We start from the raw sequence: 56,256 nt of genomic DNA on the forward strand, positions 1-56,256 counted from the left end.
CCAACCGCGGGGTGACGGCGTGCTGCAGGGCGAACGCCCGCCCGAGCAGCCCGCCGGCGATCAGCTCCGTGCGCGGCCTGCGCAGCGCCTTGAGCACGGTGCGGGCGGCGCGATCGACCGAGTACACCGGCGGTGGTGGGTGCGGCCGCCGCCCCGTGTGGTTGGCCGCTGCCGCGTAGATGGGTGTGTCGATGGCGGCGGGCAGCACGGTCGCGACCCGGACGCCGCGGGCGCCGGCCATCCGCAGCTCCTCCCGCAGCGTCACGCCGAGGCCGCGCACCGCGAACTTCGACATCGCGTAGGCGCCGGCGAGCGGTGGTGCGACCACCCCGAGCAGGGACGACAGGTTCACCAGCACCCCACTCCCCTGCTCGATCATCACCGGCAGCACCGCCCGCGCTCCGTGGACGGTGCCCATGACGTTGACGGCCATGATCCGTTCGATCTGGTCGAGCGGCATGTCCAGCAGCGGGGCGAACCCGGTGACCGCCGCGGAGTTCACCCACCCGTCGATGCGGCCGAACCGCTCGCACGCCCGCTCGACGACCCGGTCGACCGCAGCTGGATCGGTGACGTCGGCGGGCACGACCAGCGCCGCCGCTCCGCGCTGCCCGCACTGCGCCGCCACCGCGTCCAGCTCGCCGACCCGGCGGGCGACCAGCACCGGGCGCGCACCCCGCTCGGCCAGCGCCAGCGCCGTCGCCCGGCCGATCCCGCTCGACGCCCCGGTCACCACGACCACCGCACCTTCGATCTCCATAGGGTTCGCGTACCCCGGGCAGCCGTTCACAACCCCCTCCTGCGATCATCCGATTTCCTCGGCTCGGCCGCACCGATTCCGCCGAACGGTCGATGGATCGCGATCCGCGTTCACGCACACGGCCGTTTCCGGTGGTAGCGGGTATCCGGGTGACCACACCGGGGTATTTCCCGCTCCGTCAGCACATCGCCGTGGACGGGAGCACCGATGACCACGACCGCATCGCCCGCGCCGTCCGGCTCCCGCGCGGCCCGAGCCGAGGCACTCGCCGATCTGCGGGACGCGCTCGCGGACCTGCTGCGCGCGACCGTCGGGATCGGGCTCGACCAGGTGCAACAGCTCGCCGGCTCGTTCGACGTGCTGACCAGGGCGAAGAACTCGCTGCTCGGCGCGGTGCTCGGCGGGCTGCGGGCGGGCGCGGCCGGCGACAACCCGATCTGGGGCGCGTTCCGCGGCGCGGTCACCGCGATGAGCACCAGCACCCGCGTCGCGCTGCTGCTCGCGCTCGTCCTGGCGATCCTGCTGCTGCCGGTGACGGTCGTGCTGCTGCTGATCGCGCTGATCGTGGCGATCGTCGTCGTCGCAGCGCGGTCGTGATCCTCCTTCGACCCGAACGGCCCAACCTCGTTCCCGGGGGGCCGCAGCGGGTGTCCCGGAATGCGACGCCGGGTAAGCGCACTCTCGAAAACCACTGGAGGTTCGGATGAAATGCGGGGCACGCGTGGCGCTCGGCGTCGCCGGCGGATATCTGCTGGGGCGCACGAAGAAGATGAAGCTCGCCCTCATGCTGGGCGGGATGGTCGCCGGCCGGCGCGCCGGCGGCCCCGGTGAGCTGCTCGCGCAGGGCACCAAGCTGCTCCAGGGCAACCCGGAGATCGCAGCGCTGACCGACCAGGTGCGCACCAAGCTGCTCGACGCCGGGAAGGCCGCGGTGCTGTCCGTGGCGACCCGGCAGGTCGAGTCGCTCACCGACCGGGTCGGCAAGCGCGTCGAATCGCTCGGCGACATCGGCGGCGCGGCGGAACCGCAGGCGGAGGAGGAGGCACCCGCCGAGGAGCCCGGCGACGACACCGCCGAGGACAGCACGGCGGACACCACCGAAGACACCACCGAAGACACCACCGAAGACACCACCGAAGACACCGAACCGGCCGAGGAGGAGAAGCCACCGGCCCGCAAGCGCCGCACCGCGGCCTCGTCGGCCGGCTCGAACGCCCGCCGCGCGACCGGCACCGCGACGAAGACGGCGTCGGCCGCGGCGTCGTCGGGGCGCCGGACCGCGACGAAGACCCCGGCCAAGGCCGGGGCGGCGACGCGGCGACGCACGGCGCGCAGGAGCGACGATGGCTGACACCGCGAAGGTCACCGACCTGGTGCCCGGTGACGCGCTCAAGCAGGCCGGCGGCAAGCTCGTGCGGCTGGCGGTGCAGCGCGCCGCCGAGGCCGCCACGGACCGCGTCGACCGGCTGACCGACCGGCTGACCGGGGTCGCCGAACACGGCACCCTGCGGTCGCGTTCGCGCGCCGACGAGGAGAACGACGACTCCGGCGACGAATCGGGCGGCGACTCCACTGCCGACTCCACCGACGAGGAGAAGGGCGGCGGTCTGTTCTCCGGCCTGAAGGAGTCCGCCGGGAAGCTGCTCGGCGGCGGTGGTGGGGGCGGCAAGAAGCTGAAGGTCACCAACATCGTCGAGGAGCAGGACATCGGGCTGCCGCTGCGCACCACCTACGACCTGTGGACGCAGTTCGCCGACTTCCCGTCCTTCATGAAGAAGGTGGAGAACGTCGAGCAGGTCTCCGACGAGAAGTCCACCTGGAAGGCGCAGGTGTTCCTCTCCCACCGCGAATGGGAGGCGACCATCGTCGAGCAGGTGCCCGACTCGCACATCGTGTGGCGCTCCACCGGCGCGAAGGGCCACGTCGACGGCGCGGTCACGTTCACCGCACTCGGCCCCAACCTGACCCGCGTGGTTCTGGTGCTGGAGTACCACCCGCAGGGGTTCTTCGAGCGCACCGGGAACATCTGGCGGGCCCAGGGCAGGCGGGCCCGACTGGAGTTCAAGCACTTCAAGCGGCACGCGATGACCAACGTGCTGATCCGCCAGGACGAGGTGGAGGGCTGGCGCGGCGAGATCCGGGACAGCGAGGTGGTGCGCACCCACGAGGACGCGATCGCCGCCGAGGGCGACACCGGTCAGGGCACTGGACCCGACACCCGGCCCGACACCCAGCCCACCGACGAGGAACGCGACGACGAGAGCGCCGAGGACGAGGACTGGGCCGACGACGAGTACGACGACGACGTCGACGAAGACGACGAGTTCGAGGACGACTACGCCGACGAGGACGACGACTACGCCGACGAGGACGAGCCCGCGGACGAGGACGAACCCGACGCGGGATCGTCCGACGAGCCGGACGACGAACGACCGCGCCGCCGCGAGCCCGCCAGGGCCGGCGGCCGAGGGAGGCGGTGACCCATGACCGTCGCGACACAGCCGAGCGGCAGCAACGTCGAACGCGGGGGATCCGGGTCCGGCAGCCTCGCCGACGTCGTGGAGCTGATCCTCGACAAGGGCTTGGTCATCGACGTGTTCGTGCGGGTGTCCCTGGTGGGCATCGAGATCCTCACGATCGACGCGCGGATCGTGGTGGCCAGCGTCGACACGTTCCTGCGGTTCGCTGAGGCGACCAACCGCCTGGACCTGTACGGGAAGGGCAAGGGCGGCAAGGACCTCACCGAACTGACCCAGGGGATCATGGAGGGCGGCGCGAAGGGCAAGACGTCCGGTGTGCTCGACGCCGCGGCCGACAAGGTCGAGGAGCTCATCGGCGGCCGGGACGACGCGCCCGACGACGAGCCCGAGGAGCGGGCCGAGCGCCCCCGGCGGCGACCGCGCCAGCGAGTCCGGGAGCGTGCCGAATGACCGCCACCTACGTGTACGGGCTGGTCGCGGCGGGCACCCGCCTGCCGGACGGGCTGACCGGGTTGGGCCCGACCGGTGAGGTCCGCACGGTCGAGCACGACCGCCTGGCCGCGATCGTCGGTGACGTCCCGGAGGACCGCCCGCTCGGCACCCGCGCCGACCTACTGGCCCACGAGGCGGTGGTCGACACGGTGGCCCGGGAGACGACGGTGCTGCCGATGCGGTTCCCCGCGGTGATCGACGACACCGGCCTGGTCGACGAGCTGATGGCCCCGCACCAGGACCAGTTCCTCGCGGTGCTCGCCGAGCTCGAGGGTGCGGTGCAGTACACGCTGCGCGCCCGCTACGAGCAGGAGGTCCTGCTGCGCGAGGTCCTCGAGGACGACGAGGAGATCCGCGAGCTGGACGCGCAGCTGCGGGAACTGCCGCAGGACGCCGGCTACAACGAGCGGATCCGGCTCGGCGAGCTGATCGTCGCCGCGCTGGACGAGCGCTCCGCGGTCGACGCCGACGACATCGAGGCGCGCCTGCAGCCCTACGCGCAGCGGGTGTCGCGCTCGCCGGCGCCGCAGCCGGACGAGGTGATCACGGCGGCGTTCCTCGTCCCGCGTGACCAGACCGCGGCGTTCGAGGAGGCCGTGGAGAAGCTGGGCGCCGACACCCGCGACTGGTTGCGGCTGCGCCTGCTCGGGCCGCTCGCGCCGTACGACTTCGTGGCGGGCAGCTGAGATGGGCCTGGTCACCGGCTTGCTCGGGCTGCCGCTCGCCCCCGTGCGCGGAGTGCTGTGGCTCGCGCAGCAGATCCAGGAGCAGGCCGAGGAGCAGTTCTACGACCCGGGCCGCATCCGGGCCGAGCTTGAGGCGGTCGACGAGGCCCGCCGCTGCGGCGCGCTCTCCGAGGAGGAGGCCGCGGCCCGGGAGGACGAGCTGATCGCCCGGCTGATGGCGGGCCGCGGACGTGGCCGGTGACGCGGGCGGTGCGGCGGCCGCGGCAGCCCGGGCCGCGGCCCGGCAGGTGGTCGCGCTGACCGGCCGCGAGTTCGAGGGCGTCGTCGCGATCGAGCGCTGCGACGACGGGTGGCGGGTCTGCGTCGAGGTCGTCGAGACCCGGCGCATCCCCGACTCGGCCGACATCCTCGCGGTCTACGAGGTGCTCACCGGCGACGGCGGCGAGCTGAACCGGCTGCGCCGCGTGCAGCGCTACGCCCGCGGACAGCTGAACCGCGAGCGAGGAGGAGGACGATGACGACGTCCGGCGGGATCCCGGTGCCGGCCCGGTCCCGGGCACCGGATCACCGGCAGGAGTCGACGAACCTGGCCGACATCCTCGAGCGGGTGCTCGACAAGGGCATCGTGATCGCGGGTGACATCCGGGTCAACCTGCTCGACATCGAGCTGCTGACGATCAAGATCCGGCTGCTCGTCGCATCCGTGGACAAGGCGCGCGAGATGGGCATCGACTGGTGGGAGCACGATCCCACACTCAGCTCGGGCCAACGGGACGTGCTGGAGGAGAACCGGCGGCTGCGCGAGCGCGTCGGCGCGCTGGAGGCCGAGCGCACCCGGGAGCAGCCGTGATGCTCACCTACCTGTACGCGATCGGCCGGGTCCCGCTCGAGCCGCCGGACCGACCGGGCGTGGACGCCGAGCCGCCGCGGGTCATCGTCGAGGACGGGTTCGCCGCGGTCGTGGGCTCGGTCGCGCCCGCCCGCTTCGACGAGGCCGCGCTCGCCCACGACCTGGAAGACCTGCGCCGCGTCGAGGAGCTGGCCCGCGCCCATCACCGGCTGGTGGCGGCGCTGCCCGGTGACGGGCCGGTGGCGCCGGTCCGGCTGGCCACGATCTACCGCGACGACGACGGCGTGCGCCGCCTGCTGCGGGAGCGGGCCACCGAGCTGGGGGCGCTGCTCGACCGGCTCGGGACCTGCCGCGAGTGGGGCGTGAAGATGTGGTCCCCGCCCCGCCCGGCCGCGGACGCCCAGCCGGTGCCGGCCGACGCCGAGCGCCCGGGCACCTCCTACCTGATGCGCCGCCGGGCCGCGCGCGACGCGGACGCCCACCGCCGTGCCCAGGGCACGGAGCTGGCCGAGCACGTCCACCGCACGCTGTCCCGGCTCGCGGTCGCCGCGCGCCGGCTCGCGCCGCAGGACGCCGTGCTCTCCGGCCGGACCGAGGAGATGCTGCTCAACACCACCTACCTCGTGCGGCGGGAGGACGAGGCGGCGTTCACCGCCGCGGTCGCCGGCGCCGGTGCGAGCGGCGCGGAGATCGTGCGGACCGGGCCGTGGCCGCCGTTCTCGTTCGCGACGGTGGACGATCCGTGACCGCGCTCGCCGAGTCCCCCGAGCTGGCCCTGGTCGATCTGCTCGACCGGTTGCTGGCCGGCGGTGTGGTGCTGACCGGCGACATCACGATCTCCCTCGCCGACGTCGACCTCGTGCACGTGTCGCTGCGCGCCCTGATCAGCTCGGTGCACACGCTCGTCCGGGAGGCCGGCGATGCCTGAGCTACCGCGCCGGATCGAGGCCGAACCCGACACGGTCGCCCGCGACCTCGGCCGGCTCGTCCTGACGATCGTCGAGCTGCTGCGCCAGCTGATGGAGCGCCAGGCGCTGCGCCGGGTCGAGGCGGGTGATCTCTCCGACGAGACCGTCGAACGCCTGGGTCTGGGCCTCATGCGGCTGGAGGAGGCGATGGCGGAGCTGCGCGAGCACTTCGGCCTGCGCCCCGAGGACCTGAACATCGATCTCGGGCCGCTCGGGAAACTGCTCTGAGACGAAGACCAGCGACGAAGACCAGCGCAAGCCGGCCACCGCGCGAGATCGGCGACGAACGCGGCCATGGGCTCCTCGCGCTGCTCGGTCCGGCCGCGCCGGATCGCCGAGGATGCACGGTGGGCACCAGGCGCCGGCCTTCCCGCCGGCGCGGGCGGCCGCGCCCGCGCGGTCACCCGGAAGTCCTGGCCGGGCAGAGCCTTCGCTGCAGTCGCAGCGAGCGTCGCGACCACACCCGGGCCGACGGCGGCCGGCTCACCGCCCCGCCGCACACCCGGCAGACGCCCGTGCCCGACCGTGCGCGGTCTGTGCAGCCGCCGCTTCCCGTTCCGCTCGAAGCGAGTGCTCCAGCGCGTCGGGCACGGAGACGTCGCCACGGGAACGTGCCGGCCTGCAGCGCGTCGTCGAGCACCCCGGCGGGGCCGACGAGCGGCTCACCCGCGCGGTCCTCCCTGGCCCGGGCTGCGCCCCGACCAGCATCAGCCAGGCCGAGTCGGGCTCACCGCAGAAGGTGCTTCGAAACCTGCGGGACGGGGTACCCGTGCCGCGGGAGCGCACCGCTCCCGTTGCCCGTACTGCTTCGGCACGGAGGTGATCGATGGTGGCACCCGGGATCGCCATGAGCGCACCGGCCACCCGCGAGCCCAGCGAGTTCGCGCACGAGCACGAGCGGCTGCGCCGGTTCGCCGCCATGGCCCCCGACGACCCGGAGCGGGCGGCGCTGCGGGAGGACCTGATCCTCACGTTCCTGCCGGTCGGCGAGCGGATCGCGGCACGCTACTCCGCGGGCCGCCCCGGGGCGCGGGACGATCTGCGCCAGGTCGCGTCCCTGGCCGTCATCAAGACGATCGACCGCTGGGATCCCGAGCGCGCCGAGGGCGACGTGCTCGGCTACCTCGTGCCGTGCGTGCGCGGCGAGCTGATGCGCTGGTTCCGCGACCGCACGTGGGCGTTGCGGGTGCCGCGCCGGCTCAAGGACCTGTCGGTCTCGATCAGCCGCGCCACCGGTGAGCTGACCCATCAGCTCGGCCGGGCGCCCAAGCCGAGCGAGCTGGCCCGCGCTCTCGACGTCGACGTCGAGGAGGTGCTGGAGGCGCTGCAGGCCGAGGCGAACCACGAGGCCACCTCGCTGGATGCTCCGCCGCCCGGCGACGCCTCCACCGCGGGCTACGACGTCAGCGAGATCGACTCGGAGCTGGAGCGGGTCGAGGACGTCGCCACCCTGCGGCCGCTGCTGGACAAGCTGCCGGAGCGGGAGCGGCGGATCATCCTACTGCGGTTCTTCGGCGGCCGCACCCAGAGCCAGATCGCCGCGGAGATCGGCATCTCGCAGATGCACGTGTCGCGCCTGCTGGCCCGCACGCTGGAGAAGATGCGGGTGGCGCTCATGGAGGACCCACCCGAGTAGGTCATTCGGGCGGCCGCACGCGGAACGTCAGCGCGAAGGGGTCCAGGCCCCGCGGCAGCGGTGCCCCGCTGTCCGGCACGCCCGCGCCCGCGGAGACGTCGGCGCCGGTCAGCAGCGTCTCCAGCACCGTCCTCGCGACCAGGAGCACCAGCTCACGGCCCGGGCAGGCGGCCGGCCCTGCGCTGAACGGCATGAGCGTCCAGTCCGCCCGCGCGGTGCCGTCGAGCCACTGCTGCGGATCGAACCGGTCGGCGTCGGCCCGCACCTCGTCGTCGCGGTGATGGAACCACGCCGGGATCAGCATCGCGGTGTGCGCCCGAAGCTCTCCCCCGCCCAGCGTGGTGCGCCGGGTCGTGTCCCGCAGCACCAGCGGCGTCGTGGGCCACAGGCGCGCCGATTCCAGGACAGCGGCCGTCAGGGCAGCGGCGCGCAGGTCGGTGTCCCCGGGATGCGCCACCAGCAGGGCCAGCGCCCGCAGCGTGACCGCCGCGCCCGCGTCGAACGCGAACAGCCAGTGCGGGATCTGCCCGACCGGGTCCGCCGCCTCGTCGGGGTACGCAGCGACGAGCGCCGCCAGGCTGCCCGGTTCGGCCGCCGCGGCGTAGTGCTCCAGCCCGGCGCGCAGCCGGGCGGAGCGACGGCGGTGGCGCCGGCCCAGGCCCGACCAGTTCGCGGCGTGGCGCAGCACGGTCAGGTCGTCGGTGAGGGTGTGGTCGTCGCGCGCGGCGTCGCCCAGCACGATGCGGCGCACGATCCGCCACCAGGCCGGCACGAACTCGTCCCAGCCGAACTCGCCGGTGCCGCGTGCCGCCGCCAAGAGCGCCGTGGTCTCCTCCCGCGCCACCCGCGTGAACGCGTCGCCGAAGCGGTGCACGGGGTGCCCACCGTCGAGCAGTTCCTCCACGGCGCGGCGCCGCGCCGGGCGCTGCTCGTCCCGCGACACGAGCACGCCGTGGGGCTGGAAGCGGCCGAGCGCGCCGCGCTTCTCCCGGTTGCGCGGGGTGTACGGGCCGGGGGTGCCGGTGAGGACCGTGCGCACGTCGCCCGGGTCGAGCACGAGCGCCACCGGCCGAAGCGGAACGCGCAGCCGGATCGGCCCGGTGCCGTAGCGGGCCCGCAGCCGTTGCAGCTCCCGCACGCCGCGGCCGTCCGTGTCGAGCTTCCCGGCGAGCCCCACCACGCGGCGCCGCCGAGCGATCACCCCCTGGGCGACGATCGGCGCGACCGCCAGCGCGAGCACCCGCACGGTGTCGGCGGGTGAGGCCGTGACCAGCCGGTGGGTGCGCTGCGGGGCCGATCGCGGGGTCGAGGGCGGGGTCGAGGGCGGGGCGGACTGCGGGATGGACGGGGCCATGCCCGATCCGTACCCGCCTCCGGCGCCGCCATGCCGCGGTTTCCCGATCGCCCGCCGGGGTACGGCACCGGCATCGAGGCGAGGAGGACGACATGCGTGCGGTGACGTGGCACGGGCGGCGCGACGTGCGGGTCGACACCGTGCCCGACCCGGCGATCCAGGAACCGACCGATGTGATCGTGCAGATCACATCGAGCGGCATCTGCGGCTCCGACCTGCACCTGTACGAGGTGCTGGGACCGTTCCTCGAGGAGGGCGACGTCCTCGGGCACGAGCCGATGGGGGTCGTCGTGGAGACCGGGCCGCAGGTCACCGCGGTGAAGCGCGGGGACCGGGTCGTGGTGCCGTTCAACGTCTCCTGCGGCACGTGCTGGATGTGCTCGCGCGGCCTGCACTCGCAGTGCGAGACGACGCAGGTGCACGACTACGGGTCGGGGGCGGCGCTGTTCGGCTACACGAAGCTGTACGGCCAGGTGCCCGGCGGGCAGGCCGAGTACCTGCGGGTGCCGTTCGGTGACACGCTGCCGATCCGGGTGCCCGACGGTCCACCGGACGACCGGTTCGTCTACCTCTCCGACGTGCTGCCGACCGCGTGGCAGGCCGTCGCGTACGCGGACGTGCCGCCGGGCGGCAGCCTGGTCGTGCTCGGGCTCGGTCCGATCGGCGACATGGCCACGCGCATCGCGGCCCACCGCGGGATCGAGCAGGTGATCGGGGTCGACCTGGTGCCGGAGCGGCTGAGCCGGGCCGCCGCGCACGGGGTGCGGACGATCGATCTGCGCCGCACCGACGACCTCGCCGGGCACGTCCGCGAGCTGACCGGCGGCCGCGGCCCCGACGCCGTGATCGACGCGGTCGGCATGGAGGCGCACGGCTCCCCCGCCGGCACGGTCGCGCAGCGCCTCACCGGCCTGCTGCCCGACGCGCTGGGCCGGCAGCTCATGACCACGGTCGGCCTCGACCGGCTGGCCGCGCTGCACACGGCGATCGAGCTGGTGCGCCGGGGCGGGACGATCTCCCTGTCCGGTGTGTACGGCGGCGCGGCGGACCCGATGCCGATGCTGCAGATGTTCGACAAGCAGGTGCAGCTGCGCATGGGGCAGGCGAACGTGCACCGCTGGGTGCCGGACATCCTGCCGCTGCTCACCGACGGCGACCCGCTCGGCGTGGACGGGTTCGCCACGCACCGCGTCCCCCTCGACGCGGCGCCGGAGGCGTACCGGACGTTCCAGGCGAAGGAGGACGGCATGGTCAAGACCCTCCTGCGGCCCGGGACCTGACGACCCGATGACGATCGGGCCGGGCGCAGCCGGTTACGCTGCGCCTCTCCGGGAGAGAGCTACTCGTGACCGACGATCACCTGCACGTCGCCGTGGACGCCGAGCCACAGCTGGTCAGCCTCGTCCGGTACACCGTGTCGACGTGGTTGTCCGCGGTGCGCTGGCCCGCCGCGGCGGCCGAGGAGCTGGTGTTCGCGATCAGCGAGGCGCTGAGCAACTGCGTCGAGCACGCCTACCGCGACCTCGCCGGGGGCCGGATGACCGTCGACATCCGCGCGGTCGGCCGGCCACGCGCGATGCACGTCGTCGTCACGGACTTCGGCCGGTGGCGGCCCGAGCGGCCCACGAGTGGGCGGGGCAACGGGCTGGCGCTCATCTCGGCGATGATGGCGTGGTCGCGCGTCGAGACCGACGAGGCCGGCACGCGCGTCACGATGTGCAGCAACCCGGCCGGGGACTGATCTCTGCGGACCTGTGGGGGTTCACCTGCCGCCGCAGCAGCGACAGAATCACGGTTCCCGCACTGCCCGCTCGTCGAAGGATCCCGATGTCTTTGTCCATCAGCACCGTTCCCGCAGGCGACGGAACCGCGACCGTCGTCGTGGACGGGGAGGTGGACCTCGCGACGGTGGGGCAGCTGCGGGCGGCGCTCGGCAGCGCGGCCCGCACGGCGTCCGGGACGGTGCTCGACCTGACCGCGGCCAGCTACTTCGACAGCGCGGCGGTGAAGGCCGTCTTCGAGCACGCCGACGTGCTGCGCGAGATCGTCGTGCCTGCGGGCGGCATCGTCGCGCGGGTGCTCGCCATCAGCGGGCTCGACAAGCACGTCGCGGTCCGGCAGACGGATGGCTGACCTCGCCGGAGATCCGCTCTTCTCCGGGGGATCGCTGCTCGCCCGGGTGATGGCGGACCACGACTGGGCCGCCACCCCGGTCGGCCCGCCGTCGACGTGGAGCCCGGCTCTGCGCAACGTCGTGGGCATCCTGCTGAGCTCGCGGTTCTCGATGTGGGTCGGCTGGGGGCCGGAGCTGGCGTTCTTCTACAACGACGCCTACCAGCACGACACGCTGCAGGCCAAGCACCCGTGGGCGCTGGGCCGCCCGGCCCGCGAGGTGTGGGCGGAGGTGTGGGACGAGGTCGAGCCGCGGATCGAGTCCGTGCTGCGCACCGGCGTCGCGACCTGGGACGAGGACCTCCGGCTCGTGCTGGAGCGCAGCGGCTCCCCCGAGGAGACCTACCACACGTTCTCCTACAGCCCGCTGCGCGACGAGTCCGACGCGGTCGCCGGGTTCCTCTGCGTCGTCACCGAGACGACCGAGCGGGTGCTGGCCGCCCGCCGGACCGCCACCCTGCGCGATCTCGCCACCGCGCTCACCGCGCAGCGCAGCACCTCCGAGGTGACCGAGGTGACCGCGCGGACCCTCGCTGCCAACCCGCTCGACGTCCCGTTCGCACTCCTCTACCTGCACGACGGTGCTGGCCCCCCGGTGCTCGCCCGCTCGGTCGGCCTGCCCACCGACCATCCCGCGGCCGCGCTCTCGACCTGGATCCCGGACGGGATCCCCACCGCCCGGGCGGTGCTCGTCGACCGGCTCGACGCGGCCTTCCCGGACCTGCCGTCGGGCCCGTGGGACCACCCGACACGGCAGGCCGCGGTCGTCGGGCTCGGCACTCGCGGCGACTCCCCCGACGCACCGCGGGACGTGCTCGTCGTGGGCCTCAACCCACTGCGCCCGTGGGACGACGCCTACCGGGGCTTCGTCGAGCTGGCGGCCAACCAGATCGTGTCCGCGCTGGTCGGGGTGCGCGCCTACCAAGCTCAGCGGCGCCGCGCCGAGGAGCTCGCGGCGCTCGACCGGGCCAAGACGACGTTCTTCTCCAACACCAGCCACGAGTTCCGCACCCCGCTGACCCTGATGCTGGGGCCGCTGGAGGAACTGCGCGCCGCACCGGCGATCGCCGGAGATCCGCAGCTGCTGCGCGACGTCGAGATGGTCCACCGCAACGGGTTGCGGCTGCAGAAGCTGGTCAACAACCTGCTGGAGTTCTCGCGCATCGAGGCCGGCCGGATCGACGCCCGGTTCGAGCCGGTCGACCTGGTGGGACTGACCGCCGAGCTGACCGCGATGTTCGACGCGGCCGCCCGCCGGGCCGGGCTGGACCTGCGGCTGGAGAGCACCCCGCTGGACGGGCCGGTCTGGGTGGACCGGACGATGTGGGAGAAGGTCGTGCTCAACCTGCTCTCCAACGCGGTGAAGTTCACCCTGGAGGGCGGGATCCGGGTCCGGCTCGGCCCGCACCCCGACGGGTCCGCTGCCGGGATCGTCCTCGAGATCGCCGACACCGGCGTCGGGGTGCCCCCGGACGAGCTGAACCGGCTGTTCGAGCGGTTCCACCAGGTCCCGGGCGCGCGGGGCCGGTCGGCGGAGGGCAGCGGCATCGGGCTGGCCCTGATCAAGGAGCTGGTCGAGCTGCACGGCGGCCGGGTCGAGGTGACCTCGACGGTCGGCACCGGCACGACGTTCCGGGTCTGGCTGCCCAGCGGCTCGGCGCACCTGCCGCCCGAGCAGGTCGTCGATCATCCCACCGCCCCGGCCGCCTGCAGCTCCGATCTCGCCGCACCGTACGTGGCGGAGGTGCTGCGCTGGCTGCCCGAGCACCCGGACCTCCCCGACCCGGTCCAGGATCGCACCCACGTCCTCGTCGTCGACGACAACGCCGACATGCGCGACTACGTCGCCCGGCTGCTGTCGGCCGACCACCGCGTCACCGCGGCCGCCACCGGCACGGAAGCGCTCGTGGCCGCGCGGGCCGACGTGCCGGACCTCGTCGTCAGCGACGTGATGCTGCCCGGGATCGACGGTTTCCAGCTGCTGGCGAAGCTGCGAGCGGACCCGACCACCTCGGCGGTGCCGGTGCTGCTGCTGTCCGCGCGCGCCGGTCAGGAGTCCGCGCTGGACGGGCTCGCCGCAGGCGCCGACGACTACCTGGTCAAGCCGTTCTCGGCGGTGGAGCTGCGGGCCAGGGTCGCGGCGCGGATCGAGCTGACCCGGCTGCGCCGCAACACCGAGCGCTGGTTCTCGAACATGGCCGACGCGGTCCCGACGATGATCTGGATCGACGGGCCGGGCGCCAAACGCGTGCTGGCCAACGCCGCCTGGTCGCGGTTCGTCGGCGAGGAACCACCCGGCGGCACCCGGTCGCTGCGCGCGCTGGGCGCTGCCATCGGCACCGGCTGGCAGGACCGCATCCACCCCGACGACCGGGAGCGCTACGCGGCGGTCCGCACCGAGGCCGAGGACCGGCGCACCCCGTTCGAGATCGAGTACCGGCTGCGCCGCGACGACGGCCGCTACCGCTGGGTCCTCGACCGCGGCGCCCCGTTCACGCTGGAGGACGGCTCGTCCGGGTTCGTCGGCGGCTGCCTCGACATCGACGATCGCCAGCGCGACCGGGAACGCCAGCGGCTGCTCGCCGTCGTCGGCACCGTGCTCGACCTCGCCACGACCCTCGACCACCGCCGCCAGCTGCTCGTGCGGACCCTCGTCGACGAGGGCCTGGTCGACACCGCCCGGCTGATCGCGTTCGACCGGCCCGGCGACGTCACCAGCGGCCGGCCGGTCGCGGCGGCCGCCACCACCGAGGGCATGGAGCGGTTGCTGGAGCAGCTGGATCCGTGGTGGTTCCCGGACGACCCGGCAATCCCGGAGCTGGGCCGCGCCGGCCCGTTCGACGACGCGATGATCGCCGGCCGGGACCCTGATCCGCGTCAGCAGGAGATGCGCCGGCAGCTGCGGGATCTCGGCCTGCACAGCCACTCCGTGGTGCCGCTGCGCACCCGCGGGCAGACGATCGGGCTGCTCACCGGCGGCCGCGCCGGCACCGCGCCGGCGTTCGACGACACCGATCTCGCGCTGATGACCGAGATCAGCGAGCGCGCGGCGACAGCGCTGGACAACGTGGCGCTGCTGGAGCGGGAGCGGGCCACGAGCCGCCGGCTCGCGGTCCTGCAGGCCGCGACCGGGGACCTGTCCGCCGCCGCCACGCCCGCGGACGTCGCCGCCGTCGCCGTCACCCAGTTCTCGGCACTGCTCGACGCCCGCATGGTCGCGGTGTGGGAGCTGCGCGGCGGCGATCCGGCGACCCTGGCCGTGTCCGGTTTCCCGGACGAGCTGTGGGGCAGCACGCCGCTGCTCGTCGACGAGCTCGTCCGCGGCGGGCAACGGATCTGGGTGGCCGGCCGGGCCGCGTGGGAAGCGCGTTCCGCCGAGGAGGCCGAGCTGGTCGCGCGCTGCGGTGTCGCGACGATGGGCGGGGTGCCGCTGCGGGTCGGTGACCACGTCGTCGGCGCGGTCGTGATCGGGTACTCCGACGAGCAGCGCCTCGACGACGACCGGGCGAGCGCGGTGCAGGCGCTCGCCGACCAGTGCGCGCAGGCGCTCGACCGGGCCGGGCTGCTCGCAGCGGAGAGCCTCGCCCGCCGTCAGGCCGAGGAGTCCGGCGCGCTGGTGGCGGCCCTGTCGCTCACCGAGAGCCCGGCGCGGGTCGCGGCCGTGATCGTCGAGGCCTGCCTGGCGATGGGCGCGGCCGCCGCGGCCGTCGTGATGGCCGACGGCGAGGGGCTGCGGGTGCTGTCCGCCCCCGGCCGTCCCACCGACCGGTCCCTGCGGTTGGCGCCGGGCTCGCCCCACCCGCTCGCCGAGGTGGTGCGCACCGGCACGCCGATCTGGCGGGCCGGGGCCACCGGCGCGGACGGGGCGGAGTCGAGCCTGCCCGGGCAGGTGGCGATCCCGCTGGCGCTGGCCGGGTCCGTCGTCGGCGCGTTCGCGTTCTCCTTCGCCGAGCCGGTCGAGCTGGAGCCCGCCGCCCGCGCGGCGCTGCTGGTGCGGGCCGAGCTGTACGCCCAGGCGCTGGACCGGGCCCGGCTGCGCGAGACCGAGCACGAGGTGGCGGAGGTCCTGCAGCGCAGCCTCCTGCCCGGCAGGCTGCCGGATCTGGACGACATCGACAGCGTCGCCCGCTACCGACCGGGTGCGCTGAACACTCAGGCCGGCGGCGACTTCTACGACGTGCTGGAGCTGGACGAGCGGCACGTCGCGCTGGTGATCGGCGACGTGGTCGGGCACGGGCCGCGGGCCGCGGCCGTGATGGGCAGGCTCTCCGCCGCTGCCACCGGCTACCTGCTCGACGGCCGCTCCCCCGCCGCGACGCTGGAGCGGGTCGACCGCTTCGCCTCCCGCCAGCCGGCGGCGATGGGCAGCACGTGCATCTGCCTCACGCTCGACCGGGAGACCGGGGAGATCGTGTGGGCGGGCGCCGGGCACCCGCCGCTGATGCTCGTCGAACCCGAGGGGAGCAGCTTCCTCGAGCACGGCTCGGGCGTCGTCCTCGGTGTGCGCGGGCGGCGACCGTACGCCCAGGCGAGCCGGCGGATCGCGCCCGGCAGCGTGCTCGTCGCCTACACCGACGGCCTGGTCGAGCGGCGCGGTGAGGTCATCGACGTCGGCCTGGAACGGCTGCGCGGCATCGTCGAGGCGCGCCGGCACCGGCCGGTCGAGGACATCGCCGACGCGGTGCTGGAGGAGCTGGTCGGCGAGAACGCGCCGGGCGACGACGTGGCGTTCGTGGTGCTGCGCTGGCTCCCCGCCCCGGCCCGCACCACCGTGCCCGCGCTGCCCGGGTCCCTCGCCGAGATCCGCAGGCTGATCGACTCGTGGTCGACCACCGCGGGGCTGCCCACCCACCAGGTCACGGACCTGCAGCTCGCGATCGGCGAAGCGGTGACCAACGCGATCGAGCACGCCTACCACGACGCGGAGCCGGGGCGGATCGAGCTGGAACTGGCGCGGGAACGGTCGCGCGGGGTGCGCGCGGTCGTGCGGGACCACGGCCACTGGCGGGTGCCCGCGCCCGGGGTGCGGCCGGGCGGGCTCGGGCTGGTGGTGGTGCGGCGGATCGCCGAGGAGGTCACCGTGCACCCCGGGGAGTCGGGGACGACGGTGTCGTTCCTCGTCCCGGCGACGGCGCGCCCATCGCGGTGAGCGAGCTCAGGGCGTGAGGACGTACGTGATCGCCGACCGGCTGCGCACACCGATCTCCCTCAGGACGTGGACCGCCTCCTCCAGCGACACGGCGACCGGTTTCGCGGGGTGGAGCTCGCCGCGGGCGACGCGGCCGAAGAAGTCGGCGATCAGTGCCGCGTTGCCCTCCGCGCGGCCGCCCTCGCGCGTCCAGTCACCCCAGTCGACTCCGATGATCGTCCGGTTGCGCAGCAGCACGATGTTCATGGGCAGGCGCGGGATCTCGCCGGAGGCGAAGCCGACGACGCAGAACCGGCCGCCCGCGCCGAGCGCCCGCAGCGCGCTCTCGGCGGCCGGTCCGCCCACCGGGTCGATGACGACGTCCGCCCCGCCGCCGGTCACCTGCCGGATCGCGTCCTTGAGGTCCGCGTAGCCGAGCGTCACCTCGGCCCCGGCCGCCTCGGCCACCGCGCGCTTCTCCTGCGTCGAGGCGACGGCGATCACCCGGGCCCCGAGGCTGCGGGCCACGTCGATCGCGGCCCGGCCGATGCTGCCGCCGGCGCCGAGGACGACGACGTCCTCGCCGGGCTCGATCGGGATGCGGTGGGTGGTGGCGAACACCAGCGTCAGGTAGCTCTCCATCGCCGCGGCGGCCACGTCGGGATCGACGCCGGCGGGGAGCGGGACGACGCCCCCATCCGATGCGGTGACGTGGGTGGCGCAGGCACCGAACTGCGCGAGCACGGTCGCGACCTGCGTACCGATGCGGGCCCGATCGACGCCCTCCCCGACGGCGCAGACCCGGCCGACCACACAGCTACCGGGCGTGAACGGCAGCTGCGGGCGCAGCTGGTAGCCACCGCGGACGATCAGGCCGTCGACGAAGCTCAGACCGACCGCGCCGACGTCGAGCAGCACCTCACCCGGTCCGGGCTCGGGCGTCGGGCCCTCGACGACCTCCAGCACCGGGGGCTCGGTGAAGTCCGTGCAGATGATGCGCCGCATGTGTCCTCCGACGTCGACCGGTCCCGGGCATTCTCCGCCGTTCACTCCGCGACGGCGGCCGCCTCCTCCGGATCCCGCGCGTACTCCTGGGCGAACCTCTCGGCACCCAGCGCGGCGGTGACGGCCGCCGTGATCCGGTCGACGTCGCCCCGTTCGGCCGGGGGCAGCGGGCTGCCGACCGATTCCCGGGTCCGCGCGGCCGCGCCGAGCAGGCGGGCGGCGCGCACGTGGTCGCCGGCGAGCGCCGCGGCTCCGGCCAGGCCCTCCAGTCCGAGCGCGACGGCCCGTGGATCGCCGAGGCGCCGAGCCAGCTCGAGGCCGGATCGGTGGAGGTCCTCGGCCGCGGCGGCGTCGCCGCGCAGCTCCGCGACGAAGCCCAGCTCCGCGCGGATCAGGGTGCTCGCCGCCTCGAAGCCGTCGCGGTCGTGCCAGCTGCGCACCGAACGGAGATGGCGCTCCGCATCGTCGAGGCGGCCGGTGCGGCGGGCCAGCAGGGCGAGCCCGGTCTCGGCGAACACCTCCCCCGCCTTGAAGCCGTGCTCGACGGCGACCCGCATCGCCCGCTCGTGCAGGTCGCGGCAGCGGGGTGCGTCCCCGACCAGCAGCGCGATCCGGCCGAGCCACGACAGCTGGTAGCTGACCTCCGGCCACAGGCCCAGCCCCTCTGCGGTGCGCACGCCGCGCTCGAAGAGTGCGGTGGCGGTGGCGTAGTCCCCGGCGATCTCGGCGAGGTTGCCGCGGACGAACGCCGCCTGCAGCTCGCCCCACCGGTCGCCGAGCGCGGTGAACTCGCGCATGCACTGCTCGGCTTCCCGGGGGTGCGGCAGGTCACCCTGGCCCATGCGCTGGGTGAGCAGGTCGGTCGTGGCGGCCGCGGTCCCCCACAGGTCGCCGCGGGACCGGAACCCGGCGAGCGCCCGCTCGGTGAGCCTCCTGGCCGCCGGCATGTCCCCCAGCGTCGTGAGGACGTAGCCGAGGAACCACGCGGCCTCGTCGCGGAGCGCGGGATCGGGGATCTCGTCGAGCACCGCCGGGTCGACCGCCGACGGGCCTCCAGCCAGCGCACCGAACCCGGCCAGCCAGGCCGCGGCGGCTCCGCGCCGCGCTGCGGGCCCGCCCGGCAGGTCCAGCGCCGTCTTCAGCGCGCGGATGCCCTCGGCGAGGCGGCCGCGCAGGAACCAGTACCAGGTCAGCGCGAGGACCAGCCGCAGCGCGGGCTCGGCCGCGCCCCGCTCGACCGCGGTGTCGAGAGCGGCGCGCAGGTTCGCGGCGTCGGCGTCGAGGCGGTCCAGCCACATCCGCTGCGCGGCGCCGCGCAGCCCGGAGGCGGACCGTTCCGCCGAGGCGAGGTGGTGGTCGAGGTGGCGGCGGCGCAGCCCGGCGAGCTCGCCCGCCTCGGCCGCGCGTTCCCGCCCGTAGGCCGCGACCGACTCCAGCAGTCGGTAGCGCGGCTCCCCCGCCGGGCCCGGGACCGCGACGACGAGCGACCGATCGACCAGGCAGGAGATCGCATCGAGCACGTCGGCTGAGGCGAGGCCGTCCGGTGCGCACAGGGCCTCGGCCGCGGCGAGGCTGCAGCCGCCGGTGGTGACGGCGAGCCGGCGCAGCACGGTGCGCTCGGTGTCGGAGAGCAGCTCCCAGCTCCAGTCGATCACCGCGCGGAGGGTGCGTTGGCGGACCGGCGCGTCCCGGCGTCCGGTGGTCAGCAGGCGGAAGCGGTCGTCGAGGCGGCGCAGCAGCTCCTCGGGGCCGAGCGCGCGCAGCTTCGCGGCGGCCAGTTCGAGCGCGAGCGGGATCCCGTCGAGGCGGCTGCAGATCGTCGCGACGGTGCGGGCGTTGCCGGCGTCGAGGACGAACCCGGGCACCGCAGCGGTCGCTCGGGCGACGAACATCCGCACGGCGGGGAAACGGGCGAGCACGCCGGCGTCGGCGGACCGCAACGCCTCCGCACCGGGGACCTCCAGGGGCGGGACGTGCCAGAGCACCTCGCCCTCCACCCCGAGCGGTTCCCGGCTGGTGGCCAGCACGCGCAGCTGCGGCGCCGCGCGGAGCAGGCGGGCCGCGACGCGCGCGACCGGATCGACGACGTGCTCGCAGTTGTCCAGCACGAGCAGGACCCGGCGCTCGCCCAGCGCCGCAGCGAGCCGCTCAGCCGTGGCCGCGCGGATCCCCGTGGTCGCGGCGAGGACGGCGACCACCTGGTCGTCTCTGGCGCCCACCGGGAGCTGGGCGAGCTCGACGAGCCACGCGTCCTCGGTGTCGCGCGCGGCCGCGAGCGCCAGGCTGGTCTTGCCGACCCCGCCCGGGCCGGTGAGCGTGACCAGCCGGGACTCGCCGATCCGGTCCCGCACCGCCGCGATCGCCCGGTCCCGCCCGACGAGCTCGGTCAGCGCGGCCGGCAGGTTCGACCGCTCGCGCGGTGGTGGATCGAGCAGTGCCGGACCGCGTGGTACCGGACCGTGTGGTGCCGCAGCGCGTGGTGCCGGATCGAGGGAGTGGTCCAGGATCGCCCGCTGCAGGGCGGCCAGCTCGGGGCTCGGGTCGAGCCCCTGCTCGTCGGCGAGCCTGCGCCGCAGGTCGGCGTAGGAGGCGAGGGCCTCGCTCTGCCGGCCGCTGCGGTAGAGCGCGCGCATGTGCAGCGCCCGCAGACCCTCCCGCAGAGGGTGCCGGGCGACGAGGTCGGTCAGCTCGCCGAGGACCGCAGCGTGCTCGCCGAGGTCGAGCCGCGCTTGCAGCCACGCCTCCTGCGCGACCACGCGCTCCTCGTCGAGGCGGCGGGCCGTCGCCACCGCGAACGGCTCGTCCGCGAAACCGGCCAGTGCCGGTCCCCGCCACAGGCCGAGCGCCTCGGCCAGCAGCGCCGCGCGCTGCGCGGGATCGGCGGCGACCGCGGCGCGTGCGGCGAGGTCGCGGAACCGCTGCGCGTCCACGCTGCCGGGCTCGACGCGGAGCAGGTAGCCGGGTGGCTGGTGGAAGACGAGCGAGCGACCGCCCGGTTCGGCGCCCTCCAGGGCGCGGCGCAGCTGCGACACCTTCGTCTGCAGCGAGTTCGCGGGATCACGGGGCTGCCGCTCCCCCCACAGGTCCTGGGCGAGGCGGTCGGCGGACACGACGCGGCCGGGCTCCACGAGCAGGCAGGCGAGCAACGTCCGCACCTTCGGTTCGGGCACCGGCACCGGACGGCCGTCGCCGGTCCACACCGCCAGCGGGCCCAGCACCCCGAATCGCACGGTCCCGACCGTAGCGCCGTGCGCCGACCGTCAGCGATCCGTGCGCGCGGGCGGGCACCGTGCGGGGCATGACCGATCTGGGCAAGTCCGCAGTCACGGTGCTGGGGCTGGGCGCGATGGGCACGGCCCTCGCCGAGGCGCTGCTCGCCGCCGGCCACCCCACCACCGTCTGGAACCGCTCCCCCGCCCGCACGGCCGGGCCCGCGCAGCGCGGGGCCGCCGTCGCCGCCGCGACGGCCGAGGCGATCGCCGCGAGCCGGCTGATCGTCGTCTGCCTCCTCGACCACACCTCCGTGCACGCCGTGCTGGACGGGCAGGAGCTCACCGGGCGGATCGTCGTCAACCTGACCAGCGGCACCCCGGGGCAGGCCCGGGAGCTGGACGCACGGGTGGCCGAGCGCGGCGGCGACCACCTCGACGGCGCGGTCCTCGCCGTGCCGTCGATGATCGGGACGCCCGACGCGTCCGTCCTCTACAGCGGCTCGCGCGGCGCGTTCGACACCCACCGCCCCGTGCTCGAGGTGTTCGGCGCGGCGGACTACGTCGGTGCCGACCCGGGTGCTGCGTCACTGCAGGACGCCGCGCTCCTGAGCGCGATGTACGGGCAGGTGGCTGGGGTGCTGCACGCGTTCGCGCTGGTGCGCTCGGCCGGGGTCACCGCGACCGAGTTCCTGCCCCGCCTCGTGGGCTGGCTGACCGCGATGGGCGGGTTCCCCGCCGATGCGGCGCGCCGGATCGACGCCCGCGCCTACGCCGACGACGTCGACGCCGCGCTGACCATGCAGGTCACGGCGGTGCGCAACCTCGTGCGCGCCGCGCGCGAGCAGGGCGTGAGCGCCGAGCTGATCGCCCCGCTCGTGCCCGTCATGCAGCGCCGGATCGACGACGGCGACGGCGGCGACGATCTCGCCGCCCTCGTCGAGGTGATCACCGCGGAGGAGGTGGCGTGATGGCGTCGCTGACGTTCATCGGCCTCGGCCCGATGGGGCAGGCGATGGTGCGTGTGCTGCTGGCGGCCGGCCACCGCGTCACGGTCTGGAACCGGACCGCGTCCCGGGCCGACGACCTGGTCACCGCGGGTGCGGTCCGCGCGGCCACGCCGGCCGAGGCGGTGGCGGCGAACGAGTTGGTGATCCTCAGCCTCACCGACTACCAGGCCATGTACGACGTGCTCGGCCCGGCGCAGGACGTGCTGCGCGGGCGCGTGGTGGTGAACCTCAGCTCCGACTCACCGGGCCGCACGCGGGCCGCTGCGCAGTGGCTGGCCGAGCGCGGCGCGCAGCTCGTCGCCGGTGGGGTGATGGTGCCCGCCGAGTTGGTGGGCACGCCCGAGGCGATGGTGTTCTACAGCGGTCCCGCGGAGGCGTTCGAGGCGCACGCCGACACGCTGCGGGTGATCGGCCGCCCGGACTACCGCGGCGCCGACCCGGCCCTGGCGCAGCTGTACTACCAGGCGCTGCTCGACGTCTTCCTCACCTTCCTCGCCGCGTACGCGCACGCTGCGGCGCTGGTGGGCAGCGCGGGCGTCGACGCGGCCACGTTCTTCCCGTACGCGAAGGAGTTCACCGAGACCCTGACGTACTACCTCGACGGCACCGCGGAGGCGTTCGACACCGGCGAGCATCCCGGCGAGGCCGCGTCCGCCGCGATGATGGGCGCCACCGCCTGCCACATCGTCGCCGCGAGCGAGGAGACCGGCATCGACCCGGCCCTGCCGGCGGCCGTGAAGTCGCTCTACGACCGCACGATCGCAGCCGGGCACGGCACGTCGGGGTGGACCGCGATGATCGACGTGATCCGCGGCCGTTGACCTCGATCCGGGTTCAACCGCGAAGCTGGCGACCATGTCGATGACCAGCTCACCGTTCACCGCCGCAGAGCTCGCCTACCTGCAGGAGCAGCGACTCGCCCGACTCGCGACGATCGGCCCCGACGGGGCGCCGCAGGTCCGCCCGGTCGCGTTCGCCGTCGACCCGGTGACCGGCGCGATCGACATCGCCGGGCGCGCCAACCCGAAGACCCAGAAGTGGCGCAACGTCCTGCGCGACGGCCGGGCGGCGCTGGTCGTCGACGACGTGCTGCCGCCGTGGCGGCCCCGCTCCATCGAGGTGCGCGGCACCGCCGAGGTGCTGCCGGACGAGCCCGGCGACGCGATCGTGCCCGGCGCGCCGCCGGGGATCATCCGGATCCGCCCGACGAAGGTGCTGGCGTTCGGCATCGAGGAGGACGGGCCCGGCACCCGCACCGTGCACCGGTAGGACGGACACCTGCCGGGCCGCGCCGAACGTCGGGGTGCGGACACCGCAGCGGCGCCCGTGCTCGGCGATCTGGTCGGTGATCGCGTGCGGGGTCTCGATGGGCCCGGGGCGGTTCCCCCTCGCGGGCGCGCATCCGCGGACCGAACCGGCGGAACACCATCGACCCACCGATCGACTCGTCGATCGTGCGCTGCACCAGCTCGAGGTCCAGCCCGCAGCGGCGGGCCAGCGCGAACGCCTCAGCCGCTGCGACCGTGTGCACGGCGAGCAGCAGGTTCGCGATGTAGGTGAAGTGGGCGCCCTGGCCGAACGCGCCGGCCTTCACCCACGGCCCGGAGATCGCGGTGAGGACGTCGGTCACCGCGTCGATGCTCTCGGGGGCGCCGGACGCGAACGTGGTGGCCATCCGTGGCCCGACCATGCTCGGGCTACCGCTGATCGGGGCGTCGAGCAGGTCGCCGCCCGCCTCCTGCACGCGGTCGCGGGCCTCGGCCTCCTCCTCGACGTCGATGGTGCTCATCTCGATGTGCACGGTGCCGGGCCGCAGCTCCTGCAGCGTGCCGTTCAGCCCGAGCACGACCTCCCGCACCTCGGCGATGCCGGGCAGGATCGACAGGAGCACGCCGGACCGCGCCGCTGCGTCCGCCGGGAGCCGGCGAGCTGGACGCCCGCCTCGGTGACCTCCGGGGTCGGGTGCCGGCGGTAGCCGACCACCGGGAAGCCGCGTTCGACCAGGTTGACGGCGATCGGCAGGCCCATCCGGCCGAGCCCGATCACTCCCACCGTGGACATGTGCATCCACCTTTCGTCAGCGCCAGTGGACCGCACCGGCCGAAGCTCCACCGTGACCGCGATCGATCCCTCGTTGACCCGCCAGCGGTAGAGCTCGAAGGTCCGCAGACCGGGGCGGACGAACGGATCCTGCTCGGCGATGCGGCCGGCCTCGTCCGCCTCGGCGGCGCACAGCACCGCCACCCCGGATCCCGGCCGCACGCCGGGCCCTTCGACCAGCGGACCGGACATCACCACGACGCCGTCCCACTCCAGCTCCAACAACCACGAGACGTGCTCGCCGGCGACGGTCGCGACGTCCTCGGCCGACGTCTGCGGACACGGGTGCGAGCGGACGAGCCAGTAATCGCAGCCGAGCATCAGATCCTCCTCGATCCGGCCGCAAACTGTGTGCAGTTATGGCCGGCGCAAGGTCGGCGAGCGCCCCGACCTGCGGTTCAGCCGCGCCCGGCCAGTACGTCCGCCCAGTGCCGCTCAGCCACGCGCGGATGCGACCGCAGCCACCCGATCAACGCGTTCTCGCCGTAGTGGGCCAGCAGCGGGTTGTCGGGGTCGTTGCTCACCCCGCGGGCCTGGGCGGCCAGCTCGGCCGGCAGCTGCAGCGGCTCCACCACCGCGTCCAGCCGCGGCGCCAGGAAGAACGGGATCGAGTACCGGTCCACCCCGGGCGGCGGACTGATCACCCGGTGCCGCGTGGCCGTCAGATAGCCCTGCGTGGCGATCTCCAGCATCTCGCCGATGTTCACCACGAACGCGCCGGGCAGCGGCGTCGCGTCGATCCAGCGCCCGTCCGCGGTCTCGACCTGCAGCCCGCCGACGTCGTCCTGCTGCAGCAGTGCCAGGTAGCCGTAGTCCTTGTGCGCGCCGACCCCCTGCTCGACGTCGGGCGCCGGCCGCCCCGGGTAGTGGACGATCTTGAGGTGGATCGCCGACTCATCGTCGAACCACGCGTCGAAGTACCCCTCGTCCTGCCCGAGCGACGCCGCCAGCGCCCGCAGGACCTCCTGGCTGACCCGCAGCATCTCGGCCTGCCACCGCAGCACCGCCGGCCGCAGCTCGGGCAGCGCCGACGGCCACTGGTTCGGCCCCGTCAACCGCACCCAGTCCGGATCGTCCGGCCCCGGCGTCACCGCGGGCCGCTCCAGCCCGACGTCGATCTGCTCGCGCCAGTCGGCCGCCCCACCGGTGTGCTCGGTCCCCGTGCGGCTGTACCCGCGGAACTGCGGCGAGTGCACGTTCTCGATCTCCAGCCGCTGCTCCAGCGGCAGCGCGAAGAACCGCCGGGCGAGCTCCTCGATCTCCCGCGTCACCGCGGGCGGCACCCCGTGCCCGCTGACGTAGAAGAACCCGACGTCGTGCGCGGCGGACCGCAGCTCGTCCAGGAACGCCGCCCGCTCTCCCGGTCCGGCCCGGAACCGGGAGAGATCGACCACGGGGAGGGACTCGACGCCACCAGCCACGTGATCCACCCAACCTCCGCCCCGGAGCCTCGTCAAGGCCACCCGGACCAGCTCGTGCGTGGGCGGCGAGGAGCACCCGGACCCGCCCACCCCCGTCATCCCTCGGCCTCGGCGCTGTCCTACGGCAGTGCCCTCGAATGCGCCCCCGGCCTACCGCGCATCCACCGTCACCCACGCCAGGTTCGGATCGAACATCGGCGACACCGTCAGCCCGTGCACCCCGGCCCGATGCGGGTAGTAGGTGGTCCGCGTGCAGATGGGCAGCACCGGCGGTCCGTCGTCCAGGATCGCGGTCATGATCTCGTGCACGGCCGCCTCGCGCGCCTGCGGATCCGTGTTCGACGTGACCTCCGCCAGCAGCTCCGCGACCCCCGGCAGGTCGTACCCACCCGGGTTGAACAACCCGCCCGACAGGTAGAACGTCTTGATGAACTCGCTGTGGTCCGGCCGCGCGGACTGGTACGTCGACAGCGTCGCCTCGAACTCGCCGTTGCGCCGAGCGGTGACGAACTGGACGTTCTCCATCGGCCGCAGCTCGACCGTGATCCCGATGTCGCGGAACTGCGACTGCAGGATGGTCGCCATCTGGACCCAGGTGTTCATCGTGTTGGTCTGGATCTCGAACGAGAACCCGTCCGCGTACCCGGCTTCGGCGAGCAGCTGCCGGGCGCGCGCCGGGTCGTACCTGGCCGCGGGTCGCTCGTCGATGCCCGGTGCGTACGCCCAGTCATCGGGACGGAACGGTTGCGCGGTCGGGTAGCACCCGTCGCCGAAGAGGTTCTTGGCCAGTGCCGGCCGGTCGATGGCCTGCATCATCGCCCGACGGACCTTCGGCTCGGCGAACTCCGCCTTCCCGGTGTTGAGGATGAGGCCGAAGAAGTCGGCGGTGCGCGCGCCGGTGACCTCCAGCCCGGCGCTTCGGGCCTCGGCGACCTGGTTCGGCATGATCACCGCCGCGTCGACCTGGCCGGAGCGCAGGGAGCGCAGGCGCGCGGTCTCGTCGAGGAACACCGTGAGGTCGAGCCCGGGCAGCGGGATGTTCGCCGCGTCCCAGTAGCCGTCCCACGTGGTGAAGCTCAGCTCGGTGCCGACGAACTGGTCGAGCGTGAACGGACCGGTGCCCGCCGGGGACTGGGTGAGGTCCGGCGTGGCGAGCGCCTTCGGACTGATGATCATGCCGGCTTCACCGGACAGGATCCCGAGCAGCGGCACGCCGGGGCTGGACAGCCGCAACCGCACGTGGCGGGGATCGACGACGTCGACGCCCTCCAGGTTGGACAGGTGGTTGGTGAAGTTGGTCGGCCGGGCGAGCGCGGCGTCGAGGTTCGCCTTGACCGCGGCCGCGTCGAACTCGGTGCCGTCCTGGAAGCGGACCCCGTCGCGCAGGGTCAGCTCGAGCACCCTCATGTCCTCCGAGAACGCCCACTCGGTGGCGAGCCCCGGCTGGAACGTGCCGTCGGGCGAGCGCCGGATGAGCGAGTCGTAGAGCAGCCCGACGTAGAGGGCGTCGTACGGCGAGGACGTGCGCGGATCCAGCGACGCCGGGACCGCGGCGATGGCCATCCGCAGCCGCGCAGTCCCGTCCCCGCCATCCGCACCGGATCCGCCGCACGCGGTGACCGCCAGCACGACGGCCAGCAGCGCACCGAGCAACCGGGTCCTCATGTCCTCCATCCCGCTGGGAGGTGGGTCGTCTGCAGGACCCAGCGCCGTTCGAGCTCGGGAACGGCGTCGGCGAGCCCGATGCGGTCCAGCACCTGGATCGCATCGGCACCGGGCTGGCGGACCGGGGCCCCCAGCCGCGGCGGCGTGGCCGACATCGTGATCGCGAGGCCGGGCATCGTGACCTCGCCGACCTCCTCGGACACCTGGGTGACGCTCAGGCCGCGCCGGCGGACCTGCGGGTCGACCATCAGCTCGTCGAGCTCCACCACCTCGTGGGCGCCGATACCGGCCGCGACCAGCTCCTCCACGACGTCCCGCGCGGACCGGCCGGCGATCACCGCGGCCACGTCCCCACCGTCGGCGCCGAGGGCGGCGGCCAGCTCCTCCGGCGACTGCGCGTGCACGTACAGCCAGCGGTCGGCGGCCCGGTGGAAGCGCTGGTGGTCGGCCTCGCCGAGGGCGTACGGGCCGGCGGGTTCGCCGCCGTGCCGAGCGCCGGCGAAGTCGACCATGAACAGGCCCTGGTGGTGGGACGCGGTCTGCACGAGCGACGTGCGCAGCTCCAGCCCTTCGCCGGTGGCCGCGCGGTGGTGCAGGCCGAGCACTGCGGCGTAGGCGGCGAGCACACCGGTGCCGTAGTCGAGCAGGTTGTACGGGCCGAGCACGGCCGGCTTGCCGGTGCCGCCGGCGCGCGCCATCACTCCGGTCACGGCCTGGGCCTGGGTCTCGTAGCCCCGGCCGCGCGCCCACGGACCCTCGCCGCCGTAGCAGCTCACCGACACGTGCACGATCTGCGGGCGGCGGGCCCGCACCGCGCCGTAGCCGATGCCGTAGCGGTCGGCGACGCCCGGCGGGAAGTTCTGGACGATGACGTCGGCCTCGTCGACGAGCTTCCAGAACACCTCCTTGCCCTCGTCCGTGGTGACGTCCAGCAGCACGGTCTCCTTGCCGCGGTTCACCACGCCGTGGGCGGCGATCCGCCGCTGCGGCGCGTTGATCTTGGTGACGTGCGCGCCCAGCTCGCCGAGGATGCGACCGCTGCTCGGCCCGGCCAGGATCTGGGTCAGATCGAGCACGCGCACGCCCGCGAGGGGCAGGTGACGGGTCCCGCCGTTCGCCGGGACGGACGGGGCCGGTGGGGGGCCGGCGACCTCGGCGAGCAGCTCGTCGCGGTCGGCGTCGGGCAGGCGCCGCGGGCGCACGTCGGGACCGGACGCCCCGGGCGGGCCGAACCGCACCGCCGGGCCGGGCACCAGGGTCTCGCCGAGCTCGGGGTCGGCGAGCCGGACCACGGCACCGGACTCCCGGGCGTGCGGGGTGCGCAGCCACTCCTGCGAGGTGCGGATGCGGCACAGCGGCACCCCGGCCGCGTGGCCGATCTCCTCCCACTCCGCCGCCGGTCGCGAGGCGAACAGCTCCGTGAGCCGAGCGCGCAGCTCGTCCTCGTCAGCACCGACGGCCAGCTCGGGGTGCCCGGCCTCGTGCAGGAACCAGGTGACGAACCGCCGGGTCGCGCCGATCGGGTTGAACTGCGCATAGGCCCCGTCGGCGCACCGGTAGGTGCCGCTGCCGTTGGCGCGCAGCGGCGGCGCCGGGGGCAGCCCGTGCGCCGTCACGTACGCGCCGGCCGCGCCGATGGCCTCGAACATCGCGTCGAACAGGGGCACCGACACGTGCTGGCCGCGGCCCGACCTGCGGCGCTCGATCAGCGCGGCGACAGTGCCGACGACGCCGAGGAACGCCGCGAAGTTCGACGCGATCGGCACCGCGGAGTACGTCGGCCGGTCGGGATCGTGGCCCTCCGGCTCCTCCCCCGCGCGGACCCTGCAGTTTCCGGTGGCGGCGTCGACGACGCCCTCCCACGCCCGCACACCCGCGCGCGGGTCGTCCGGGGCGAACCCGGGCAGCGACAGGTAGACCAGCCCGGGGGCGACGTCGTGCAGCTGCTCGTAGCCGAGACCGAAGCGGTCGAGCGCGCCGGGGCGGAAGTTCTCGACGACGACGTCGGAGCGCAGGGCGAGACCGCGGGCGACCTGGCGGTCGTCAGGATCGGTCAGGTCGAGCGTGATGCGGCGCTTGCCGCGCTGGTAGAAGGCATCGGTCGGCGGCGAGCCGGCGCCCGGCCGGTCGATGCGGACGACCTCGGCCCCCTGGTCGGCGAGCATCGTCGCGGCCAGTGGCCCGGCGACGTGGTGCCCGAGATCGAGGACGCGGATCCCCTCGAGCGGCAGTGGCATGCGGGTGCTCCTGTCGACGTTGACGCACAGCAGGCCGGCGGGTGCGGGGGCTCCGGCCTGCGGAAGGACGGATCGGGCCGCTGACGGCTGCGCCGAGCGTAAGGCCGGTCACACCGACAGTTCGGCGACAAGGTGTCCACACTTCGTTGAGCTCAGGTCAACGGTCCCACCCCGGCCGACATCGAGGCTTCCGCCGCCGGCGTCAGCGCCCTACGATCTCTGATATCGGACGCGTTGTCCGATATTCGTTATCATGATCTTGCCCATGGCCCCGGAGGAGTGGTCTCATGGCGCACTTGTGGCGGAGATCGGGCGCGGTGACGGTCCTCGCGCTGCTCCTGGCGGTGACCGGCTGCTCCTCCGGGGCCGCCGACGAGCCGGTGGTCTTCCGGGTCGGGTTCGGCGGTGACCCGGTGACGCTCGATCCGCGCGTCAGCCCACCGGCGTACAACATCTTCCTCTCGCCGCTGTACGACACCCTGATCAAGTCGACCGCGGACGGCGGCTACGCGCCCGGCCTCGCCACGGCCTGGGAGCTCTCCCCCGACGCACTGCGGCTGTCGCTCACGCTGCGCGAGGGCGTCACGTTCCAGGACGGCACGCCGTTCGACGCCGAGGCCGTGCGGGCCAACCTGGAGGCGGCCAAGGAGCCGGGCACGCTGGTGGCGCGCACGCTCACCGAGCTCGACCGCGTCGAGGTCGTCGACCCGACCCACGTCGTGCTGCACATGCGGTCCCCGGGCGGTCACATGCTGGGCGTGCTGGCGGGCGAGACCGGCATGATGATCTCCCCCGGGCACCTGGACAGCCCCGACCTGGCCACCAACCCGGTCGGCGCCGGCCCGTTCCGGCTCACCGAGCTCACCGGCGGCCGCACGACGTACGCGAAGTGGGACGGGTACTGGAACGCCGCCGCGATCGAGCTGGACGGCATCGAGATCCACGGCTTCCCCGACGACACCGCCCGGCTCGCCGCACTGCGCTCGGGGCAGCTCGACTCGTCGTTCTTGTTCCCGACCCAGATCGAGCAGGCCGAGAGCGCCGGGCTGAAGACGACGATCTTCCCGCGGACCGCCGTCCACGCAGTGCTGCTCAACACCAGCCGCTCGGAGTTCGCCAAGCCTCAGGTGCGCCAAGCCCTCAACCTCGCCCTCGACCGCGCGCAGCTCTCCGAGACCCTCTACGGCGGGCACTGCGCCGTCGCCGACCAGCCCTACCCGGACGGCTACTGGGCCGCCTCGCCCGACGGCGGCGCCGCGGCCTACGACCGCGACCGGGCGCGGGCGCTGCTGGCCGAGGCCGGGCTGCCGGACGGCTTCGAGTTCACCCTGTCCGCGTCCAACATCACGACGTTCCAGCGGCTCGCCGAGGCGGTGCAGGGTCAGCTCGCCGAGATCGGCGTGCGGGTGAAGCTGGACATCCGGGACAACCCGTCGCTGACCGCGCTGCGCCAGTCCGGCAACTTCGACGCCGTCGGCGGGCAGTACGAGTCCGGCCGCCCCGACCCGACGACGTTCCTCACCGACTTCTACCTGCCCGGCGGTGTGTTCAACCCCGGCCGGTTCAACCCGCCCGGCGGGCAGGAGCTGGTGGCGCAGGCCCGCCGGACGGCGGACGTGGCGGTGCGCAAGGAGCCGATCCAGCGGCTCGTCGCGGAGGTGGCCGCGAGCGGACCGCCGATCATCCCGGTGTGCTTCCCCGGCTACGTGGAGGCCGACGCCCCGCACGTCACGCACCCGGTGAGCGTGTCCGTCCTGGGCGACTACGACTTCTCGGCCGTCCGCATGACCTCCCCGGGGTCCGGCGGGTGACCGGCCGGGTGGCCGGCCGGGTCGCGCTGATCACCGGCGCGGCCCGCGGCCAGGGCCGCAGCCACGCGCTGCGTCTGGCCGAGGAGGGCGCCGACGTGATCGCGATCGACATGTGCGCGCCGATCGGCACGGTGCCCTACCCGCTCGCGACCCCGGACGACCTGGAGGAGACCGCCGCGGCTGTCCGCGCCCGCGGCGGCGAGGTCGTCACCGCGCAGGCCGACGTGCGCGACCGGGCTGCGCTCAGCGCCGCCGTCGACGCCGCGGTGGCCGAGCTCGGCCGGCTCGACGTCGTGTGCGCCAACGCCGGCATCCTCAGCTTCGCGCCCGTCGCGGAGCTGACCGACGCGATGTGGCGGGACGTGCTCGACGTCAACCTCACCGGCGTCTGGAACACGGTGCGGGCCGCGCTGCCGCACCTCGGACCGGGCGCGTCGATCGTGCTGACGAACTCGGCCGCCGGCCTACGGGCCCGCCCCAACCTCGCCCACTACGTGGCCGCCAAGCACGGCCTGGTCGGGCTGATGCGCGCGCTCGCGGTGGAGCTCGCGCCGAGGGAGATCCGCGTCAACAGCGTCCACCCCACCGGCGTCGACACCGACATGGTCCAGAACCCGGCGATGTGGGCCCTGTTCCGGCCGGACCTGGCGAACCCCGGTCGCGACGACGTGCGGGAGCGCCACCGGGCCATGAACGCCCTGCCGGTGCCGTGGGTCGACCCGGTGGACGTGAGCAACGCCGTGCTGTTCCTGGCGTCGGACGAGGCCAGGTACGTGACCGGGGTGAGCCTGCCGGTGGACGCGGGCTCGACGCTGCGCTGATGGCCGGAGGGCCCGCAGAACCCCGGCCCGGTGCACAGCGAAGCCTGCGCGGATCAGCTCCTCTGCTCCAACCCCGCCATCGCCTCCAACGCCGGCAGGGCATCCAGCACCGCTCGCACGTAGTGCGGCGGCAGCTCCCGCAGCAGCTCCTTGACCATCTCGGTCCGCGCGGCCCGGATGCGGTCGCACGTCTGCTGCCCCGCCGGGGTGGCCTCGACCAGCACGGCCCGCTGGTCACCGGGGTGCGGCAGGCGGCGGATGAGCCCGCGCTCGTCGAGCTTGGTGAGCATCCGGGAGAGCATCGTCGGGTTGACGCCCTCGGCCTCCGCGATCGCGGCGGGCTGCATGGGGCCCCGGAACCCGATCGTCGCGAGGATCGAGGCCTGGGTCGGGCTCAGCCCCTCGGCGACGGCGGACCCGTTGAGGGTCCGCGCGAGGCGCACGACGACGCGGCGCAGCCGAGCGGCCGCCTCGGCGTCGATCTCCTGCATCACGCTCTCCACCCAGCACCCCTTGATCTGACCGGCGCTGGAGGCTACCAACCCTCGCGCCGGTCCGGGATGGTGAGGACCAGTGGAACGCAGGCCACCAGCAGCCCGGCGAGCACGACGAACGACCAGGCCACGACCTCCCCCGGCACGGCGCTCGCGGTGGTGAGCGCCGTGACCGTGCTGACCGCGGCGATCGCCCCGCAGTGGCGGAACATCCCGCGCAGGCCCGACACCGCCGCGACCTCGCCGCGCGCGAGGTGCATGATCGCGTTGTTGGCCGCCGGGGCGGACAGGCCCATGCCCAGGCCGGTGATCGCGGCCCCGATCGTCAGCCACATCTCCACCCCCGAGGCGACCGGCGCCGCGAGCATGAGCACACCGGCGACGACCACCGCGAACCCGCCGATGATCAGCACCCGCTGCCCGGTCCGCCGGATCAACCACACCGCCAGCGAGGACGTGCCGATGGTGCCGACCGCGCGGGCCGTCAGCAGACCGCCCGAGGTCAGCGGATCGATCCCGTAGCGCAGCTGCGCGTACAGCGGCACGAGCGAGCCGAAGCCGATCACCGCGGCGCCGAACACGACGTTGACGACGTTCATGCGCCCGAACAGGTTCCCCACCACGAGCCGGGCCGGGACGACCGCGTCGGGCTCGCGGCGGATGTGCCACCAGAACACCGGCAGCGCGACCACGGCGACGCCGAGCCCGATGAGCGCGAGCGGGTCGGTCAGCGAGCCGTTGCCGAACCGCGCGGCCGCGGTCATCACCGCCAGGAGCAGCACGACCAGCACGGCGATCCCGAGCCAGTCGATCGTCTGCCGCCGCCCGGCCGGGCGCTTCTCGTGGATCAGCAGCGCGGCGGCGAGGCAGAGCACCAGGCCGGGCACGACGTTGACCATGAAGATCCAGCGCCACCCGGCGAGGTGCACCAGCACCCCGCCCACCACCGGGCCGATCAGCGCGCCGATCGGGAAGATCGAGGTGAACATGCCGACGGCGCGGTCGCGCTGCGGCCCGAAGCTGTCGGAGACCAGACCGGTCGCCGTCGGCAGCATCGCCCCTCCGGCGAGCCCCTGCACGGCCCGCGCGGCCACCAGCAGGCCGATGTGGTCCGCCAGACCGCAGGCGGCCGAGGCGAGCGTGAACATCCCGACGCCGATGACGAACATCCGCTTGCGGCCGAACTGCTCGCACAGCCGCCCGCAGACGGGCATCGCGATGATCTGCCCCAGCGCGTAGAGGGTGATGGTCCAGCTGGTCCACGCCAGCGAGGCGCCGAGATCGGTGCCGATCGCCTGCAGCGCGGTCGAGACGGCCGTCTGGTCGATCGAGACCATGAGGAACCCGACCGACACGATCGCGAGGATCAGCCAGCGCCGGGGCGACGGAGGCGGGATGTCGGGCGGGGCGGGGGACCCGTGTTCGACGTCGACGCTGGCTCTGTCGGTACATCGCTCGGGCGCCGCCACGCGCGAATTGTATGCCTGCCGGCAAGCATTCTCGAAACCCGCAGGTCACCACCCCACCGGATCGACGTCCAGGTCGCCGCGCAGCACCCCGCGGGCGATCGTGCGCCGCTGGATCTCGTCGGTGCCCTCGAAGATCCGCAGCACCCGCAGCTCGCGGTACCACCGCTCGATCGGCAGTTCGCGCGTGTACCCCATGCCGCCGTGGATCTGCAGCACCCGATCGACGACCGCGTTCGCCATCGCGGCCCCGCTGAGCTTGGCGATCGCCGAGGCGTACCGCGTGTCCGCACCGGTCCCGGCCAGCCACGCCGCGCGCAGCGTCAGCATCCGCACCGACTCCAGCTCGACCGCCGAGTCGGCGATCATCCACTGGATCGCCTGCCGGTCGGCCAGCGGCGCTCCCCAGGTCGTGCGGGTGTTGGCGTACTCCACCGCCATGCCGAGCAGCCGCTGCGCCGCACCGATGGCCCGGCACGGCACGAGCCAGCGGCCCTGGCCGATCCACCGCATGGCCAGCTCGAATCCGCGGCCCACCTCGCCGAGGACGTGCTCGTCGCCGACCCGCACGCCGTCGAACCGCAGCGTCGCGGCCTCCCACGAGCTCATCATCGGGATCGGCGTGGAGGTCCATCCGCGGTCGCGGTCGACGAGGAAACAGGTGACCCCGCTCGACGTCGACGTGCGCGGCCCGGTCACCGCGAACACCATCGCGAAGTCCGCGTCCGCCCCGCGGGAGATGAACGTCTTCTCCCCGTCGATCACCCACCCGCCGTCGACCCGCCGGGCGGTGGTGCGCAGCCCGGACAGGTCCGACCCGGCACCCGGCTCGGTGAGCGCGAAGCACGACACGCGCTCCCCGGACAGGGTCGGCCGCAGGTAGGTGTCGATCTGGTCACCGGTGGCGGCGAACAGGATGTTGTCCGCCGAGCCGCCGAACGTGAACGGCACGAACGTGCGGCACAGCTCGATCCGCACCAGGGCCTGCGCGACGGGGTCGAGGCCGGCCCCGCCGTACTCCGGCGGGGTGCCCACGCCCCACAGCCCGGACCGCCGCGCGCGTTCGCGCAGGTCGGCCAGCTCGTCCCGGGTGAGCTGGCGCTCCCCCGCCCGTTCCCGGCGCAGCAGCTCGGGCTCCAGCGGGATCAGCTCCCGGGTGACGAAGTCGCGGACGGTCCGGGCGATGGCGCGGTGCTCGTCGTCGAGGACCAGGTCCACGGCTCAGCCGGGCTTGCGGGTGTGGTCCTGCAGGTGCTCGGTCCAGCCGGCGAAGTCGGCGGCCAGCTGCTCGGCGCTCCACCCGCCGTCGCGGTGGGTCACGAACGCCTCGGTGGGGTGCGCCCACACCGACAGCCGGTCGCCGCCGAAGCCGATGTACTGGCCGGTGATCCCGGCGGCCGCCGCCGAGCTGAGGAACACCACCAGCGGGACGACGTCCTCGACGGTGCCCGTGCCCTGACGGCGCAGGTGCTCGGGAACCGGGGCGCCGGCCTCCACCTGCGCGACGACCTCGGTGAGCGCGGGGATCGTCGCGGCCATGCGGGTCAGCGCCTTGGGTACCACGGCGTTGACGGTGATGCCGTACTTGGCCAGCTCCACCGACCACACCCGGACCAGCGCGATGATCGCCGCCTTGGACGCGGCGTAGGCGGTCTGGCCGAACGCGCCCAGCTGCCCGGCGGGCGACCCGACGAGGATCAGCCGGCCACCCTCACCCTGCTCGCGGAACCTGCGGGCCGCGGCCCGCCCGCAGGTGAACGTCCCGCGCAGGTGGCTGTCGACCACCACGTCGAAGTCCTCGTCGGACATCTTGAGCAGCGTGCGGTCGCGCAGCGCCCCGGCGTTGGTGCACATGACGTCGAGCCGGCCGAACTCAGCCACCGCGCGCTCGACGAGTTCCTCGGCGGCCGCCGTCGGGCCGACCGCGGCGACGTGCGCCACGGCCTGCCCGCCGGCCCCGCGGATGGCCTCGACCGCCTCGGTCGCGACCGCCTCGTCGAGATCGTTGACCACGACGGCCGCGCCGGCCTTCGCCAGTCCCTCGGCGTAGGCACGGCCGAGGCCGCGACCGGCGCCCGTCACGACGGCCACCCGCCCGGTCAGATCGATCCTGTCGTCCATTCGAGCCTCATCTGCTGATCTTGATCTTGGTGAAGTCGTAGTCGCCGTACCGCGGGACCTCGAAGCCGGTGACGCCGTCGCGGAACGCGGCCACCCACTGCACCGCGCACACGGGGATGACCGGCGGGCCGGCGTCGAACACCTTCTGGAAGATCTCCCGGGTGTAGGCGGCCCGCTCGTTCTCGTCGCTGCTGGCCCGCGACTTGCTGAGCAGCTCGGCGATCCCGGGCTCGGAGAACCCGCCGGGGTTGTACGTGCCGCCCGGGCTGTAGAAGTCGACCACGAACTGGCTCGGGTCCGGCCGCCCGGCCTGCACCAGCGCGACCGTGGCGACGAAGTTCCCCGACCGGCGGGCCTCGATCATCTGCGTGAACTCCAGCGGCCGCACGGTCACGTTGATCCCGGCCTCGCGCAGCTGCGCCTGCAGCGCCTGCGACAGGTTCTGGTAGGTCGTGTTCGGCCCGTGGACGATGTCGAACGAGATCCCGTTCGGGTGGCCGGCCTCGGCGAGCAGGCTCTTCGCCTTCTCCGGGTCGTAGTACGGGGTGACGTCGCTCATCTCGGGCACGTGCGGCCAGAAACCCTCGGCGAACGGCTGCACCGTCGGGGTGCACCCGCCGTCGAAGAGGGAGTCCGCGATCGCCTTGCGGTCGATGGCGTGCATGATCGCCTTGCGCACCCGCGGATCGGCCAGCTCCGGCCTGGAGGTGTTGAGCAGCATCCCGTTGAACGTGCTGTTCGGGCCCTGCACGACGGTGAGCCCGTTGGCCTTCGCCTCGCGGACCTGCCCGGCGTTGATCGTGGTGCCGTCGACCTCGCCGGAGACGACGGCGCGCAGCCGGGTCGGCTCGTCGGAGAAGGCGATCATCTCGATGCCGGCGATCGTGGTGGCCTCGTTGTTCCAGTAGTCGTCGAAGCGGGTGAACGTGACCCGCCCCTGCTCCAGCGACTGGAGCTTGAACGCGCCGGTGCCCACCGGCTTGGTGCCCAGGTTCGGATCGTCGATCGCCTTCGGCGACACCACGATCCCGGCTTCACCGGCCAACACGTTGATCATGTAGCCGGACGGTTCGCTGAACGTGATCCGCAGCGACATCGGACCGGTCGCCTCGACCTTCTCGACCGTCCGCAGCGCCGACGCCTGCGCACCGCGCGCCCGCAGCGCCTCCAGGGAGGCCACGGCGGCCGCCGCGTCGAGCTTCTCGCCGTCGTGGAAGGTCACGCCCTCGCGCAGCTCGAGATCCAGCACGGTGTTGTCCGCCGAGAAGCTCCACCCCGTCGCCAGACCGGGCTTGAGCTGCCCGTCCGGGGTGCGCTCGATCAGGCTCTCGTAGACGACGTCGAGGAAGACCGGGTCCAGCGGCGCGGACTGCCGCGGATCGAACGAGGTCGGGTTGCCCGGCACCGCGTACCGGAAGACCGCGTTCGGGTCGTACTCGCCGGCGGCACCCGCCGGCTCCTCCCCGCCGCCACCGCAGCCGGTGAGGACGAGCGCCGCCGCCGCGAGCGCGGCGGACCACCGCAGCGCCGCGCGCCTCACGGCCGGCTCCTGGCTACCTGCGGACGGGGAATCGGGCACAGCACTGCTTCGCGGCTTTCCACGTGACCTCCACTGGTCAGCTCGGGCGGGGGACGCGAGAGGGGTGTCAGGGGGTGGCCGGGGCCGGCAGGGCGGCCGGCCCGGCGAGCTTCTTGTGCGGGCTGCCCGCGGCGGAGTGGCGCAGGCAGGCGACGTGCCGGTCGCCACCGACCGGCACGAGCGGCGGATCGGTGGTCGCGCACTCGGGCACCGCGATCGGGCAGCGGGTGCGGAACCGGCAGCCGGACGGCGGGGACGCCGGGTCGGGGAGGTCGCCGCGCAGCTCGACGCGTTGCCGGGCCCGCTGCACCTCGGGGTTGGGGACCGGCACCGCGGACAGCAGCGCCTGCGTGTAGGGGTGCAGGGGGTGCTCGGCGATCGCGGCGGCGGGCCCCTCCTCCACGACCCGCCCGACGTACATCACCGCGATGCGGTGCGACAGGTGGCGCACGGTGGCGAAGTCGTGCGAGACCAGCACCACGGCCTGGCCGCTGTCCTCCTGGATGTCCAGCAGCAGGTTGAGGATCTCCGAGCGGGTCGACAGGTCCAGTGCGGACGTGGGCTCGTCGGCGATGAGGACCTCCGGCTCCAGCGCGAGCGCGCGAGCGATGCACACCCGCTGGCGCTGCCCGCCGGACAGCTCGTCCGGGTAGCGCTCGACGTACGCCGGGTCGAGCGTCACGCGTTCCAGCAGGTGCGCGGCGGCCTCGTCCATCTCGCCGCGCGTGATCCGCTTGTGGATCAGCAGCGGCTCGGCCACCGCGTGCCCGACGGTCTTCGTGGGGTCCAGTGCACCGTAGGGGTCCTGGAAGATGAACTGCAGCCGGGCCCGCAGCGCGACGAGATCGCTCCCGCGCACCCGGGTGACGTCCTGCCCACCGACCTCGATCGTGCCGCCGTCCGGTTCGATCAGCCGGGCCATCAGCTGACCGACAGTGGTCTTGCCCGATCCCGACTCGCCGACCAGCCCAAGGGTCGTGCCCGACGCGACCTCCAGGTCCACGCCGTCGACGGCGCGCACCGCGCGCAGGGTCCGACCGAAGATCGACCGGGTGAGCGGGAACGTCTTGGTCAAGTTGCGGACGCGGACCGCGGCCTCGCGTTCAGCCACGCGGCACTCCCTCCACCGTCAGCGCCCCGCTGGCGACCCGTCCGCAGCGGCTGCGGTGCGCGCCGGCGAGCACGCTGTCGGGCTGGGGGCGGCCGCACACCTCGGGTCGGTTGTGGACGCACCGCGGCTGGAACCGGCAACCGGCCGGGAACCGGCCCGCGGGCGGCACCCGGCCCGGGATCACCGCCAGCCGGGTGCGCGGGCTGCCCGACTGCGGCACGGAGGCGAGCAGCGCGCTCGAATACGGGTGGCCGGGGCTGTAGAACAGCTCGTCGATGCTCGCGCGCTCGACGACGTGCCCGGCGTACATCACCACGACGTCGTCGCAGAAGTCGGCGACGACGCCCAGGTCGTGGGTCACCAGCAGCACGGCGAGGTCCAGGTCGCGCTGCAGGTCGCGCAGCAGCCCGAGGATCTCTGCCTGGATGGTGACGTCCAGCGCGGTCGTCGGCTCGTCGGCGATCACCAGCTTCGGGTCGCACGCGATCGCCGCCGCGATCATCACCCGCTGCTGCATGCCGCCGGACAGCTCGTGCGGGTAGGAGCGCACGCGCTGGGCCGCGTTCGGGATGCCGACGCGGTCGAGCAGCTCCTCGGCGCGGCGCAGCGCCACCGAGCGGCGCTCCCCCAGGTGCAGCAGGCGCGCCTCGGCGATCTGGTCGCCGACCGTCATCGTCGGGTCCAGACTGCTCATCGGCTCCTGGAACACCACGCCGACCGGTCCGCCGCGCACGGCCCGCAGCTCGCGCGGGCTGCACGTGAGCAGATCCGTGCCGTCGAAGACGATCCGGCCGCCGGCGATCGTCAGGCCCGGCGGCAGGAGCCGCAGGATCGCCATCGAGGTCAGCGTCTTCCCGCAGCCGGACTCGCCGATCAGCGCCAGCGAGCGACCCCGACCCACCTCGAAGCTCACGTCCTGCACGAGGCCCGGCTGGGCGGGCAGGTCGATCGTCAGCCCCTCGACGGAGAGCAGCGGGCTGTTCCCGGTCATGTGCGCCTCCGCAGGCCCACCGCGTCGCGGATCGCGTCGCCGATGGTGTTGAACGCCAGGACGGTCAGCACCATCGCGATCCCCGGCGGGACGACCGCGTACGGCGCGTCGAACTGGTTGGCGTAGGCCGCCTTGAGCATCGAGCCCCAGCTGGCGTCCGGAGGCTGCACGCCCAGGCCGAGGAAGCTCAGGCTCGCCTCGACCAGCAGCGCGACGCCCATCAGGATCGTCGTCTGCACCAAGAGCGGTGCGGCGATGTTGGGCAGCACGTGCACCCACAGCGTCCGCCGCCGGGAGGAACCCACGGCGTCGGCCGCGCGGATGAACGTCTCCTCGGTGACCGCCAGCGCCGCGCCGCGCACCACCCGGAAGATCGCCGGCGAGAAGATGATGCCCACCGCGATCATCGTCGTGACCAGGCCGGGACCGAGCACCGCGACGATGGCGAGCGCCCCCACCAGCGCGGGGAGCGCGAGCACGGTGTCGGCGAGCCGCCCGGTGATCGCGTCGACCCAGCCGCCGCGCACCGCCGCCCACAGGCCCAGCGGGAGCCCGATCGCCACCGCGATGCCGACGGAGATCGCCGGGGCGCTGATCGTGACCGCGGCGGCGTTGATGATGCGGCTGGCGACGTCGCGGCCGAAGTCGTCGGTGCCGAACCAGTGCTCGAGGCTGGGCCCGGCGAACCGGTTGCCGAGGTCCTGCACGTCCGGGTCGTGCGGGGCGATCCAGCGCCCGCCGATCGCCAGCACGACGAGCAGCAGGACGTAGCCGATCGAGACCGCGGCGGCCGGCTTGCGGAGGACCTCGCGCAGCACGCGGGTGCGGCTGCGCCGCGCCGGGGCCGTCTCCTGCTGGACCGCGGCGGTCATGCCGTCCTCACCTTCGGGTTGATCCAGCCGTAGGTCAGATCGACGATCAGGTTGATCAGCACGACGACGGCCGCGCAGAACAGCACGTAGCCCTGGATCACGGGGTAGTCGCGCTGCAGCACCGAGTTGACCGCCAGCGTGCCCAGGCCGGAGATGCCGACCACCGCCTCGATCACGATCGTCCCGCCCAGGAGCCGCCCGGTCTGCAGGCCCAGCACGGTGACCACCGGGATGGCAGCGTTGCGCAGGATGTGCCGGCGCACGAGCCAACCGGTCGTCGCGCCGCGCGCCCGGGCGGTGCGCACGTAGGGGCGGGTCAGCACGTCGGCCACGCAGCCGCGGGTGTGCCGGGCCAGCTCGGCGGCGGTGGCCAGGCCGAGCGCGACGGCGGGCAGCACCAGGTGCGATGCCCACGTGCCCAGGCCGCGCGACATCGGTGCGTAGCTGGTGGCCGGGAACCAGCCCAGCCCCAGCGCGAACACCGACACGAGCAGCATCGCGACCCAGAAGCTGGGCATCGCGATGCCGAGGGTGGCGAGGCTGGAGATCGCGCGGTCGAGCCAGCTGCCCTGCGCGAGCCCGGCGAGCACCCCCGCCGTGACCCCGACCAGCACGGCCACCACGATCGCCGCCACCGCCAGCGCCAGCGTGGGCGGGGCAGCCAACAGGATCGTCGAGGTGACCGGGCGGTCGGTGAACAGGGAGCGGCCGAGGTCACCGCGCAGGACCCCGAACAACCACGTCAGGTACTGCTCGATGACCGGGCGGTCCAGGCCCAGCCGTTCGCGGATCCGCTCGACGTCCGCTGCGCTCGCGTTCTCCCCCGCGATGACCTGCGCAGGATCTCCGGGGATGAGCTGGACCATCAGGAAGGTGACCAGCGAGACGAGCCAGAGGACGAGCACCCCGCCGCCGAGCCGACGCACGATCATCCGTCCGCTCATCGAGTGCCTCCGTCCGACCTTGGGCGGCGCCTGTGTCCGATAATCGGACAATCTGTTACGTCCTTGTGTCAAGATGGTGCCTTGTGGCGGCGGCCACGTCAAGGAGCGTTCGGGCCGAGCACAGCACAGTGGACGGCGGAGCGCACAGCCGGGACGAGAACATCACAGACGGCGCCGGAAGCACCACGGAGCTGGGGATCGGTTCCCCGCAGGACCGATCAGAGGCCGGCGTTCGCGATCTGCTGCGCGACCTCGATGAGCCGGCGGCCGACCCGGTCGACGTCGACCTCGCCCATCGAGATGATCCCGATGGCGGCGTCGAGGCTGTGCCCGTCGCCGTCGTACAGCGGAGCGGCCACGCCGACCGCGCCCGCGGTCAGCGCGCCGTACGACACGGCGTAGCCGACCTCGCGCGCCTCCCGCACGGCCTGCGGGTCACCGGAGCCCGCCCGGCGGGCCATGAGGATGGCCAGCCCGCTCGCGCCCTGGTTGAGCGGGTGACGGGCGCCGCTGCGCTGGGACAGGTGGAACACCGAGTCCGGTGGCTCGACCACGGCCAGCGCCACCGCGTCGTCCCCCTCGGCGACGACGCACTGCGCGGTCGCCTTGAACTCCTCGGCCAGCTGCCGCAGGTACGGCGTCGTCGCCCGGCGCAGCTGCGGGTTGGCCTGGCGCGCCAGCTGCATGACCCCCAGCCCGAGCCGGTAGCGCCCGGAGCTGCCCTCGGCGACCAGCCGGTGCGCGCGCAGCGTCGCCAGCAGCCGGTACACGGCCTGCCGGTGCACGCCCAGTGCGGTCGCCAGCTCGGCGACGGTCATGTCGCGGTCCTCGGCGGCGAGCAGCTCGAGCAGACGCAGCCCGCGGTCCAGTGTCAGGGACCCGGTGCTGGCCGACTCGCGCCCCGAAGCGGCCACGCGCTGCACCTCCTGCTCGTCCCGGGGGCGCCGCCGCGCCACCACACGCATGACCGGATCACCGTACTCGGCCGCTCCGACCGGGCCGTCGGCGGCGCGCGGTGTCCGACCGGCTGTGTGACCAGCTACCCCACGGTGGTGCGATCGGCCGCCACCGACTCCCCCGCGATCCGGCCGAACGCCAGGCACTCGGCCAGGCTCGCCCCGCCCGCCGGGTAGAGCAGCCCGTGGATCGAACCCAGCTCGCCCGCCGAGTACAGGTGCGGGATCGGCCCGCCGCGCGCGGCGAGCACCCGGGCGGCCGCGTCCCGGCGCGGCCCGCCCACGGTGTGCGAGCCGCCTGGCCACAGCGGCACCGCGTAGAAGCGCGGCCCGGTCAGCGGGGTGAGCGTGGCAGGGTCGCGGCCGAAATCGGCGTCGCGCCCGGCGGCGCAGAACGCGTTGTAGCGCTCCACGGTGTCGGCCAGCGCATCCGGGTCCAGGCCGCAGGCCGCGGCGAGATCGCGCACCGAGTCCGCAACGCGGATCCAACCCCGCTCCAGCTCGGCCCGGTTGTCCGCGCTCCAGGTGTAATCGCCCACCGGGCCGGCCGGGCCGGAGTAGGTGGGCACGAGCGGAGCCCGCCGGAACCGATCGTCGTCGAAGATCCACCACGTGGGGACGCGGGGGCGGGTGAGCCGGCCGGCGTCCATCCCGAGCAGGTGCAGGGTGGCCGCGTGCTGGCGCCCGGGCTCGGGCAGGAACCGCCGCCCCGCCCCGTCGACGAACACCGCGCCGGGCGGGCGCACCGCGGGATCGGGGCCGAAGCGACCGGAGCCCCACAGATCGATCGCGGTGCCGCCGCCGAAGCCGTCGCCGGGGAACCGCGCCACGAAGTGCCCCGGCCAGACGTTCATGTGCCACAGCTCCGCGCCGACGTCGAGGCCCATCCGCACACCGTCGCCGGTGTTGTGCCGGGTGCCGTAGAAGTGCACCGGGGTGGCCGGTAGGTACTGCGTCTTCATGGCGTCGTCGGCCTCGAAGCCGCCGGTGGCCAGCACGACCCCGCGCCGCACCCCGATCCGGACGGGCGGACCGCAGCCGGGTTCGGCCCGCACCCCGATCACCGCGCCGTCCTCGTCGGTGAGCAGCGCGGTCGCCCGCACTCCGAAGCGCACCTCGATGCCCCGCTCCTGCACGAGCGCGCGCAGCAGCCCGTGCAGCGGGCAACCGGTGTAGCCGTCCGGGCGGCGGCCCGGCAGCACCTGGTACACCGTGACCGAGCCGTGGTCGGGCAGGGTGTCGTGCTCGCCGTGCAGGTCGAGCACCCGGTAGGTGCCGCCGTGCTTCTCCAGCCACTCCGGGTTGCGCGCGGTCTCCCGCGCCCAGGTCTCGATCAGCTCCGGCTCGACCGCCTCCCCGTTCACCGCGTACGCCGCAGCCAGGTAGCGGCACGCGCCCTCGACGTCGGTGGGCACCAGCAGGAAGCCCGCGGCGTAGCGGCTGTTCGGCCGGTGCGCCGCCGCGTGCTGCTTCTCCAGCACGAGCACCTCCGCGCCGCGGTCGTGCGCGGTCACCGCCGCGGTCGCGCCCGCGTTGCCCAGGCCGAGCACCGCGACGTCGACGACCTCGTCGAACCCTCCGGTGTGGAACACGTCGGCCCGGCCCTCAGCCGACCGCCACCGTCGCCGACCCGGCCAGCACCCGCCGGTCGGGCGCCGCGACGCAGCTCAGCTGGATCTCCGCGAGCCGCCCGCCCGCGGAGTCGTCGCGGACCTCGGTGACGGTCGCGGTGACCGTCAGCGCGTCGCCGGGCCAGGTGGGGGCCTGGAAGCGGGCCCGGAAGCGCCGCACGTTCTCGTGCCCGAACCAGTCGGTGAGCACCCGCCCGGCCAACCCCATGACGAGCATGCCGTGCGCCATCACCGTCGGGTGGCCGGCGATCTCGCGGGCGTACACCTCGTCGGTGTGCAGTGGGTTGAAGTCCGCCGACGCGCCCGCGTACATGACGATCTGGGTCCGCTTGAGATCGTCGACGACCTGCTCGACCCGCTGGTCGCCGACCTCGACCCGGATCCGCCCGGGGACGTCGGTCGCCGGTTCCTGCTCGGTGGTGGCCGTCATCGAGCCTCCTCGCTCGCCGGTGCGGTGGTGACGGTGACCGTGGTCGAGCGGACCACGGGCTGCTGGTCCGCGTCCAGGAAGTCGACGTGCCGCTCGGTGAACGTGAGCACGCCGGAGCGGCCGGTCTTCGTCCAGGTGCGCCCGGGCACCTTGTGCGCGGTGAGGGTCTCCCCCTCGCGCAGGGGCCGGTAGTAGACGAACTCCTGTTCGGCGTGCAGCCCGCCAGCGCCGCCGCGGGACTCCCCGGGGCCCTTGCCCGAGCCGTGCCACGGCCGGCCCGGCCGCATCACCAGCGGCCAGTCCTCGTCGACGTGCGCGAACGCGATCGGGAACGTCGGCGGGATGCCACCGCCGGTGTCGCCCAGTGCCCTGGCGAACGCCCGCACGTGCCCTGCCTCGACCGTGAACGGCTGGCCGGCGGGCCGCTCCTGCGCGAGCACCAGCTCCCGGGCCTTGCCCCGGTTGAGCTTGCCCGCAGGGGTGCGCGGGACCTCGTCGACGCGCACGATCCGCCGCGGGTGCTTGTAGCGGGCGAGCCGGTCGGACAGGTGCGCGGTCAGCTCCTCGTCGGAGAGGTCCGCCAGTGCCGCCCGAGGTGCGACGACCGCGGTGACGCTCTGGCCCCACCGCGGATCCGGCACCCCGACCACGACCGCGTCGGTGATCGCGGGATGCGCGAGCAGCGCCTGCTCGACCTCCTCGGGGAACACCTTCTCCCCACCGGTGTTCACCACGCCGTCGCCGCGGCCGAGCAGCACCAGCCGCCCGTCCGCCTCCACGGTGGCCAGGTCGCCGGGCACCGCGTAGCGCACGCCGTCGATCACGCGCCAGGTGCGGGCCGTGCGCTCCGGGTCGTTCAAGTAGCCGACCGGCTGCGGGCCGGCGCTGGCCAGCACCCCGATCTGCCCGCTGCCGGGAACGACGTCCCGGTCGTTCTCGTCGAGCACCCGCGCCACCGGGGCGAGCGTGAACCGGCCCTCGACGACGTCCTCGACCCGGCTGACCTCGCTGACCCCGAACGGGCCGCCTTCCGACGCGGAGATGTTGTCGGTGAGGGTCATCGAGCCGCGGGCGAGCAGCTCCCGCTTCACCGCGGCGCTCCACACCACGCCGGAGCTGGTGATGCGGCGCAACGAGGAGATGTCGTACGGGTCGCCGGCGCGTTCGGCCTCGGCGAGCGCGTCCACCAGCGGGCGACCGAACGCGTCGCCCACGATCACCATCTCGGTGGCGCGCCTGCGCTGCACGATCCCCCAGACCTCGTGCGCGTCGAGCGAGCGGGAGGTCGCGAAGCAGACCGTGCCCCCGCCGAGCAGGGTGCGCATGACGTGGAAGAAGCCGGTGCCGTGCATCATCGGCGACATCGGCACGACGACCGGGCGGGCGTCGCGCGCGCAGCTCGCGCACCGCGTCGGCCAGCTCGGTGAGGTTCTGCGGCACCGGGATGTCCTGCATGCGGAAGACCGAGTGGAGGATGCCCAGCAGGCCGTCGCGGTCCCAGATCACGCCCTTCGGGCGCCCGGTGGTGCCGCCGGTGAGCAGGATGATCCCGGTGCTGCGCGCCACCCGGGGATCGGGCTCGGGAGCGGGCGCGCCGGCGGCCGCGGCCGCGTAGTCGACAGCCGGCTCCCGCACGTCGCCGCCGACCTGCAGCAGCAGCTCCAGCCCGCCGTCAGCCGCCACGGCGCGGGCGGGGTCGGCCAGGCTCTCGTCCACGACCAGCGCCGCCGCTGCGGTGTAGTCGAGCGCGTAGCGCAGCTCCGGCTCCCGGTAGCGGTAGTTGACGTTGACCGGCACGGCGCCGAGGTGGAACGCGGCCAGCACCGTCTCGAGGTACTCCGCGCCGTTGTGCAGGCCCACCGCGACGACGTCGCCCGCCCCGATCCCGCTGCCGGCGAGCGCGCCGGCGACCCGGGCCGCGCGCTCGTGCAGCTGCGCGTAGGTCAGCTCCACGTCGCCGACCGCCACCGCGAGCTCGTCCGCGGCCACGTCGGCCGCCACCCGCAGCGCGGCGGTGACGCTGGGCAGTCCGGGCCCGCTCATGCGCGCGGCGGCAGGTCGTAGGTGCGCGCGTTCGCGATCATCGCTGCGTCCATCATCCATTCCTTCGCCCGTCGGGGATCCGCTGCGGTCGCCGCGGTCTGCTGCCTGAAGCGCGCCCGCTCCTCCTCGTCCTGCTCGGCCAGCGACGTCGTGGTGCGGTGGGTGATCTCCTGCACGGTCTCCACCGCGGCCTTGCGCCGCCGCTGCGCCCACAGGTCCAGCGCCGACTCCTCGGCCTCGCCGCGCAGTACCGCCGGGAGCTGCACGGACAGGTCGAACGCGTCGTGGATGCCGCCGTTGAGGCCCATCCCGCCCATCGGGCTGTTGATGTGCGCGGCGTCGCCGAGCAGCAGCACGCGCCCGTGGCGGAACGAGTCCACCACGCGCTGGTGCACCGCGTACACCTTCCGCTCGCGCAGGACCAGGCCCGGCGCCTCGCCGAACAGCCCGCGCAGCCGCTCGGACACGTATTCGTCGGAGACGGCCTCGTCGCCCGGCACCCCCGGCGGCACCGCCACCACCACCCGCCACACGTCCGGCACGCGCAGCACCAGCAGGTGCTCGACGGGATCGGAGATGTAGTTGACGTCGCAGATGCCGGGCATCAGCGTCTCGATCGGGTAATCGATCGAGAGCACGAGGTAGCGGTGCTCGTAGGTCAGGCCCTCGAACGGACAGCCCAGGATCTTGCGCACGGTGCTGCGCGCCCCGTCGGCGCCGAGCACCCACGACGCCTCGGCGACCGGGCCGTCCGCCGTCTCCAGCACCACGTGGTCGTCCGCGATCTGCAGACCGGTGACCCGGCAACCGAACCGCAGCTGCGCGTCGGGGTGGTGCGCGGCGAGCGCATCGCGCACGATCTGGCTGTACTTGTACTGCTCCAGCTGGAGCCGGAACGGGTAGTCGGTCTCGTCGGCCAGCAGCGAGAGATCGAACTCGGCGATCAGCCCGTGCCGGCGGTCGCGCACCTGGTAGCGCGGCGCGACGATGCCGGCCTGGAGCATCGCGTCGACGACGCCGAGGTGGCGGGCGATCTCGATGGTGGGCGGGTGGAACGTGGACGCGCGCCACTCGGTGGACAGCTCCTGCTCGGCCTCCAGCACCGCCACCGACACCCCGGCGCGGGCCAGCGCCAGCGCAGCTGTGAGCCCGACGGGCCCGGCCCCGACGACGGCCACCTCGGCGCGGATCGGCGCGGCGCTCATCCCCGGCTCCATTCGACGATGTGGTCGCACATGGCCGCGGCCAGGTCGGGGCGGCCGGCGAAGTAGTGGTCGGCACCGCTGATCTCGACGAGCTCCCGGCGGCGGGGATCGACCGCCTCGTACATGCCCCGCGCGTGGCTGCGGAACGCGGCGCGGTCGGCGGAGCCGTGCACGATCAGCACCGGCGCCTCGACGTCGGGCAGGCACCGGTAGGCGTTGGCGCGGCTGTGGTCGTAGCTCCACTGCGACAGCCACGACCGCAGGCTGGTGTGGTGCCCCAGGGAGGCGGGGCGGAAGTTCGCCGTCCACGCGTCGCCCCACAGGGTGCCCGGTCGACGGTCCGACGGGTCCAGGGTGAGATCGAGGAAACGCAGGTCGGCGGCGGTGCCGTGGACGACGAACGGCAGGTCGTCGGGGCAGGCCTCGCCACGACGGTGCTCCGCCAGCTCGGCGAGCCGGTCGAGCACCCAGGCGGTGATGCGCCGGTTGCGCTCGATCTGGGCCGCCCGGTAGCGCCGGACGAACTCCTCCGCGTACGGCGGCCCGTTGTGCGCGGCGAACATGTCCAGCTCGGGATCGCGCACGAACGGGCGCTGCTCATCGGTGATCGCCGGGTCGAGCCCCTCGGTGTAGACGGTGGCGCGGCCGGGGTGGGCCATCGCCATGACCAGCTTGTCGGCGGGCTGCAGCCCGGCCGCGGCGAGGTCCACCGGGTCGCCGGCCGGCGTGGCGGTGATCGTCGGCTTCTCGGCCTGCTGCTGGTAGAGCGCGGCGAGCCCGCCCCCGCCGGAGTTGCCGACCAGCACGATCCGCGGGTAGCCCAGCTCCCGCAGGTGCGCGATCGCGGCGCCGACGTCGAGGACGCAGTTCTCCATGATCAGCGTCGAGTCGTTGCCGACGTAGCGGGTGGCGAGCCCCACCGCGGCGACCCCGCGCCGGGCCAGGTCCTCCAGCGCGTAGTGGCCGAGGAAGTTCGAGCTGGGGTGGACGATCAGCACGGCGGTGTCGGGCCGGCGGGCGTCGTCTCGCCACAGCGTCGCCCAGATCTTCCCCGACAGCCGGGCCACCCCGGAGTTGATGTCGAGGCGCTGCCCGGGCGTCATCGGGATCGCCAGCAGCTCGCGGATCAGCACGGGCTCCTCCCCCCTTCCGTCGAGCCGGCGATCACCGCGAGCGCGCGGTCCAGGCCGCGAGCACCGCGGCTCCGTCGCGGGCGTCCTCCTCGGTGAGCGGACGGGTCTGCAGGGTGAGCTCGATCCGGACGCCGTTGGGGTCGAAGACGTAGAGCGACTCCCAGACACCGTCGTGGTCGACGATCCCGACGGTCTCCACACCCTCCGCCGCGAAGTGCTCCTTCCAGGCGTGCAGCTCCTCCATGGAGTCGACGTTCAGCGCGACGTGGCGGATCCAGGACGGGATCGGGTCCGGCCCGGTCGGCTGCTCCAGCCCCTCGACCTCGAAGAACGCGATCGCACCGCCGTCGTGCAGGCCGTAGAAGGTGTGCAGGTAGGGGGTGCGCTCACCGCTGGACGGCACGACGTCGAGGCGGATCGCGGTGAGGAACGGGCACTTCAGCACCCGTGTGTAGAAGTCGTACGTCGCCTGGGAGTCCCAGGTCGGGTACGCGATGTGGTTCATGGACCGGGGCGCACGGAGGACGGCGGCGTTCGTCATCACCAGCCCTTTCTCATTTATCGGACAACACGTCCGCATTTCGTACAAGTTTCGGCGCGTCGTCGCCCCTTGTCAACCGCACCCGGCGATCACCGGTCAGAGCACGACGACCCCGCGCAGCCCCTCCCCGGCGAGCAGTCGGTCGTACCCCTCCTGCGCCTCATCGAGGGCGAACGTGCCCGACAGGTACCGGTCGAGCGGCAGGACCCCGTCGAGGTAGCGGGCAGCGAGCAGCGGCAGGTCCCGGGAGGCCGTGCAGTCGCCCCAGATCGACACCCGGATCGATCCGCCGGTGAGGAACAGCTCGCGCAGGCCCAGCTCGGCGATCTCCCCGGTCTTCGGCGCACCCACCACGACCAGCCGGGACCCGGGCGCGCGCATCGCCACCGCGGTCGCGAACGTGCGTGCGCCGCCCACCGCGTCGAGCACGACGTCGGCGCCGCGGCCGCCGGTCAGGTCGCGCACGGCGGCCACCGGGTCGGCCGCGGAGGCGTCGACGACGTCGGTCGCACCGAACGCGGTGGCCGCGGCGAGCTTCGCGGCGCTCACGTCGACCGCGACGATCCGCGCGGCACCCGCGGCCGCCGCGCCGGCGACGGCTGCGACCCCGACCCCGCCGCAGCCGATCACCACCACGTCGTCGGCCGGGCCGACCTCGGCGGTGTGGACCGCGGCCCCGTACCCGCTGGGCACACCGCAACCGAGCAGGGCGGCCACCTGCGGCGGCACCCGCGGATCGATCGGGACGACGTTGCGCGCGGGCACCAGCACCCGCTCGGCCAGCCCGCCGACGCCGAGCACCCCGGTGCCCAGCGCACCGTCGCCGAGCGGGATCGGCGGACGGCGCAGCAGCCGGTCCGGGCAGGCCTGCGGCCGCCCCGCGGCGCACTGGCGACACGTCCCGCACGGCACCATCGGCGCCACCACCACGGTGTCGCCGACCGCGACCCCGGTCGCGTCCGGGCCCAGCTCGACCACCCGGCCGGCCACCTCGTGCCCGACGACGTACGGGAACGCGGTCCCGGACGTGCCGTGCATGAAGTGGACGTCGCTGTGGCACAGCCCGCACGCGGTCACCCGCAGGGCCACCTCGTCGCCCACCGGAGCGCGCACCGGGACGTCCTCGATGCGGATCGGCCCGTGCACCGCGCGCACCACCGCGGCCCGGTAGCAGGCCCGGTCATCACCACCCATCGCCAGCTCCCTTACCTCGACCGTCGAGGGACGCTAGCATGGTTAGACGCGATTATCGGACCTCAAGTCCGATAATCGTACATCCGGCACGATCGAGCAGAGTCGCCGACGAGGGAGAGCCGTGGAGTACACCCATCTCGGACGCAGCGGACTGACCGTCTCGCGGTTGGTCCTCGGCACCGACAACTTCGGCACGCAGACCACCGCCGAGGACGCGTTCGCGATCATGGACCGGGCCCTCGAGCTGGGCATCAACATGATCGACACCGGGGACGTCTACGGCTGGCGGATGGGTGAGGGCGTCACCGAGCAGATCATCGGGAAGTGGTTCGCCGGTGGCGGCGGGCGCCGCGAGCGCACCGTGCTGGCCACCAAGCTCTACGGCGTCATGGCCGACTGGCCGAACAACAGCGGCCTGTCGGCGCTGCACATCCGGCGCGCCTGCGAAGCGTCGCTGCGCCGGCTGGGCACCGACTACATCGATCTCTACCAGCCCCACCACATCGACCGGAACGTGCGGTGGGAGGAGATCTGGGAGGCGATGGACCTGCTCAAGACGCAGGGCAAGATCGTCTACGTGGGCTCGTCCAACCACCCGGGCTGGCACATCGCGGCCGGGCAGGAGGCCGCCGCCCGCCGCGGCAGCATCGGGCTGGTCAGCGAGCAGACCATCTACAACCTGCTGGAGCGCACCGCGGAGCTGGAGGTGCTGCCCGCCTGCCAGCACTACGGAGTCGGGATGATGGCGTGGTCACCGCTGGACGCGGGCCTCCTGGGCGGGATCCTGCGCAAGGAGCGCGAGCGACAGCTCGGCACGCCGCTGCCGGGCGCGCGGATCGCCACGCACCGCGGCAAGCGGATGGCGAAGCTGGAGCGCCACCGCGCGCAGATCGCCGAGTACGAACAGCTGTGCGCGGAGCTGGGCCACTCCCCCGCCGACGTCGCCGTGGCGTGGCTGCTCGCCCGGCCCGGCGTCTCGGCGACGATCATCGGCCCGCGCACGGTCGAGCAGCTCGACGCATCGACCGGCGCCTTCGCGGTCACCCTCGACGAGGCCGCGCTGGCCCGGCTCGACGAGATCTTCCCCGGGCCGGGCCCGGCGCCGGAGGCCTACGCCTGGTAGCTCACCGGAACGTCTGGCGCAGGGCGAGCAGCCGGGTGACCCCGATCTTCTCCAGGTACTCGGCGTGGTTCTCCACCGAGTACACGTGCTCCTGCAGGTAGGTCTTCGTGTCGTCGGCCGCGGCCAGGTCCCGGTAGACCACCAGCTGGTCGCGGTCGTAGCCGTAGTGCCCCGGCGACGACAGCGGGTGCGCCCCGAACGGCGCGTGCGCGACCTTGTCCACGATCGCCCCGGGGATCGACACGATCCGCGGGTCCGGCGGTGGCGCGTCCTCGTCGAGGATCTCGTCGGCGCAGATGATCACGTGGTCGCACGCCTTGGCCATCACGTCCTCGAACCGGCGCTGGCCCCAGATCTGCGTGTTGCCCTTGCGGTCGGCCACCTGAGCGTGGAAGAGCCCGTAGTCGGCGCGCAGCGCGGGCACAGTGGTGACGGTCCGCCCGGTGTACGGGTCGGTCGTGGTGCGGATCATCGGGTTGACCTTCGGCAGGTCGGTGCCCTCGTACAGCGGCGGCAGCGGCAGGAACGGCAGCTTGCTCGCCCCGGCCCGGAACCCGTAGACGATGTAGGCCTCGTCGCCCTCGACGATCTCGATCGTGCCGGCCTCGGCGGCGCGGCGGAAGTTGGGCGCCAGCCCGAGGAACTCCAGCCCCACGTACGACACGTGCAGCTTGCGGACGCAGCCGGCGGCGATCAGCATGTCGACGGGCGGGCCGCCGCTCGGGGTGGGGATCAGCTCGAGATCGCGCACGCCGCGCCGGATCAGCGCGTTCACCAGCGCCATCGGGCTGTTGTGCGAGTGCACGCCGCCGAGCGCGATCGTCGCGCCGTCGGGGATGTCGGCGACGGCCTCCTCGGGGGTGGTGACCTTGTTCCGTCCGCTCATCGGCCGGCCTCCTTCTTCGCGCCGAGCAGCACCAGGCCCCTGGCCCCGGGCAGCTCGGACCGTCTGATCTTGCCGCCGTCATCGACGGGCAGCTCGTCGACGAACTCCACCTCGCGGGGACGCTTGTAGCGGGACAGCTGCGCGGCGCAGTGGTCGAGGACCTGCTGCTCGGTCAGGTCGCTGCCGGGCACCCGCTGCACGAGCGCCTTCACGGCCTCGCCGTAGCGCTCGTCCGGCACGCCGATCACCGCGGCGCGGCGCACGCCGGGGCAGCTCTGCAGCACCGCCTCGACCTCACCGGCGTACACGTTCTGCGCGCCGGAGCGGATGACGCCCTGCGCGCGGTCGGCGAGGTAGATGTAGCCCTCCTCGTCGCGGCGGGCCAGGTCGCCCAGCCGCAGCCACCCGTCGACGAGGACGGTGCGGGTGAGGTCGGGCTGGCCCCAGTAGCCGGAGAAGACGGCGGGCGAGCGGATGCGCATCTCACCGACCTCCCCCGGCGCGACCTCCCGCCCCTCGCCGTCGACGATGACCACGTCGGCGAACGCGGCCGGCCGCCCGACCGGCACGATCGACGTGGCGCCCGCGGCGAGGAAGCGGCGGTGGTCCTCCGGGGTGAGCAGCGCGCTGAACCCGCCGGCCTCGGTGGCGCCGAACGCGTGGTAGAGCCCGACGTCGAGCGCATCGGTGAGGGCGCGGATCAGGTCCCACGACACGGCCGCGCCGCCGTAGCCGATCAGCTTGAGCGAACGCGCCTTCCCGACGTCCAGCGACGGCAGCGCCGCTACCAGGTCGACCAGCATCGTCGGGGCGAGGAAGGTGTGCACGACCTGGTGCTCGGCGATGTCGTCGAGGAACGCAGCGGGATCGAAGCGGCGCCGCAGCAGCAGCGGCACTCCCAGGTACGCGGTGGTCGTGACGAAGGAGGCGCCCACGCCGAGGCTCAGCGGCAGCGAGAGCCAGGTCGGGCCGGTGCGCGGCACCTCGACCTCGATCAGGTAGTTCGCGGTGCTGGCCAGCTGCTGCTCGTGGGTGGCCATGCAACCCTTGGGCTTGCCGGTCGTGCCGCTGGTGTAGCGCAGCGACCGCAGGTCCGTGCCGCTGCCCGTCGGTGGGACGGGAGTGGGATCGGCCGCGGCGAGCAGCGCGGCGAAGTCCTCGACGGGCACGTCCGCGGCCGCGGCGCCCACCGGCCCGACGGTGATGATGCGGCGGATGTCGGGGGCGCCGGCGGCGGCCTCGACGGCGACGGGGGTGTCGCAGATCAGTGCGGACGCGCCGGAGTGCACGAGGATGCGGCGGATCTCCGGGGCGGTCAGCCGCGGGTTGATCCCGACGGTGACGAGGTTGGCCTTCCACAGGCCGTGGTAGGCGACGACCACCCGGTGGTCGTTGGCCAGCACGAGCGCGATCCGCTCCTGCTCGCGGTGGCCGTGAGCCACCAGGGCGTTCGCCAGCCGGTCGGTCGCCCGGTCCAGCTCGCGCCAGGTCAGCCGGCCGGCGTCGCCGATGACGGCGAGCGAGTCCCCGCGGCGGACGGCGTTCTGGCGCAACAGGGTCTCGATGCGCATGGGGCTCCTTCGTGACGCGGTGTCTCACCCGGGGCGGCGCACGGCGGGCAGCTGCGACTCGATCACACCGACCACCACCGCGGGGAGGTCGACGTGCAGGTTGTGGCCGGCCCCGGGCACGACCTGCACCGGGCGGCCGCCGAGGGTGACGGACATGTCGGCGGGCTGGACGGTGGGATCGGCGGACCCGCACACCAGCCGGACCGGTGCGGTGGCCCGCCCGACGAGCTCGGCGAGATCGGATCCGGACAGCGGCGGGTCGGCGGTGATCCGCGGGTCGGCGGCGAGCACGTACCCGCCGCTGCAGGCGCGGATCCCGCTGTCCAGGTCGGCGCCGTCGACGCCGGCGAGCCCGCTGACCCTGGCGAAGCGCTCCGCGGCCGCGGCCCGGTCGGGGAAGACCTTCACGGGCTTCTCGGCGAACGCTGCCCGCTTGGCCAGCTCCTCCGGGCTCCAGCGCACCTTCATCGACATCGCGGTGACCGCGCCGACGCCGATCCCGAACGTGCCGTCGGCGAGGGTCAGCGCGATGAGCCCGCCGAGCGAGTGCCCGACGACCAGGTCGATGTGCCGGTCGGGCGCGAGCGCCGCGGCGACGGCCGCGGCGTAGGAGCGGTGGTCGTAGGCGGGCAGTCGCTCGGAGCGGCCGTGCCCGGGCAGGTCGAGGGTGATCCAGCGCAGCGGGAGCCCCCGTCGGGCCAGCGCCGCCAGCACCGGCCCCCAGACGGCGGCGCTCGCACCGGACCCGTGCAGCAGGAGCAGCGACGGTCCGCTGCGCCCGCCACGCTCGACGTGGAGCTTGATGCTCATCGCCGCACCTCCACGGGGGCGATCTCGGCGAGGAACTCGAGCACCGCCGCCGCGAACTCGGCGGGCCGCTCGATCTGCGGGTAGTGCCCCGCACCGGCGATGGTCGTGGTCCGCGCGCCGGGGATCTGGGCGGCGAGCGCGCGCCAGGTGTCGTCGGGCACGAGCCGGTCGTGTTCACCGCGGATCAGCGCGACCGGCACGGAGATGCCGCCGTAGTCGCGCGGCGGCGCCTGCACGTGGGTGCGCCGCTCACCGCCGGCGCGCACCGGGGAGCGCAGGTTCGCCGCCGCGGCGGTCTCCCACGCGCCCGGGATGGCGGTGAACGCGTACCGCCGGCGCAGGTACGCCTCGCTGTCGCGCCAGGCGGGATCGTGGAACAGCACCGCCATGGAGGGGCGCAGCCCGTCGAGGGTGCCGTCGAAGTCCTCCAGGACCCGCCGGCCCGCGGCGTCCGGCGGAGCGAGCCCGATCCCGGCGGCGACGACCGCACGCAGGGGCCAGGGCGGATCGGCTCGGTCGGGCGTGCCTGGCGCAGCAGCGCTTCGCGCAGCCGTGTCGAGCACCATCCGGGCCGACAGCGAGGTGCCCACGACCGCGACCGGCTCGACCTCGAGTGCGGCGAGCAGCGCCGCGACCTGGCGGATCATCAGCCGCCGCTGCCCGCCCGCGAAGTCGCGCAGCTTGGCGCTGCGGCCGTAGCCGACGAGGTCGACGGCGAGCACGCGGTACCGCTCGGCCAGCAGCGGCAGGCAACCCTCCCAGGTCAGCTCGGCCGCGGCCCCGTGCTCGCCGCCGTGCAGCAGCAGGAGCGCCGGGCCGGCGCCGGCGTCGAGCAGGTGGGTGCGGATGCCGCCGGCGTCGACGTAGCGGGAGTACGGCGACGGCTCGGGCTCGTCAGGGGCGGCTGCTGCAGCGACCACGGCGATCAGCCGACCGTCGGGTAGCGGCGCAGCACGCCGTCGCGGTCGATGCGGGTGCGCAGCAGCTCGAGCTCGTGCGCGGTCGGCGGGGTCACCGTCTGCACGTCGTCGGCGACGAGCAGCTCGAACCCGGTGGCCTCCTGGATCTGCTCGACGGTGGTCCACGGGTGGATCTTGAGGACCCGCATGTGCTTGGTGACGGGCTCGAAGTCGAACACCCCGAGCGGGGTGAACACGCGCCGGGGTCCGGCGGACTCGGGCCGGTAGACCTTGCTGCGCGACGCGCCGCCGTCGAGCCAGCCGGCACCGGAGACGAAGTCGACCTTGTCGACGAACACCTTCGGCGTGTGGTGCTCGGTGTAGATGTAGCTGGTCTTGAACCCGCCGGTGAAGATCAGTCCGATCGTGCCCGGCCCGCGCACCTTCGGCT

The 56,256-nt window shown here is 73.9% G+C and carries 53 protein-coding genes and 1 pseudogene (2 of these 54 running past the window's edge); 22 read left to right on the forward strand and 32 right to left on the reverse strand.

The window, feature by feature from the left end:
• A protein-coding gene (locus tag BUE41_RS21765) for an SDR family NAD(P)-dependent oxidoreductase (protein WP_073459022.1) crosses the window boundary here: on the reverse strand, positions 1-760 show its 5' portion. 221 nt of this gene lie to the left of the window's left edge; only the first 760 of its 981 coding nucleotides appear in the window; its start codon is at positions 758-760; the stop codon falls past the left edge of the window.
• A 207-nt stretch (positions 761-967) separates the two neighbouring features.
• On the opposite strand from BUE41_RS21765, the gene BUE41_RS21770 reads away from it, so the two are divergent.
• The 12 genes from BUE41_RS21770 (at position 968) to BUE41_RS21825 (ending at position 7,872) form a co-directional block, all read left to right on the forward strand.
• Positions 968-1,357, forward strand: a complete 390-nt coding sequence (locus BUE41_RS21770; protein WP_073459023.1) for a hypothetical protein — start codon at positions 968-970, stop codon at positions 1,355-1,357.
• Between the two features lie 106 nt (positions 1,358-1,463).
• The gene (locus BUE41_RS30420; RefSeq protein ID WP_143172287.1) at positions 1,464-2,111 is read left to right on the forward strand and encodes a hypothetical protein; all 648 of its coding nucleotides are present in this window, start codon (positions 1,464-1,466) and stop codon (positions 2,109-2,111) included.
• Positions 2,104-3,240, forward strand: a complete 1,137-nt coding sequence (locus tag BUE41_RS21780) for an SRPBCC family protein (RefSeq protein ID WP_073459025.1) — start codon at positions 2,104-2,106, stop codon at positions 3,238-3,240. Before BUE41_RS30420 ends, BUE41_RS21780 begins: the two co-directional genes overlap by 8 nt.
• Before the next feature lie 3 nt (positions 3,241-3,243).
• Positions 3,244-3,690, forward strand: coding sequence for a gas vesicle protein GvpJ (gene gvpJ / locus BUE41_RS21785; protein WP_073459026.1), 447 nt, complete (start codon positions 3,244-3,246; stop codon positions 3,688-3,690).
• Complete coding sequence (locus BUE41_RS21790) at positions 3,687-4,418, forward strand: GvpL/GvpF family gas vesicle protein (RefSeq protein ID WP_073459027.1); 732 nt, start codon at positions 3,687-3,689, stop codon at positions 4,416-4,418. Before gvpJ ends, BUE41_RS21790 begins: the two co-directional genes overlap by 4 nt.
• Before the next feature lies 1 nt (position 4,419).
• Positions 4,420-4,659 carry a gas vesicle protein GvpG gene (locus BUE41_RS21795; protein ID WP_073459028.1) on the forward strand — a complete coding sequence of 80 codons (240 nt, stop codon included), beginning with the start codon at positions 4,420-4,422 and terminating at the stop codon, positions 4,657-4,659.
• On the forward strand, positions 4,649-4,936 hold the full coding sequence (gene gvpO, locus BUE41_RS21800) for a gas vesicle protein GvpO (protein ID WP_073459029.1): 288 nt from the start codon (positions 4,649-4,651) through the stop codon (positions 4,934-4,936). The genes BUE41_RS21795 and gvpO overlap by 11 nt, the downstream gene beginning before the upstream one ends.
• Positions 4,933-5,268 carry a gas vesicle protein gene (locus BUE41_RS21805; RefSeq protein ID WP_073459030.1) on the forward strand — a complete coding sequence of 112 codons (336 nt, stop codon included), beginning with the start codon at positions 4,933-4,935 and terminating at the stop codon, positions 5,266-5,268. Before gvpO ends, BUE41_RS21805 begins: the two co-directional genes overlap by 4 nt.
• A complete protein-coding gene (locus tag BUE41_RS21810) occupies positions 5,268-6,014 on the forward strand; it encodes a GvpL/GvpF family gas vesicle protein (RefSeq protein WP_143172288.1) in 747 nt (248 codons plus the stop codon). Before BUE41_RS21805 ends, BUE41_RS21810 begins: the two co-directional genes overlap by 1 nt.
• Positions 6,011-6,196, forward strand: coding sequence for a gas vesicle protein (locus BUE41_RS21815; protein WP_143172289.1), 186 nt, complete (start codon positions 6,011-6,013; stop codon positions 6,194-6,196). The genes BUE41_RS21810 and BUE41_RS21815 overlap by 4 nt, the downstream gene beginning before the upstream one ends.
• Positions 6,189-6,464: a gas vesicle protein K gene (locus tag BUE41_RS21820; protein WP_073459033.1), complete on the forward strand. Its 276-nt coding sequence runs from the start codon at positions 6,189-6,191 to the stop codon at positions 6,462-6,464. The genes BUE41_RS21815 and BUE41_RS21820 overlap by 8 nt, the downstream gene beginning before the upstream one ends.
• A 598-nt stretch (positions 6,465-7,062) precedes the next feature.
• Positions 7,063-7,872: a sigma-70 family RNA polymerase sigma factor gene (locus BUE41_RS21825; protein WP_073459034.1), complete on the forward strand. Its 810-nt coding sequence runs from the start codon at positions 7,063-7,065 to the stop codon at positions 7,870-7,872.
• Position 7,873: 1 nt separating this feature from the next.
• On the opposite strand, the gene BUE41_RS21830 is transcribed toward BUE41_RS21825, so the two are convergent.
• Positions 7,874-9,226 (reverse strand): cytochrome P450, encoded by a 1,353-nt coding sequence (locus tag BUE41_RS21830; RefSeq protein ID WP_073459035.1) that lies wholly within the window; start codon positions 9,224-9,226, stop codon positions 7,874-7,876.
• Between the two features lie 92 nt (positions 9,227-9,318).
• On the opposite strand from BUE41_RS21830, the gene BUE41_RS21835 reads away from it, so the two are divergent.
• The 4 genes from BUE41_RS21835 (at position 9,319) to BUE41_RS21850 (ending at position 16,547) form a co-directional block, all read left to right on the forward strand.
• Complete coding sequence (locus BUE41_RS21835; protein WP_073459036.1) at positions 9,319-10,506, forward strand: zinc-dependent alcohol dehydrogenase; 1,188 nt, start codon at positions 9,319-9,321, stop codon at positions 10,504-10,506.
• 65 nt (positions 10,507-10,571) lie between these two features.
• Positions 10,572-10,967: an ATP-binding protein gene (locus tag BUE41_RS21840; protein WP_159444947.1), complete on the forward strand. Its 396-nt coding sequence runs from the start codon at positions 10,572-10,574 to the stop codon at positions 10,965-10,967.
• A gap of 86 nt (positions 10,968-11,053) precedes the next feature.
• Positions 11,054-11,359 carry an STAS domain-containing protein gene (locus BUE41_RS21845; protein WP_073459038.1) on the forward strand — a complete coding sequence of 102 codons (306 nt, stop codon included), beginning with the start codon at positions 11,054-11,056 and terminating at the stop codon, positions 11,357-11,359.
• Entirely contained in the window at positions 11,352-16,547 is a 5,196-nt protein-coding gene (locus BUE41_RS21850; protein ID WP_073459039.1) for a SpoIIE family protein phosphatase, read from the forward strand. The genes BUE41_RS21845 and BUE41_RS21850 overlap by 8 nt, the downstream gene beginning before the upstream one ends.
• A 6-nt stretch (positions 16,548-16,553) precedes the next feature.
• On the opposite strand, the gene BUE41_RS21855 is transcribed toward BUE41_RS21850, so the two are convergent.
• Both BUE41_RS21855 and BUE41_RS21860 read right to left on the reverse strand, forming a co-directional pair.
• Complete coding sequence (locus BUE41_RS21855) at positions 16,554-17,531, reverse strand: NADPH:quinone oxidoreductase family protein (RefSeq protein WP_073459040.1); 978 nt, start codon at positions 17,529-17,531, stop codon at positions 16,554-16,556.
• A gap of 41 nt (positions 17,532-17,572) precedes the next feature.
• On the reverse strand, positions 17,573-20,761 hold the full coding sequence (locus BUE41_RS21860) for an AfsR/SARP family transcriptional regulator (RefSeq protein WP_073459041.1): 3,189 nt from the start codon (positions 20,759-20,761) through the stop codon (positions 17,573-17,575).
• A 68-nt stretch (positions 20,762-20,829) separates the two neighbouring features.
• On the opposite strand from BUE41_RS21860, the gene BUE41_RS21865 reads away from it, so the two are divergent.
• From BUE41_RS21865 to BUE41_RS21875, 3 genes are read left to right on the forward strand one after another with little or no spacing between them, the layout of a single operon-like run.
• A complete protein-coding gene (locus BUE41_RS21865) occupies positions 20,830-21,711 on the forward strand; it encodes an NAD(P)-dependent oxidoreductase (RefSeq protein WP_073459042.1) in 882 nt (293 codons plus the stop codon).
• Positions 21,711-22,571 (forward strand): NAD(P)-dependent oxidoreductase, encoded by an 861-nt coding sequence (locus BUE41_RS21870; protein ID WP_073459043.1) that lies wholly within the window; start codon positions 21,711-21,713, stop codon positions 22,569-22,571. The genes BUE41_RS21865 and BUE41_RS21870 overlap by 1 nt, the downstream gene beginning before the upstream one ends.
• 40 nt (positions 22,572-22,611) lie before the next feature.
• Positions 22,612-23,019 (forward strand): PPOX class F420-dependent oxidoreductase, encoded by a 408-nt coding sequence (locus BUE41_RS21875; RefSeq protein ID WP_084755617.1) that lies wholly within the window; start codon positions 22,612-22,614, stop codon positions 23,017-23,019.
• Here the strand turns inward: BUE41_RS21875 and BUE41_RS21880 are convergent.
• From BUE41_RS21880 to BUE41_RS21900, 5 genes are all read right to left on the reverse strand, one after another.
• The gene (locus BUE41_RS21880) at positions 22,940-23,641 is read right to left on the reverse strand and encodes an NAD(P)-binding domain-containing protein (protein ID WP_073459045.1); all 702 of its coding nucleotides are present in this window, start codon (positions 23,639-23,641) and stop codon (positions 22,940-22,942) included. The genes BUE41_RS21875 and BUE41_RS21880 overlap by 80 nt on opposite strands.
• The gene (locus BUE41_RS21885; protein WP_073459046.1) at positions 23,584-24,171 is read right to left on the reverse strand and encodes a YciI family protein; all 588 of its coding nucleotides are present in this window, start codon (positions 24,169-24,171) and stop codon (positions 23,584-23,586) included. The genes BUE41_RS21880 and BUE41_RS21885 overlap by 58 nt, the downstream gene beginning before the upstream one ends.
• A 77-nt stretch (positions 24,172-24,248) precedes the next feature.
• Entirely contained in the window at positions 24,249-25,280 is a 1,032-nt protein-coding gene (locus BUE41_RS21890) for an isopenicillin N synthase family dioxygenase (protein ID WP_234997472.1), read from the reverse strand.
• A gap of 141 nt (positions 25,281-25,421) precedes the next feature.
• A complete protein-coding gene (locus BUE41_RS21895) occupies positions 25,422-26,936 on the reverse strand; it encodes an ABC transporter substrate-binding protein (RefSeq protein ID WP_159444948.1) in 1,515 nt (504 codons plus the stop codon).
• A complete protein-coding gene (locus BUE41_RS21900) occupies positions 26,933-29,173 on the reverse strand; it encodes a CaiB/BaiF CoA transferase family protein (RefSeq protein WP_073459048.1) in 2,241 nt (746 codons plus the stop codon). Before BUE41_RS21900 ends, BUE41_RS21895 begins: the two co-directional genes overlap by 4 nt.
• 287 nt (positions 29,174-29,460) lie before the next feature.
• Between BUE41_RS21900 and BUE41_RS21905 the strand changes: the two genes are divergently transcribed.
• Together BUE41_RS21905 and BUE41_RS21910 are read left to right on the forward strand one after the other, a co-directional pair.
• Entirely contained in the window at positions 29,461-30,984 is a 1,524-nt protein-coding gene (locus BUE41_RS21905; RefSeq protein WP_084755573.1) for an ABC transporter substrate-binding protein, read from the forward strand.
• The gene (locus BUE41_RS21910) at positions 30,981-31,805 is read left to right on the forward strand and encodes a mycofactocin-coupled SDR family oxidoreductase (RefSeq protein ID WP_073459050.1); all 825 of its coding nucleotides are present in this window, start codon (positions 30,981-30,983) and stop codon (positions 31,803-31,805) included. Before BUE41_RS21905 ends, BUE41_RS21910 begins: the two co-directional genes overlap by 4 nt.
• Before the next feature lie 53 nt (positions 31,806-31,858).
• Here the strand turns inward: BUE41_RS21910 and BUE41_RS21915 are convergent, their stop codons facing one another.
• From BUE41_RS21915 to BUE41_RS22000, 18 genes and pseudogenes are all read right to left on the reverse strand, one after another.
• Entirely contained in the window at positions 31,859-32,296 is a 438-nt protein-coding gene (locus tag BUE41_RS21915; protein ID WP_073459051.1) for a MarR family transcriptional regulator, read from the reverse strand.
• Between the two features lie 44 nt (positions 32,297-32,340).
• Entirely contained in the window at positions 32,341-33,768 is a 1,428-nt protein-coding gene (locus BUE41_RS21920; RefSeq protein WP_073459052.1) for an MFS transporter, read from the reverse strand.
• Between the two features lie 45 nt (positions 33,769-33,813).
• Entirely contained in the window at positions 33,814-34,983 is a 1,170-nt protein-coding gene (locus BUE41_RS21925) for an acyl-CoA dehydrogenase family protein (RefSeq protein WP_073459053.1), read from the reverse strand.
• A gap of 3 nt (positions 34,984-34,986) precedes the next feature.
• Complete coding sequence (locus BUE41_RS21930) at positions 34,987-35,886, reverse strand: SDR family NAD(P)-dependent oxidoreductase (protein WP_073459054.1); 900 nt, start codon at positions 35,884-35,886, stop codon at positions 34,987-34,989.
• A gap of 7 nt (positions 35,887-35,893) precedes the next feature.
• On the reverse strand, positions 35,894-37,426 hold the full coding sequence (locus BUE41_RS21935; protein WP_073459055.1) for an ABC transporter substrate-binding protein: 1,533 nt from the start codon (positions 37,424-37,426) through the stop codon (positions 35,894-35,896).
• A gap of 106 nt (positions 37,427-37,532) precedes the next feature.
• Complete coding sequence (locus BUE41_RS21940; RefSeq protein ID WP_073459056.1) at positions 37,533-38,576, reverse strand: ABC transporter ATP-binding protein; 1,044 nt, start codon at positions 38,574-38,576, stop codon at positions 37,533-37,535.
• Positions 38,569-39,567: an ABC transporter ATP-binding protein gene (locus tag BUE41_RS21945; RefSeq protein WP_073459057.1), complete on the reverse strand. Its 999-nt coding sequence runs from the start codon at positions 39,565-39,567 to the stop codon at positions 38,569-38,571. The genes BUE41_RS21940 and BUE41_RS21945 overlap by 8 nt, the downstream gene beginning before the upstream one ends.
• A complete protein-coding gene (locus BUE41_RS21950; protein WP_073459058.1) occupies positions 39,564-40,439 on the reverse strand; it encodes an ABC transporter permease in 876 nt (291 codons plus the stop codon). The genes BUE41_RS21945 and BUE41_RS21950 overlap by 4 nt, the downstream gene beginning before the upstream one ends.
• Positions 40,436-41,383: an ABC transporter permease gene (locus BUE41_RS21955; RefSeq protein ID WP_073459059.1), complete on the reverse strand. Its 948-nt coding sequence runs from the start codon at positions 41,381-41,383 to the stop codon at positions 40,436-40,438. The genes BUE41_RS21950 and BUE41_RS21955 overlap by 4 nt, the downstream gene beginning before the upstream one ends.
• 218 nt (positions 41,384-41,601) lie before the next feature.
• Positions 41,602-42,348 carry an IclR family transcriptional regulator gene (locus BUE41_RS21960; protein WP_084755581.1) on the reverse strand — a complete coding sequence of 249 codons (747 nt, stop codon included), beginning with the start codon at positions 42,346-42,348 and terminating at the stop codon, positions 41,602-41,604.
• Positions 42,349-42,422: 74 nt separating this feature from the next.
• Entirely contained in the window at positions 42,423-43,931 is a 1,509-nt protein-coding gene (locus BUE41_RS21965; protein ID WP_073459060.1) for an FAD-dependent oxidoreductase, read from the reverse strand.
• 13 nt (positions 43,932-43,944) lie between these two features.
• The gene (locus BUE41_RS21970) at positions 43,945-44,400 is read right to left on the reverse strand and encodes a MaoC/PaaZ C-terminal domain-containing protein (protein ID WP_073459119.1); all 456 of its coding nucleotides are present in this window, start codon (positions 44,398-44,400) and stop codon (positions 43,945-43,947) included.
• The gene (locus BUE41_RS32485; protein ID WP_159444949.1) at positions 44,397-45,755 is read right to left on the reverse strand and encodes an AMP-binding enzyme; all 1,359 of its coding nucleotides are present in this window, start codon (positions 45,753-45,755) and stop codon (positions 44,397-44,399) included. The genes BUE41_RS21970 and BUE41_RS32485 overlap by 4 nt, the downstream gene beginning before the upstream one ends.
• Before the next feature lie 175 nt (positions 45,756-45,930).
• Positions 45,931-46,503 (reverse strand): annotated as a pseudogene (locus BUE41_RS32980) (AMP-binding protein); the annotation flags it as partial.
• Positions 46,440-47,648, reverse strand: coding sequence for an FAD-dependent oxidoreductase (locus BUE41_RS21985; RefSeq protein WP_073459062.1), 1,209 nt, complete (start codon positions 47,646-47,648; stop codon positions 46,440-46,442). The gene BUE41_RS21985 and the pseudogene BUE41_RS32980, both read right to left, overlap by 64 nt.
• Positions 47,645-48,781 carry an alpha/beta hydrolase gene (locus BUE41_RS21990; protein WP_143172292.1) on the reverse strand — a complete coding sequence of 379 codons (1,137 nt, stop codon included), beginning with the start codon at positions 48,779-48,781 and terminating at the stop codon, positions 47,645-47,647. The genes BUE41_RS21985 and BUE41_RS21990 overlap by 4 nt, the downstream gene beginning before the upstream one ends.
• A 31-nt stretch (positions 48,782-48,812) precedes the next feature.
• Entirely contained in the window at positions 48,813-49,322 is a 510-nt protein-coding gene (locus BUE41_RS21995; RefSeq protein ID WP_073459063.1) for a VOC family protein, read from the reverse strand.
• A 96-nt stretch (positions 49,323-49,418) separates the two neighbouring features.
• The gene (locus BUE41_RS22000) at positions 49,419-50,516 is read right to left on the reverse strand and encodes an alcohol dehydrogenase catalytic domain-containing protein (RefSeq protein ID WP_073459064.1); all 1,098 of its coding nucleotides are present in this window, start codon (positions 50,514-50,516) and stop codon (positions 49,419-49,421) included.
• 121 nt (positions 50,517-50,637) lie between these two features.
• Here BUE41_RS22000 and BUE41_RS22005 point away from each other — a divergent pair, with 121 nt between their 5' ends.
• Positions 50,638-51,639: an aldo/keto reductase gene (locus tag BUE41_RS22005; protein ID WP_073459065.1), complete on the forward strand. Its 1,002-nt coding sequence runs from the start codon at positions 50,638-50,640 to the stop codon at positions 51,637-51,639.
• 1 nt (position 51,640) lies between these two features.
• Here BUE41_RS22005 and BUE41_RS22010 read toward each other — a convergent pair whose 3' ends face one another.
• The 5 genes in view from BUE41_RS22010 to BUE41_RS22030 are tightly spaced (at most 24 nt apart) and all read right to left on the reverse strand, a layout consistent with a single transcriptional unit that may run on beyond the window.
• The gene (locus BUE41_RS22010; RefSeq protein WP_073459066.1) at positions 51,641-52,525 is read right to left on the reverse strand and encodes a CoA transferase subunit A; all 885 of its coding nucleotides are present in this window, start codon (positions 52,523-52,525) and stop codon (positions 51,641-51,643) included.
• Positions 52,522-54,096 (reverse strand): class I adenylate-forming enzyme family protein, encoded by a 1,575-nt coding sequence (locus BUE41_RS22015; RefSeq protein WP_073459067.1) that lies wholly within the window; start codon positions 54,094-54,096, stop codon positions 52,522-52,524. Before BUE41_RS22015 ends, BUE41_RS22010 begins: the two co-directional genes overlap by 4 nt.
• A 24-nt stretch (positions 54,097-54,120) precedes the next feature.
• Complete coding sequence (locus BUE41_RS22020) at positions 54,121-54,906, reverse strand: alpha/beta fold hydrolase (protein ID WP_073459068.1); 786 nt, start codon at positions 54,904-54,906, stop codon at positions 54,121-54,123.
• Entirely contained in the window at positions 54,903-55,826 is a 924-nt protein-coding gene (locus tag BUE41_RS22025) for an alpha/beta fold hydrolase (protein WP_159444950.1), read from the reverse strand. The genes BUE41_RS22020 and BUE41_RS22025 overlap by 4 nt, the downstream gene beginning before the upstream one ends.
• Positions 55,827-55,831: 5 nt before the next feature.
• Positions 55,832-56,256, reverse strand: the 3' portion of a protein-coding gene (locus BUE41_RS22030; protein WP_073459069.1) for a CoA-transferase subunit beta. It continues 370 nt past the right edge of the window; the window shows 425 of its 795 coding nt (coding positions 371-795); its start codon lies beyond the right edge, outside the window; its stop codon occupies positions 55,832-55,834.

The sequence above is a fragment of the Pseudonocardia thermophila genome (assembly GCF_900142365.1).
Taxonomy (GTDB): domain Bacteria; phylum Actinomycetota; class Actinomycetes; order Mycobacteriales; family Pseudonocardiaceae; genus Pseudonocardia; species Pseudonocardia thermophila.

Excerpts from the sequence above, each read along its gene's own strand:
- BUE41_RS21845 (WP_073459038.1), top strand. The coding sequence starts at position 11,054 with ATGTCTTTGTCCATCAGCACCGTTCCCGCAGGCGACGGAACCGCGACC.
- BUE41_RS21865 (WP_073459042.1), top strand. The coding sequence starts at position 20,830 with ATGACCGATCTGGGCAAGTCCGCAGTCACGGTGCTGGGGCTGGGCGCG.
- gvpJ (WP_073459026.1), top strand. The coding sequence starts at position 3,244 with ATGACCGTCGCGACACAGCCGAGCGGCAGCAACGTCGAACGCGGGGGA.
- BUE41_RS21970 (WP_073459119.1), bottom strand. The coding sequence starts at position 44,400 with ATGACGGCCACCACCGAGCAGGAACCGGCGACCGACGTCCCCGGGCGG.
- BUE41_RS21995 (WP_073459063.1), bottom strand. The coding sequence starts at position 49,322 with ATGACGAACGCCGCCGTCCTCCGTGCGCCCCGGTCCATGAACCACATC.
- BUE41_RS21770 (WP_073459023.1), top strand. The coding sequence starts at position 968 with ATGACCACGACCGCATCGCCCGCGCCGTCCGGCTCCCGCGCGGCCCGA.
- BUE41_RS22020 (WP_073459068.1), bottom strand. The coding sequence starts at position 54,906 with ATGAGCATCAAGCTCCACGTCGAGCGTGGCGGGCGCAGCGGACCGTCG.
- BUE41_RS21790 (WP_073459027.1), top strand. The coding sequence starts at position 3,687 with ATGACCGCCACCTACGTGTACGGGCTGGTCGCGGCGGGCACCCGCCTG.
- BUE41_RS21835 (WP_073459036.1), top strand. The coding sequence starts at position 9,319 with ATGCGTGCGGTGACGTGGCACGGGCGGCGCGACGTGCGGGTCGACACC.
- BUE41_RS21825 (WP_073459034.1), top strand. The coding sequence starts at position 7,063 with ATGGTGGCACCCGGGATCGCCATGAGCGCACCGGCCACCCGCGAGCCC.
- BUE41_RS21810 (WP_143172288.1), top strand. The coding sequence starts at position 5,268 with ATGCTCACCTACCTGTACGCGATCGGCCGGGTCCCGCTCGAGCCGCCG.
- BUE41_RS21885 (WP_073459046.1), bottom strand. The coding sequence starts at position 24,171 with ATGCTCGGCTGCGATTACTGGCTCGTCCGCTCGCACCCGTGTCCGCAG.
- BUE41_RS21955 (WP_073459059.1), bottom strand. The coding sequence starts at position 41,383 with ATGAGCGGACGGATGATCGTGCGTCGGCTCGGCGGCGGGGTGCTCGTC.
- BUE41_RS21780 (WP_073459025.1), top strand. The coding sequence starts at position 2,104 with ATGGCTGACACCGCGAAGGTCACCGACCTGGTGCCCGGTGACGCGCTC.
- BUE41_RS21960 (WP_084755581.1), bottom strand. The coding sequence starts at position 42,348 with ATGCGTGTGGTGGCGCGGCGGCGCCCCCGGGACGAGCAGGAGGTGCAG.
- BUE41_RS21830 (WP_073459035.1), bottom strand. The coding sequence starts at position 9,226 with ATGGCCCCGTCCATCCCGCAGTCCGCCCCGCCCTCGACCCCGCCCTCG.
- BUE41_RS21850 (WP_073459039.1), top strand. The coding sequence starts at position 11,352 with ATGGCTGACCTCGCCGGAGATCCGCTCTTCTCCGGGGGATCGCTGCTC.
- BUE41_RS22000 (WP_073459064.1), bottom strand. The coding sequence starts at position 50,516 with ATGGGTGGTGATGACCGGGCCTGCTACCGGGCCGCGGTGGTGCGCGCG.
- BUE41_RS21895 (WP_159444948.1), bottom strand. The coding sequence starts at position 26,936 with ATGAGGACCCGGTTGCTCGGTGCGCTGCTGGCCGTCGTGCTGGCGGTC.
- BUE41_RS21900 (WP_073459048.1), bottom strand. The coding sequence starts at position 29,173 with ATGCCACTGCCGCTCGAGGGGATCCGCGTCCTCGATCTCGGGCACCAC.
- BUE41_RS21795 (WP_073459028.1), top strand. The coding sequence starts at position 4,420 with ATGGGCCTGGTCACCGGCTTGCTCGGGCTGCCGCTCGCCCCCGTGCGC.
- BUE41_RS21875 (WP_084755617.1), top strand. The coding sequence starts at position 22,612 with ATGACCAGCTCACCGTTCACCGCCGCAGAGCTCGCCTACCTGCAGGAG.
- BUE41_RS21985 (WP_073459062.1), bottom strand. The coding sequence starts at position 47,648 with ATGAGCGCCGCGCCGATCCGCGCCGAGGTGGCCGTCGTCGGGGCCGGG.
- BUE41_RS32485 (WP_159444949.1), bottom strand. The coding sequence starts at position 45,755 with ATGATGCACGGCACCGGCTTCTTCCACGTCATGCGCACCCTGCTCGGC.
- BUE41_RS30420 (WP_143172287.1), top strand. The coding sequence starts at position 1,464 with ATGAAATGCGGGGCACGCGTGGCGCTCGGCGTCGCCGGCGGATATCTG.
- BUE41_RS21870 (WP_073459043.1), top strand. The coding sequence starts at position 21,711 with ATGGCGTCGCTGACGTTCATCGGCCTCGGCCCGATGGGGCAGGCGATG.
- BUE41_RS21855 (WP_073459040.1), bottom strand. The coding sequence starts at position 17,531 with ATGCGGCGCATCATCTGCACGGACTTCACCGAGCCCCCGGTGCTGGAG.
- BUE41_RS21820 (WP_073459033.1), top strand. The coding sequence starts at position 6,189 with ATGCCTGAGCTACCGCGCCGGATCGAGGCCGAACCCGACACGGTCGCC.
- BUE41_RS21950 (WP_073459058.1), bottom strand. The coding sequence starts at position 40,439 with ATGACCGCCGCGGTCCAGCAGGAGACGGCCCCGGCGCGGCGCAGCCGC.
- BUE41_RS22015 (WP_073459067.1), bottom strand. The coding sequence starts at position 54,096 with ATGCGCATCGAGACCCTGTTGCGCCAGAACGCCGTCCGCCGCGGGGAC.
- BUE41_RS21915 (WP_073459051.1), bottom strand. The coding sequence starts at position 32,296 with ATGCAGGAGATCGACGCCGAGGCGGCCGCTCGGCTGCGCCGCGTCGTC.
- BUE41_RS21805 (WP_073459030.1), top strand. The coding sequence starts at position 4,933 with ATGACGACGTCCGGCGGGATCCCGGTGCCGGCCCGGTCCCGGGCACCG.
- BUE41_RS21930 (WP_073459054.1), bottom strand. The coding sequence starts at position 35,886 with ATGGACGACAGGATCGATCTGACCGGGCGGGTGGCCGTCGTGACGGGC.
- BUE41_RS21945 (WP_073459057.1), bottom strand. The coding sequence starts at position 39,567 with ATGACCGGGAACAGCCCGCTGCTCTCCGTCGAGGGGCTGACGATCGAC.
- BUE41_RS22010 (WP_073459066.1), bottom strand. The coding sequence starts at position 52,525 with ATGAGCGGACGGAACAAGGTCACCACCCCCGAGGAGGCCGTCGCCGAC.
- BUE41_RS21905 (WP_084755573.1), top strand. The coding sequence starts at position 29,461 with ATGGCGCACTTGTGGCGGAGATCGGGCGCGGTGACGGTCCTCGCGCTG.